The sequence below is a fragment of the Aminivibrio sp. genome (assembly GCF_016756745.1).
Taxonomy (GTDB): Bacteria; Synergistota; Synergistia; order Synergistales; family Aminobacteriaceae; genus Aminivibrio.
Map to the genome: position 1 here is coordinate 1 of NZ_JAESIH010000072.1, position 50,593 is coordinate 50,593.

Sequence of the window (50,593 nt, forward strand, 5' to 3'; positions counted from 1 at the left end):
AAACGGGGAAAAGAGCTTCAACCGCCCGAAAAGGAGAAAAAACCGTGGGACGGGGAAACGAAAAGGGTTCACTTCCCCGTCCGGGGACCTGTCTCTTCTCTTGGGGAACGAACCTGCGGATTTAGGTCGGACACCTTTCCTTGACAAACTCCGCCGGGAGGTCATAATATCAGGAACGAAAGCCCGAAGGGCTTTCGCCGCATGATGCTCGGGAAGCCGGTGAAAATCCGGCGCGGACCCGCCGCTGTAAGCCTGACGAACCCATCGGTCCACTGGAGGGGAAACCTCCGGGAAGGGATGGGGGAGGACGAAGGCAAGCCAGGAGACCGGTCGTGCGGAACCAGGGAAGACTCGCGAGGAATCGAGGCCGCCTTTTCGCAGCACCACCGCCGAAACCGCATCCATTCAAAGGGGCCGATCCGCACAGGACGGCCCCTTTCGTTTTCGGAAGCGGGCGGTGGATTCCTTTCTTCCCGGAGCATTCCCCGGACATCTTTCATCATTTCGGGAGGAGAACAGGATGAGGAAGAACATGGCAACATTACTGCTGCTGGGACTTGCGGCTGTCGGCCTGCTTGCGGGCGCGGCCGCAGCGTCGGAAAAGGCCGGATCGGAAAAGAGGGGTATTCTGCTCGTGGCCTTCGGAACCTCCGAGCCCGAGGCCCGGGGAGCCGTCGACCGAATCGCGGAGACGGCCCGGAAGACGTTTCCGGATGCGGAGGTGCGGCTCTCCTACACGTCGAACATCATCCGCAGGAAGATCCTCAAGGAGGAGGGGCTTGCCGTAGACTCCCCCCTCATCGCCCTGGCGAAGATGCAGGACGAGGGATTCACCTCGGTGACGGTGCAGTCCCTTCATATTATAGCCGGCGAGGAATTCCACCAGCTCGCGTCGGTGGTCCGCACCCTGGGGACGGTCCGGGGCAAGTACGGCTTTTCCCGGCTCTCCCTCGGTACCCCTCTCCTCACGACCCTCGAGGACTACCGGAAGACGGCGGAGCTTCTGAAGACGAAATACGGCTCCCTTGCCGACGACGGCGAGATCGTGGTGTTCATGGGCCACGGCACCCACCACGGTGCAAATGCCGCCTATTCGCAGATGCAGATGATCTTCGACGAGGAAAGGTTGCCGTTCGTCCTTGGCGTGGTGGAAGGTTTCCCCGATCTGGAGGGCGTGAAGCGGCGCCTGGCCGCCCTGAAGCCCGGGAAGGTGACCCTCGTCCCGTTCATGGTGGTGGCCGGCGACCATGCCCGGAACGATATGGCCGACGAGGACGACCCGGAATCGTGGATCTCCGTGCTCCGGAAGGAAGGCTACAGCGTGGAGGCTGTCATGAAAGGCCTCGGCGACGGAGAAGGCCTGGCGGAGCTGTTCGCGGACCATATCCGGAAGGCCTCCGGGAGCAGGCAGTGACCGGGGCGTCGGGAAGACCGGGACGAAGGCTGTTTTTCGCGGGGCTGCTCCTTCTTCTGGGTGGAGCGGTTCTGTGGCGTCTTCTCGCGGGGGACATGCCCCTTTCTCCGGCGGCGGTGGCGGAGATTCTCCTGTCGCCCTCCCCGGCGGCCTCACCCCAGGAAATCCTGGTGGTCCGCTCGGTCCGCTTACCCCGCCTGCTGGCGTCCCTGGGCGCGGGGGCGTCCCTGGCGGTGTCGGGGGCGGTCCTCCAGGGCGTGCTCGGGAATCCCCTGGCTGAGCCCTACACCCTGGGCATCGCCGCCGGGGCCGCCTTCGGTGCGTCCCTGGCCATTTCCCTGGGGGGGATCTGGGTCTCCGGGGCCGCCTTCGCGGGGGCCCTGGCCGCTCTGGGGCTGGCCCTGCTGCTCTCCCGGCTTTCCGGGCGTGGAGAGCAGCTCTCCATGGTCCTGTCGGGCATCGTGGTGAGCTCCGTCCTCTCGGCGGGGGTGACCCTTTTCAAGGCCCTGGCGGACGAGAGGGTGTCGGCCATCGTGCTCTGGCTCATGGGGAGCTTCTCCGGGGCATCCATGAGGGAGGCCGGGGCGGTGTGCGCAGGGGCGGCCCTGCTCTTCGGCGCCGCCCTGTGGTGGGGCAGGGATCTGGACGCCATCTCCCTCGGCGAGAACCGGGCGGTGTTCCTCGGGGTGGAAGAGGGGAAGATCAAGACGGTTCTGCTGGTGCTGGCCTCCCTGACGACGGCCTTCACCGCGGCCTCCTTCGGCATCATCGGCTTCGTCGGACTGGTGGGGCCCCACCTCGTGCGGCTTGTCCTGGGACCGTCCCACCGGCCCCTGCTCGCCGCCTCCTTCCTGGGCGGGGCGGTGCTTCTCGCCGGTGCCGACGGTCTGGCGAGATCCCTGGGCGAGCTGCCCGTGGGAGTGATCACGGCCCTTGCCGGGGGACCGGTGTTCTGCTGGATTCTTGTGAGAGAAAGGGGGAAAGGTGCATGACGGGTCTTTCGGTGCGGGATCTTTCGGCAGGATACGGCGGGAGAACGGTCCTCCGGGGAATCTCCGGGGACTTTCCCCCGGGTGCCCTGACCTTCATCCTCGGCCCCAACGGCAGCGGAAAGAGCACCCTGCTCCGGGCCCTCGGGGGCGCTCTCCCCTACAGCGGAACCGTAACCTTCCGCGGACGGGACGCCGCGTCCCTCCCCTCCCGGGAGCGGGGCCGCCTGGTGGGCGTGGTGACCCAGTCTCCTTCCCTGAACTTTCCCTTCACCGTGGAGGAGGTCATCGCCATGGGGCGGCTCCCCCACAGGAAGTTCTTCGGAGGCCCCGATGTCCGGGGCAGGGAGGCGGTGCGGCGGGCCGCGGAGGCCATGGAGCTTGAGGACCTGCTGGATCGGTCACTGACCACCCTGTCCGGGGGCGAGCGCCAGAGGACCATGATCGCCCAGGCCATCGCCCAGGAGCCCGAGGTGTTCCTCTTCGACGAGCCCTCCTCAGCCCTGGACCCGAGGCACACCCTGGCCCTCTTCCGGTATCTCCGGCAGGCCGCCCGGGAGGGGAAGATCGTGGTGGCGGCGGTTCACGACATCAACCTCGCGGCGGAGTTCGGCGACTGTGTCTGGATATTGGGCCGGGACGGCCTCGCCGCGTCAGGGAAGGTGAAGGACGTCCTCACCGGGGACGTTCTTTCCTCGGTGTACGGCGTCTCCTTCGCACCCCTCGGGCGGGGGGGCGGGGAAGGGGAACGGGTGCTGTGGCGGGCCGTCTGACCCTTCCGGCCGTTCTGATTCTGCTGCTTGCGGCCTGTCTTCCCGCATCAGGGGAGATCCGGATTTCCGACGACAGCGGCAGGACCGCGGTCCTGGAGCAAGCAGCCCGGAGGGTGGTTTCCCTCTACGCCGGGCACAGCGAGAACCTCCTGGCCCTCGGCGCGGGAGACGCCATCGCCGGAGTGTCGGCATCCGACGATCCGATCCTTTTCCCTGGAGTTCCGGTACTGCCCATGCGGGCTGACGGGGAGCGCATCCTCGCCCTTCGCCCGGACCTGGTGCTGCTGCGGCCCCAGGGAGAGGCGGCGGCGGAAGGGGTGATCCGGCTCCTGGAGAAGGCCGGCGTGCCGGTGGTCTCCCTGTCGCCGCCAACCTGGGAGACCATGGAGGCCTACCTCGCCCGGCTGGGAGCTCTCGTCGGCGTTGCGGACCCGGCACTGCCCTGGCGGGAGACGGTGTCCGCCCTGGAGCGCACCGTCCCGGCGGGGAAGCGTCCCCGGGTCTTCCTGGAAAGCTCTTCCAGGGGGCTGATGACATGTTCCCCCTCCTCCTGGGCCGCCCGGGTGATCGCCCTGGCCGGGGGGGAGAACGCCGCGTCCGGTGCGGTCCCTCTCCGTCTCGGGAGCCCTCTGGCCCCGTGGGGGGAGGAGCGGCTGCTCGCCCTCGCCGGGGAGGGGATCGACGTCTACCTCGTGCAGGTGGGGGCCATGAATCCGGCGGCGGGCGATGTAATGGCGAGGCCGTGGATTTCCGGTCTCGGGAACGCCCGGATCGTGCCGGTGCCTGAAGAGCTTGTAAGCCGCCCGTCCCTCCTGCGGCTGGAGGACGGGGTGGAATGGCTGCGGGGCGTGCTGCACCCTGAAGGAGGAAAAAGGCCATGAAATTCTGGGGAGTGGGCCTCGGCCCCGGCGATCCCGAACTTGTTACGCTGAAAGCGCTGCGCATCCTCCGGGAGGCCGGGGCGGTGTTCGTCCCCCTGTCGGGGAAAGGCCGGGAGAGCGTCGCCGGTACCATCCTTGGCGCTCACCTGGACCGGGAGACCACCCCCCTCCATTTCCCCATGGAGCGGGACGATGCCCGGAGGGACGCCCTGCTCCGGGATGAGCTGCGGAGGACCCGCCCCCTCTGGGAAGGAGTGTCCTCCCTGGCCCTGCCGGTGATCGGGGACTCCGCCCTGTACGCCACGGCGGCCTATCTTTACGATCTTTTGAAGGAAGAAATCCCGGAACTCTCCCTGGGACTTGTCCCGGGCATTTCGGCCCATTCCCTGGCCTCGTCCAGGGCGGGTCGGTTTCTCGCCCTCGGGGACGAGAGCCTGTCGGTGATTCCCGGCACTGCGCCGGCGGAGCGGGTGCGGGCCATGCTCGCCGCGTCGGACGGGGCGGCCATCTACAAACCCTCGGCCCTCGGCGGAGAGCTCCGGTCGGTGGTGGAGTCCACGGGCCCGTGGAAGACCATCCTGCGGGTGGACCGGGCGGGCATGGAGGACGAGCGAATCGTGGAGGGGGATGGGGCTCTCGTCCCTTCGGGGGAGTACCTGAGCGTGGTGGAGCTCCTCCGCCGGAGATGACCGGCGGGGGAGCGTGGAAGGAGAGGAAGGGACCGTGGGAAGCGTCGACTGGAGCGGACTGCTGAAGGGCATGGGGCTCCTGGCCCTGTCCGTGTCGGGCGGGCTCGCCCTGGGAAAGGCCATCATCGCCCTGTCCCTCCCCGAACGGTTTCTGGGCTCCCTGCTGCCTCGGCTGCGCCGTCTTCGGATTCCGGCCCAGGTCCTCTTCGCCCTCGGAGTGAGCCTGGGATCCTCCCGGGCGGGGGCGGCTCTCGTGGCGGAAGCCTACGGCCAGGGGATCCTCTCGGAGCGGGAAGCCCTGTTCGGCACTCTGCTCCAGTCCTTTCCCGGCTACCTGAAGCGGTGGCTCGTCTCCTTTCCCGTGGCGGCGGCTCTCGCGGGCACGGCGGGGGCTATCTACTCCTTGGCCGTGCTGGCCCGAAGCTTCTGCCGCTTCCTGTTCTTCCTGTTCCTTCTCCGGGGGAGGGGGAGCGCAGGGGACGAAATAACCGCCGGCAGCGGTGAGGAAGGACGGAAGGGAAGGGATTTCTCCTTCCTCGGGACCCTGGTGAGGACCCTGCCGCCCGCCTGGGCCTTCTACGCCCTGGCCTACTTGGTCACCCCCGCCCTCCAGGAATGTATCGAGGCCAGGGGAGCCTCTTTCCCGCTGCTTTCGGCGGCGGGGTGGACCGTGGCGGCGGCGTCCTTCGCCCATGTCAACGCGGCCCTCGGGGTGGCGGGGGGCGCCCTGGCGTCGGGGAGCCTTACCACCGCCCAGGCGGTGCTGGCCCTGCTGACGGGGAACATGCTCGCTGTGCTCTCCCGGGTGCTGCGGCAGGACATCGCCTTCTGGATCGGCATCTTTCCGGGGCGGATGGTCCGGTCCCTGTTCGTGTGGAACCTCGCCACACTGGTGGCGGCCATGGCGGCGACGGTCTGCCTGGCGGCAATCCCCGTACTGTGGGGATGGTAAAAGGCGGGACTATATTCCTAAATCCGCACCTCAGCGGGGAGCGTCATTGGGGAACGCTTGGGCGGGGGGGTGCAGATTGTCGTTCGTGACAACTGCACCCCCGCCCCGGGGGGATTTCTCCGCAAAGCGCGCGGAGCGAGATTTCTTCGTCCCCGGCGGGGAGAATTCACCTTGTGCCCGGCGGCACTCCCCCTGCCGTAGAATGCTCATGCTGTGGGCAGAGAAAGAGAGGTTGATTGTTATGGCGACGAGTGCGGAGTGGTTTGCCCGGGCGAAGGAATCCCTCGCCGGGGGAGTGAACAGCCCTGTCCGCTGCTGGCGGGGCGTGGGGGGAGATCCCCTGTTCTTTTTCCGGGGGGAGGGCCCCTACCTCTACAGCGTGGAGGGGAAACGCTATACCGACTACGTGGGGAGCTGGGGCCCCCTCATCCTCGGCCACGGCCACCCCGAAGTGGTGGAGGCCGTCTGCCGCGCGGCGTCATACTCCACGTCCTTCGGGGCGTGCTGTCCCGCCGAGGTGGAGCTTGCCGAGGAAGTGAAGGGGGTTTTCCCCTCCATGGAGCTGCTCCGGTTCGTCTCGTCGGGGACGGAGGCGGTGATGACGGCCCTTCGGGTTGCCCGGGGGTTTACGGGGCGGGATCTTGTGGTGAAGTTCGAAGGGTGCTACCACGGCCACTCGGACAGCATGCTGGTGAACGCCGGGAGCGGCGCCCTGACTCTGGGACATCCCGACAGCGGCGGAGTGCCTGCTTCCGTGGCGTCCGCCACGGTGGTTGTGCCCTACAACGACGAGGAGAAGGTCGCCGAGGCCTTCCGTCTCTTCGGCGGCCGTATCGCCGCCGTGATCGTGGAACCCTGGGCGGGGAACATGGGCCTGGTGCCCCCTAGCGAAGGCTTTCTGCCCTTCCTGCGGGAGATCACGGAAAAGAACGGCGCCCTGCTGGTATTCGACGAGGTGATCACCGGCTTCCGGGTCCCCGAAGGGGGCGCCCAGCAGAGAGCCGGTATCGTCCCCGACCTCACCTGCCTGGGAAAGATCATCGGCGGGGGGCTTCCCGTTGGGGCCGCGGGCGGGCGCCGGGAGGTCATGGAGGTGCTTGCACCCCTCGGGCCGGTGTACCAGGCGGGAACCCTCTCGGGGAACCCCCTGGCCATGGCGTCGGGACTGGCCACCCTCGGGGTGCTGAAGCGGGAAGGCGTCTACGACCGTCTGGAAGAGACGGCCGTCCTGCTTGCCGACGGACTGAAGGACGCCGCCTCCCGTGCCGGGATCCCCCTGTCGGTCTCCCGGTTCGGCTCGGTGCTGGGGCTGTTCTTCGCTTCCCGGCTCCCCCGGAACCTCGGGGAGGTGAAGGGGACGGACGGGGCGAAATACCCCTCTTTCTTCCACGGCATGGAGGAAAGGGGGCAGTACTTCGCGCCGTCGCCCTTCGAGGCAGCCTTCGTCTCCCTGGCCCACGGCCGGGAGGTGGCGGAGGAGACTCTCGCCGCCGCCGGGGAGGTCTTTACCTCCCTGTGACCATGCGGGCCACTTCCACGGCGGCGTAGGTGATCAAAATGTCCGCTCCCGCCCTGCGGAGGGCGAGGTGGGCCTCCAGGAGACCCCTGGGACCGTCCAGGGAACCGGCGTTGGCCGCATGGCGGAGCATCATGTACTCGCCGCTCACCAGGTAGCAGGCCAGGGGCAGCAGGGTGGACTCCCGGAGCCGGGAGAGAATGTCAAGATAGAGGAGGGAGGGTTTCACCATGAGGATGTCGGCCCCTTCCTCCTCGTCGAGAAGGGACTCCCTGAGGGCCTCTTTCCAGTTGGTGGAGGCCATCTGGTAGGACCGCCGGTCCCCGAAGGAGGGGGCGCTGCCCGCTGCGTCCCGGAAGGGACCGTAGAAGGCGGACGAGAACTTGGAGCTGTAGCTCATCACCGGCAGGGAGGAGAATCCCCCGTTGTCCAGGGCCCTCCTGATGGCGGCCACCTGACCGTCCATCATGGCGGAAGGGGCCACCATGTCCGCCCCTGCCCGGGCGTGGCTGAGGGCGATGCGGCCGAGCTCGAGGACCGTGGGGTCGTTGTCCGCGGTGCCGTCCTCCTTCAGAAGGCCGCAGTGGCCGTGGTCGGTGTACTCGCACATGCAGACGTCGGTGACGAGAAGGATTTCCCTGCCGTAGCGCTCCTTCAGCCGTCTGAGTCCCTGCTGCACCGGCTGGTCTTCCGCCCAGGCGGACGTCCCCCGGGGGTCTTTCCGGGAGGGGAGCCCGAAGAGCAGGAAGGACCGGATTCCCGCCTCCAGGGCGGTGTCCACCGCCTCGTGCAGGCGGTCAGGGGAGATGTGGTCCGCCCCGTGCAGGGAGGGAACGGGTTTTCGCACCCCCGTGCCGGGAACCGTGAAGAGGGGAAGGATCATCTGTCTCGGCTCGAGGGAGACCTCCCGCACCAATTCCGCCAGGACGGGGTGCTCCCGCAGGCGGCGCATTCGGTTTATCATTCCGTTCATTCTTTTTCCTCCGTCGATTTTCGATTTTTCAGCTCCGCCAGCAGGGCGGCGAGGGATTCCATGGTCGGCTCGGCCATCACGAGGGGCTTCCGTCCCAGGAGGAGTTCCGCAGCCGCGGCGCAGGGCCTTCCCCACCCCACCGGAACCGTACCCTCCGGCAGGGACAGGCCCGCCGTTTTCCAGGCCCGAACCAGGGCGGTGCTGCCGAAGACTGCGGCGTCCAGTCCCGTCTCCTCCCACAGGGATGGGTAGCTCTCCCATCCGGGGGGCAGGCTCGGGACCATGCGGTAGGCAGGGATGTTCACGACCTCCGCTCCCCGGGCGCGCACGGCGTCCTCCGGGAGGGAGGACCCCGCCTCGTTCCGGAAGAAGACGACGAGCTCCCCGGGCTTTACCCGTCCGGCGAGCAGGGACGCCAGAGCCTCCGACGTGGAGGGCCCGGCCTCGCCGTCCGCCCTGAGGCCCGTGCGGGCGAGGGCGGACGTGGTACCCGGGCCGATAGAGGCGATGTTCCCCCGGAGGGTCCGCAGGTCGGTCCTCCGGGGGAGGAGGGCGGCGCCCCTGGGGCTTGTGACCACGATCCAGTTCGCCCGCGCAAGGAGGTCCTCCTCACCGGGGAAGGGCAGTTCCTCCTCCGCGAGGAGGGGGAGGCTGAAGCCGTCGGCTCCCAGGCCCTCCAGGAATCGTGCGGTGTCCCAGCTCTCGGGGGAGGGGCGGACCACGGCGACCTTCAGACCCGCCAGGGGACCCCGGTCGGGGGAGAGGGCAAGGCCGGCCGTTCCGCCCGCCGTCACGACGGCGGGGGCGCGCAGAACCGGGGGACTGCCGGCCAGGGGAAACCGTACCGTGGAGGCGCATCCCCACCCGCCCCTGGTGACCGCCGCACAGGGGGTGTCCGGGGCCATGCCGTTCGCTTCCAGGAACCGGGCGAGGCTGCCCCAGGACGAGGCTCCCATGTAGACCGCCAGGGTGCCTCTTCCTTCGGCGACGGCCTTCCAGAGTGCTTCCCGGGGGGCGCCGTTGTCCTCCGAATGTCCCGTGGCAAGGGTAAGGGAGTCGGCCAGGCCGCGGTGGGTGGGTGGGATGCCCGCTCTTCCGAGACCTCCGATGGCGGCGGTGATCCCCGGGGTGTAAGTCCAGGGAATGCCCTCCTTTTCCAGGGCGAGGGCCTCCTCGCCCCCCCGGCCGAAGACGAAGGGGTCTCCGCCCTTCAGGCGGACCACCGTTTCCTTCGCCTTTCCAAGTTCCGCGAGGAGGGCGTTGATCTCCGGCTGTTTCAGGCTTGTCCTCCCTTTCCGCTTGCCGGCGGCGTGGAATTCGCACGTCCGGGGGGCGAGCTGGAGCAGGTCCGGGTGGATGAGGCTGTCGTAGACTACGGCGTCAGCCCGCCGGAGGAGTTCCATTCCTTCGAGGGTGATCCACAGGGGGCCGGCGCATCCCGCCCCCACGAGGTGGACGGTCATGGCCGTCCCTCCGCTCCCGCCAGGCTCTCGGCGAACAGCCGCACTGCCTCCGGCGATTCCCGGAACCGTTCGCCCAGGGCCGCCCCGGCCCTGACGGCCTCCTCATCGGAAGCGACGGGGCAGGAGCAGGAGAGGCGGACGCTCTCCCGGCCGTGGGGATCGAGAATCTCCGCCTCGAGGACGAGGATCCGGCCCTCCATGCGGGCGAGGGCGGCGAAGGGGACATGACATCCTACCCCGAGGGTCCGAAGCAAGGAGCGCTCGGCCAGGGAGCAGAGAAAAGTCTCCCGGTGGGCGACCGACCGGCCCAGGGAGAAGAGGGGCGAGTCAAGGGGCGCCTCCAGGGCGATGATGCCCTGGCAGGGAGCGGGGAGGAAGGGAAGACTCTTCGTCCCGGGGGAGCGGATTCCCATGCGCTCCAGCCCGGCGGCGGCGAGGACGAGGGCGTCGTACAGGCCATCCTCCAGTTTTTTCAGGCGGGTGGTGAGGTTCCCCCGGATCTCCCGGACGGAGAGGCAGGGCCGGACCCGGAGGAGCTGGGCTTTCCTGCGGGGGCTCGACGTGCCCACCACGGCCCCTTCCGGCAGGGTCTCCAGGGTGTGCCCCTTGCGGGAGACAAGCACGTCCTCCGCGGAATCCCGGGGGAGGACCGAGGCGATCTCGAGGCCGTCACGGCAGCAGGAGGGAACGTCCTTGAGGCTGTGGACGGCCCCGTCCCCATTTCCGCAGAGGAGGGCCTCCTCGATGCAGCCGGAGAAGGCGCCCATCCCGCCGAAGGAGCAGAGGGGGCTGACGGTGTCCCGGTCGCCCCGGGTGGACCAGGGAACGATCTCCACGGCCACGCCCTTCTCCCGGAGAGGAACGGCCATCCGTTCCGCCTGCAGCAATGCAAGGGTGCTGCCCCTGGTAAGCAGTTTCATGGGCGGTTCTCCTTTTTTTCTTCTGTGTTTTCGAGGCTGTGCCGGAGCCGTTTTTTCAGGGCGGCCGACCCGGCGGGGTTTCCGCCGCCGCTTCCCGCGCCGACCACAAAGTCTTCCCACCGGAACTGGGCCGCCAGGGCCCAGGAACCGAGTTCCGGCGCGCCGCAGCAGTTGAGCAGGCACCCCGTCCCCTCCGCCAGGGGGAGGACGTCCGCCGTCTCCTTCGCGGGAAGGGCCAGCAGGGCGAGGCGGTGCACCGAAAAATCCTTTCGTTCCGCCGTTCGGCGCTCCCACCGGATGGTCCCCTTCGCGGCGAGGGATTGCAGCTCCGGCACGGCCTCCGGGGAGACGAGGTCAACGGCGGCCCCCCCGTTCAGGAGGGTGCGGATCTTCCGAAGGCCCACGGGACCTCCTCCAACCACGAGGATCGGGCCCGAGGCCGGGGAGAGGCAGATCATGAGGGAGAAGTTCCCGGGCTGCGGCTCAGTCATCGACCGGCTCCTCCATGTCGCCGGAGAGAATTTTCCAGAGCCTCCGGGCGTGGGGGTCCGATTCGGCGAAGGCGGGGGAGAGGAGGGCCTTCACCACGCTCCATCCCATGCGGCGGAGAGATTCCCTATCGGCGCCGGTTTTCCGGGCCGTGAGCTCGGCCCGTTCTTCCACGATGCGCTCCGCCCGGAGCAGGACGAGGCGCTTGTAGGTCTCCGCCGAAAGGGAGGCGAGCTCCGCGCAGACTGACCGGGCCGCCTCGGCCGCCTCGCTCTCGAGCCGCCTGAGTTTTGTGCGGTACTCCGCCGCTGTTTCCGCCGCCTCGCCCGCGAGATCGTCGATAGCCAGGAGGAACGGGGAGACCCCTGCGCTCCGCTCCACCTGGGGAGGGGAGCCGAGGTCGAAAATCCTCTGTCCTTCCTTCCTCTCGGCAAAAGAAAAGAGGGGTTCCGGAGCTCCCGTGCAGAAGAAAAGAGCGTCGAAGGCCGCCGCCCGCCCCCGCCATTCCTCCCAGGGAAGAAAGGGCACCCCCAAAGTTTCCGCCAGGGACCGGCCCCGCCCCGGGGAACGGTTGGTCACCGACAGGGGAACGGCCAGCCCCGCAAGGATCCGGGCCGTTTCTTCCCCCATCTTCCCGGCCCCAACGACAAGGGACGGAACGGAAGGAAAGGAGGGGTGATCCCGGAGCTTTCCCGCCATGAGCCGGGGCACGGAGGGTTCCCGGCCAGGGTGGTAGCAGGTCCGCAGGAGCTTGGCCATCCGGAGGCAGCCCTGGAAGAGGCGGTGGAGCCAGGGGCCGCAGAGGTCGCCCGCTTCCCCGTAACTCTCCCGGACCTGACCCACGATGGAGGACTCGCCGCAGGCCATGCTCTCCAGGCCGAGAAGCACCCGAAGGAGGTGAAGCACAGCCTCCTCCCCGGAGAGCGTCCGGGCCCGGGGGTGGAGAAGCTCCTCCGGCACGGTAGCGCCCGGAGGCAGGCGGAGATAGATTTCCGTCCGGTTACAGGTGGACACGGGGACCGCCTCGAGGATGCGCCCTTTCTCCCTGAGGGCAGGGAGGGAGACCCATGCGTTTTTCGCCCTGTCCCGCTCGGCGGTGGAGGCGGCCGTGTAGTCCAGGGAGATGCAGAAGAGGTTCTTCATGAGTTCGCCTCCCGTTCTCCGGCCCGCTCCGCCCGGTAACCCCTCCGGTCCAGCAGAAGGTCCCCCACGCGCTCCACCGACGACCCGGGAAGAAGCAGAAGGGTGCGCATGTCCACGCCGTCCGCCGACAGGGATTCCAGGGGGAGCCGCCGGACCGAGGCGCCGGGGCGTCCGGCGTCCCGGACGAGGTGGACTTCACTGTACCCCGCTGCGCCGAAGATCTCCCGCACCGCCGCCAGCTTCTCGTCCAGTTCGCGCTTCACCGGGTTGTACAGGGCAATGGTGAGGCCCGACCGAGCGGCGCCCTCCAGGGCCTGCCGGACATTCTCCCATGGCTGGAGGTAGTCGGACAGGGAGAGGAGCGCCAGGCCGTTTACGTAGGGAGCTCCGGTCATGAGCCCCGCGGCCTGGGCCGCGGTGACCCCCGGAATCACCGATGCCGGAACCCGTCCCCGGGCCGTGCGGAGGGCAAGGGCCGCGAGGCCGAAGAGTACCGGGTCACCCCCGGAGAGAAGGACCACCCTGTTCCCCCCTTCGGCGAGAGAAACGGCCCTCTCCACCCGTTTTTCCTCCTCCCCCATGGAGTAGGTCTCCACGGTCTTCCCGCGGAGCCAGGCCGGGGGAAGGAGTTCGGCGTAGCGGCGGTATCCCACCACGGCATCGGCCTCCTCGAGAGCCCGCCGTCCCTCGAGGGTGAGGTATTTGCCGTCCCCGGGGCCCGTACCGAGGACGGTGAGCCTTCCGCCTTCCGGGTGCGAAAGCAGGGAGAAGGCAACGGTGACACCGTCGGAGGCGGTCCGCCTGCCGAGGAGAGGTCCCGCCGAAGCGGCGCAGGGTTCGGCCACGCCGGGAAGGCCGAGATGGCGGGATGCCGCCGAGGGAGTGAAGTCCCCGTCCAGTGAGAGGATCTCCTCCCGGTCCACCACCACGACCGGGACACCAAGTTCTCCGGCCAGGGCCGAGAGGCCCGGTTCGTCCCCCTTCTCCTCCACGGTGCGGATCTCCGCCAGGCTTTCCGCCGGAAGCCCTTCCGCCTCCAGGGCCAGGAAGAGTACCCTCCGCAGGGTATCCAGGTCCGTTCCCCTCCGGCAGCCCATGCCGGCGGCGATGCACCGGGGAACGAGCTGGACCTGCCGGGGGGCGAGATCCCTTCCGTAGGGGGAGATGATGACCGAGGCCTCGCCGGGAGACTGGGCGGGACGGTAGCCCTCCGGCATGGGGGGAAGGGCGGCGGGCACGTCGGTCCACCAGGAGATGACTCTCGCTTCAAGAAAGGCCCGGTTCACGGCGGGAAGGCCTGCCCTGCCCAGGAGCTTCCAGCTCCGGCGAGAGGCCAGGAGGTCCGGGGCGGTGAGACCGGCCCGGTCGCTGCTGGTGGTGAGCAGGAGAGAGGCTCCGGTCCTGCCGGCGATCCTTTCGGCGAAGTCCCTTCCTCCGCCGAGGTGGGCGCAGGTGACGGGGAGTACCGTGGAGCCGTCCTCAGTGACCACGAGAACCGCAGGGTCGGTCTCCTTGTCCCGGAGATGGGGGGCAGCAGCCCGGACCGCCACTCCGAGGGAGGAGACGAAGACCAGGGCGTCAGCGGCGGTCCACCACCGGGCGACCGTTTCGGAGAGAGCCCCGGGGGCCACCCTGACCACCGTTTCGTCTCCTCCCTCGGCGAGTCGCCCGGCCAGGGCCTCGCCGGGAGCGGAGAAGCAGAAAAAAGCGGCCCTCATTCCGCTCCCTCCCGGCAGCCGTGGGAGAAGGAGGGGGAATAGAGTAGGCTGCGGGCGTCCGTTGCGGCGAGGCATTCCCCGGCGATGATAAGGGCATGGCGGACGATGCCGTGTTTCTTCATGAGAGCCGGGAGTTCGGCGAGGGGAGCGGTGAGAATCTTCTCGTCCTCCCAAGAGGCCCTGTAGACGCATGCCGCCGGGGTACCGGGGGAGAAGCCCCCCTCCACGAGGTCTTCCGCCACGGCTTCGGCTTGGTCCGCGCTCAGGAAGATCACCATGGTGGTCCCGACGGCGGCGAGGCGGCGGAGGTCTTCCTCCCGGGGCACCGGCGTGCGCCCGGCCCTGCGGGTGCAGATCACCGTCTGGTTTCCCCCGGGGACGGTGTACTGGATGCCCAGGGCGGCCGCAGCGGCCTGGAAGCTGCTGACACCGGGGATGAACTTCACGGAAAAGCCCTGTTTCTCCAGGAGGCGCTTTTGTTCCGCCGCGGCGCCGAAGAGGCTCGGGTCCCCCGTGTGAAGGCGCACCACCGGTATCCCCCGGGCTGCAGCGTCCGCCATGAGGGCCACCTGTTCCTCCAGGGAGAGGCCGGAGGAGTCCGCCCGTTCGCACCCCGGAGAGCAAAAATCGAGGAGCTCGGCGTTCACAAGGCTGCCGGCGTAGAGCACCAGCCCGGCTTCCTCGAGGGCTTTTTTCCCTTTGAGAGTGAGGAGTTCCGGGTCTCCGGGGCCCGCCCCCACGAAGAGTATGTTTTTTTCAGTTGTGTTCATGGTCCGAACCGTCCTTGTCTGCATTCCTGTCCGCATAGACGAGAAACACGGGGTTTGCCGCCGTGAGCATCCATGAGCCGCCTGCCTCCGCCGAGGAGGACGGGGCGATGTGGAGCACTTCGGGGCGGCTTCCGAGACTTTTGAGGGCTTTCCATGCCCTGTCGGCCGTGGAGGGCATGTTCGCCGTCGCCAGGAGTCTTCCGCCGGGCAGGAGCTTCTCCCATGCGGCTTCGATAACGGCCTCGACGGCACCGCCGTGGCCTCCCACCACGACCCTGGTGCACCGGGGGAGGGAAGCCAGAGCCTCCGGAGCCTGACCTCCCACGAAGCGGACCGGGAGACACCCGGCCCGTTCAGCGTTTTTCCGGGCGGCGGCGAGGGCGTCCGCCGAACGCTCCACGGCGAAGACCGTTCCGGTTCCCGTCCGTCGGCCCAGCTCCACGGTGATACCGCCGGAGCCCGCGCCGATTTCGAGGACGGCCTGTCCGTCCAGGGGATGGAGCAGCGAGGTAACCAGGGCCCGGCAGGCCGCCTTGGACAGGGGCACCCCCGGGGCCCGGACGAACCATTCGTCGGGGAGCACTCCCAAACTTCCGGGCGGAAGGGACCCCGGTCCGAGAAGGAGCAGGGCGAGCTCCCCGACCTGCCCTTCTCCGGCAAGGCCGAAGAGGGTGGTCCGGAGGATTCGCTCCTCCGGGTAGCCCAGGTTCTCCGCCAGTACCGCCGGGCGGTCGGGAAATCCACGGTCCTTCAGGAAGGCGGCCACTGCCGGGCCGGTGTTCTTCCGGTCGAGGAGGAAGAGGGTTCCCCGGTCCTCCCGGAGGTATTTCAGGGCGTCATCCAGGGGGCGGCCGTGGAGGCTCGCGGTCTCCGTGCCGTTCCACTGGATTCCGAGCCGGGCGAAGAGAACCTGGAAGCTGCTTACCCCCGGAACGACTTCCATCTCCTCCGGGGCGAACCGGGTTCCCAGCTTTCCGAGGAGGCTGTAGAAGCAGGGGTCTCCCGAAAGCAGCAGGGCGACCTTTCCCGTGTTCCGCTTCTCTTCGAGGCGGTCCAGAAAGGCGTCGAGGCTGCCCTCGAGGGAAAGGAGTTCCTTTCCGCTTTCCCGGTAGGGTTCCAGGTGGCGTGGCCCCCCGGCGAGGATGTCAGCCCCGGCGATGGCCTCCCGGGCCGCAGGAAGAAGAAAGTTCCCCGGACCCGGGCCTACGCCGACGACGGCAATTCTGTCCATGGCCGGGCCTCCTTTCCGATCTCCGGGAAGCTCCCGAGAACCTCCCCGTCCAGGGAGAGCACGGCCACCCCGAGGGGAACCGCTCCGCCCATGAGGAGGGAGCTGCGCCGATGGGCCCGCTCCGCCACCAGGGAAAAAACGGAGGAGAGCCCCCACTGCCGGAGCAGGGGTACAGCTTCCTCGGCCAGGGGGAGGGAGAGAAGCTCGCGGATCTGTTCCTTCGACGCCCCTTCGGCGCCGGCGCAGGCAGCCAGGGTCTCGAGGCGGGCGTCACCGAAATCGCAGTGGGTGTTGAAGAGGCCGGCGGCCACCTTGGCCCACTTGCCCACGTGGCCGAAGAGATGGACCGGTCCCGCACCCCGGGACGCGCACTCCTTCAGGGCGTGGCCCACGTGGTCCCCCATGCGGACGATGAGCTCCCGGGGCGCGCTGAACCGCTCCGCCAGGCATTTCTCTCCCACGTAGCCGGGAACGAGGAAGACTGTGCCGGGACGGGGGGAGTCGAAGGCCAGGGCTGAGGAGATGTAGATGTCGATGGAGGCCAGGTAGGCGGCGGTGGACTTGGGCTCCACGATGCCCGTGGTGCCCAGGATGGAGATGCCTCCCTCGATGCCGAGACGGGGGTTCCAGGTCTTCTTCGCCCGCTCTTCCCCCTCCGGGGCGGACAGGACAATCCCGATGCCCTGCCCTTCGGGAAGAAGGGCGCCTACCTCCGACTCGATCATGCGGCGGGGGCCGGGGTTGATGGCCCATTCGCCGGGGGGAACGGGAAGCCCGTTCCTGGTGACCCTCCCTATGCCGGGGCCGCCTGAGAGGGTCACCCCGGGTCGGGACGACGGCCGGGCCTCGGCGGCAATGAGCATGCCGGAGGTGCCGTCGGGGTCGTCGCCCGAGTCCTTCCGGACGGCGCACCGGGAGACCTTCTCCGAAAGGAAGCAGTCCTCCAGGGGAAGGGTGAGGGACTGCCCTCCGGGAAGGGTAACCGTGACGGAGGTCAGGAGGGTGCCGGAAAGGAACATCCGGGCGGCTCCCTTCGCCGCCGCCGCAGCGCATGTTCCCGTGGTGTAGCCTCTCCGCAGGCCCCCGGTGTATCCCAGTTCGTCGAAGGGCTTCCCGTCCACGGTCCTACTCCTTTTCGGCGAGGCGGATAAGGGCGTTCACTATGGCCGCCGCCGCCGAGCTGCCTCCCTTGGGGCCGGGGGCGGTGATCCAGGGGCAGTCCAGGGCGGCCGTCTCATCGTGGGATTCCGCCGCGCCCACGAAGCCCACGGGAATACCCACCACGAGGGCAGGCCTGCAGAGGCCCTTCCTCACCTGGTCGCACACCTCGAAGAGGGCCGTGGGCGCATTCCCTATAGCCACTATGGAGCCGTCAAGGAGGGGAAGGGCCTTCCGCATGGCTGCCCTGGCCCTGGTGGTGGCGGCCCGCTTCGCGTCCTCCGCCACGTCGGGGTCGTTGAGGAAGCAGAGCACGGGGCTTCCCGTCCGCTCCAGGGCGGAGCGGCGGATTCCCGCCCTCACCATCTCCACGTCGGTGATGACCGGGGCTCCCCGCCGCAGGGCTTCCACGCCGGATTCCACAGCGCCGGGGGAGAACCGGAAGGTCTTCGCCCAGTCCACCTCCGTGGTGGCGTGGGCGATGCGCAGGACAACCTCCCGCTCTGCGGGGGAGCCGGCATACTCTCCCAGAAGCCCCTCCAGGATCCGGAAGCTCTTCTTCTCGATCTCCCCGGGGGAAAGATAACGGTCCGGCTTTTCTCTTTCGTTCATGATGCCTCCTCAAAAAGGGGCGGACCCCCGCGCAGGGAGGTCCGCCCCTTGACCTTCTTTCAAACGTGAAAAGATCTCCAGGGAAGCCGACCCGAACCCTCGCAGGCGTCACACCGAAATATCCCCTCCAGGGTCTTCTGGCTTCCCTCATCCTCGCCCGCCCCTTCCCGGAATTCCCGGTGGTATGGCGGACTCGTCAGGTACACAGCGGCGGGACCGCGCCGGATTCGCACCGGCCTTCCCCTTGGAGAAGAATCGTTCTTTCATATGTGATCATCGTAAACTCAGCGGCCGAAAGTGTCAATCTTCTGTTTGTCGCCTGTTTCCTGTCATCCTGAGCGACGGCGATCCCGTCCGCTCGGGATGACAATTCATTGGGTATAGTATAATATGCAATGTATAAGATTTCTTGATGCACGGGGAGGACATCATGCTGTTGAAGGAAAAGTACAAGACGAAGTCCGGTTTCGTGTACGAGCTGATGCGGGAGAAAATCGTCTCCGGAGAGTGGCCCCAGGGGATGAACATCATCGTCGCCTCGGTGGCGAGGGATCTCGGCGTCTCGGCCATTCCCGTGCGGGAAGCCATGAAGCTCCTGGGGGCCGAGGGGCTCGTTGTGCTCGAACCTCACAAGGGCGCCAGGGTGACCGAGTTCGACCCGGAAAAAATCATGGAAGTCATGTCCGTCCGGGGCGTCCTCGAGGGGTACGCTGCCGCTGCGGCTCTTCCGTTTCTGGATGCTGAAACTTTTGCCGACCTTCACCGCAGGGTCGAGGAGATGGACGATTTCGTCCGGGCCGGGCAGTGCGACCGGTTCATCGCGGCGAACAAGGAATTTCACCGGGCGATCTATTCGAAGGGGCCCTTTCCTCTGCTGAACGAAATGATCTTCAAGCTCTGGGACGGCGGCGGGTTCTCCCATATCGTCTTCGCCTTCCGTCCCGAGAGGATGGAAGTGGCCGGCCGGGACCACAGGGCCATCCTCGAATCCCTGGAAAAGAACGACGGCGAAAGTGCCGAGCGGCTCATCCGGGAGCACAAGCTCGGTCTCGCGAGGGTGTTGTGCGCCATGGGGAAGAAGGGCTCCTCCGACCGCTGATCAGCGGGGAAGGCCCCTTTCTTCCGTCCGGCGGTTCCTGAACTTTCCGCCCCGCCGCCTCTCCTTTTTCGTCATCTTTTCCCAGGCTTCTTCCCCCAGTCCTTCAGCGTCGACGATATTCCTCCAGGCGACCGTGTCCAGGCGGACGGCATTGTCCGTTTCTGCTCCGTGTTCCTTCAGGTACCTCCAGGCCGGCAGTCCCCGGGCAAAGGATTCTTCCCCGTCGGCGGCGTCGAGGGCCTGAGGAACAAGCGAAAGTGCCTCTGCAAGGACGAGGCGCGGACATGACTGTCCCTCCCCGGCAGTGTTCTTTCGGATCATAGTGGTTTTCTGAAGGAGGAGTGTCAAGCCTAAATCCGCACCTCAGCGGGGAGTGTCACCGGGGAACGCTTGGGCGGGGGGTGCAGATTGTCGTCCTTGACAACTGCCCAAGCGATCAACACGGCTCCCTGCGTTCGCCGGTTGCCTGCTTGTGAAACCGACATCCGTGTCGGTTTTTCTCCCCCGGGCGCTGTCCCCCAGGGGATAATCTCTTCGCCCCTGGCGGGGCGAATTCACCTTATGCCCGGCGACACTCCCTCTGCCTGAAAAACCTGCGGATTTAGGTCAAGCCTTCCCAGATGACGGGATGTGGTATATAGTATTTGCGATGATCTGAAAACACCGACTTTTCCAAAAGGGGCGATGGATGATGTTCTCGAGGAAAATGAAAGTGTGTCTTGCGGCCCTCGGACTGCTTTTGGCGGCCTCCGCCGCTTGCCCGGGTGAGGTGGATCCGGTGCTCGTCAGGATCACGGGATCGTCAGTGAATATTCGGTCCGAGGCTTCCAGGACGGGAAAAGTGATCGGCCGCTTCGCGGGGGGAGAGCCGGCCGTAGTGCTCCGGGAGAAGCAGGATGCCGATGTCTATCCATGGCTCCTGGTGATCGCCAGGGTTCCATGGCCGGACGGTCCCGTGGTGGAGGGGTGGGTCTACGGCCGGTACGCGGAACCCCTGCCCCAGGGAGAGTGGCTGGGGAATCCGGCAGGGGCCCAGGGGAGAGCCTTCAACGCTTTTTTCCTTGCCACCAGGGAGCGGTTCGGCAGCACCGCCGAAGAGGCGGTGATGAAGCTGGGAAAACCGCTTTCCCGGAACGACCGGGAGGTAGCCGGTCGGCATGACCCGTCCTACATGGTGACCTTTACCGATCTGTCCTACCCGGGCCTCGAACTCCGGTATTTCTCCACGAAGGACAGCAGGGCCCTCATAGGGGCCAGGGTGACGGACGGGGACTACGTCCTCGGCAGGTCAGTCCGTCTGGACGCGTCGCCCCGGGAGGTCTATATGGAGCTCGGTCCGCCCCTGTTCCAGGACGGGACTGTCTTCGGCTGGTCAGACGAGGCTGAGTACGCTACGCTGCAGGTGACTTTTTCCGGGGGGAAGGCACTCCTGGCGGATTTTTCCGTGGAACCTGACTGATTCGGCAGCGGCCCTTTCTTCGGAGGGGTCGCTTTTTTCTTTTCCCGCCGGTGCTCCCGGGCCGGAACTTTTTTCGGAGGTGTTCCCTTGAAGCGATTCCTTTTTTCCGTCCTGGTACTTCTGGCAGTTCTTTCTCTCTGTTGTGCAGGATACGCCGCCCCTTCAGACCGGGAGAACAGCTACTGGCTGAAAATCAACCCTATCGGCAGGCCGCCGGCACAGCCTTCGGAGACCTACAATCTTCTCGAGTCGAGGCTCCGGAAAGTGCCGGCCGGCGACCTGGACGGCATGGATTTTTTCCGGTCTCTCGGCAGGGACGGCATGACCATGAGAGACGTGATGGCCTTCAAGGAGGAGTTCATCCGCCTTCGGGGCGAGGAGCTGCGGAAGACGGGAGCCCTCTCCCCGGTGGACGCCCTTCCCGGAGCCCTGGAGGCATGGGAGCGGGCCTTCGGGGAAGCGGAACGGTCCCTCATGGACGTGCGGCGGAAAGGGGTCGAGCGGGCCTTCGCCGAGGGGGTCCGACGGTACAGGGACGCCCATCCCGATTTTCCCTATCTCGTCCGCATGGACGCCGGGGCGTCGTCCGGAGAATCCTACCAGGAGCTCCGGTTCGAGGGGGACATCGACATCTCCACCCTGGCGGCCCAGGTGGAGAACGCCGCTGCCCTCAGGGATTTCATCGCCTCGGCCGTGCGGGACAGCTTCAACCTGGACATGACGGCTCTGGACGCCCTGGTGACCGCCCACCGGCAGGCCGCCCTCGACGTGTACATCACCCAGCCCGCCGCGGACTGGGCGGAGGCGGACTCTCTCAAAAGGGGACGGCTGCAGGAGATCGTGATTGAAAACGGTGAGGTGGGCTACCGGGATGTCACCGACCCGGTGGAGCGGGTCTTCATCTTCGCCAACCTGAAGAACAACATCCGGATGAGGGACGGCGCCCCGGACGAACTCGTCCGGCTCATGGACGAGCCTCCCGACAGGATGACCTCGGACATGGAGCCGGCAGTGAGCCTGGAGATGCTCCGCCATATGACCACCGACGCCCTGCAGGCACGGCTCGCCTACCACGAGAAGATCCTCAAGCTGGCGAAGTACGTGGACCGGAGCGCCGCCATCGCAAAAGGCCCCCTCGGCGATACGGCCCTGGCAGCCTGGGCCCGGCAGGTGACCCTGGTGAAGCAGAACAAGGGGCTGGACGGCGGGCAGAGGCTGAAGCGCATCCTGGAGATCAGCGAACCGCTCCTCGGGGATCCCCGGGACTTCGCCGGTCTCGACAGGGCGATCCTCTCCCTCGGGGAGCGAGCTTCCGCCCTGATCCGGGACAACGTGGCGAAGGGTATCGACGCCCGGCTGAAGCTCATCGACGATGCCCGGACCCCTGCGGAAAAGGACGGGGAACGGAGGAAGCTGCTCTCGGAGCTCGAGGAGACCTTCAGGGCCTACGTGGAGAAGGGGGTGGACTTCCCCCCGAAGGCCCACGAGACCATGATCGCCCTCGCCGACTCCCTGAAGGTGACGGTGCTCAACATCCCGGCGTCGGAGCTTGAACGGATGAAGCGCTACCTTGATCTGGCCGCCGAAAAGCCCGGCTCCCTCGACCTGGCTCTCGGTATGGCATGGAGCCTCTTCGAGGGAGCCTACTCTACCGCCGACGGGGCGATCGACGCCTTCAACAACTGGATTGACTACCTCGACAACCACACGGTGGCCCGTCTCCGGGCCATGAACCCGGAAGTGTTTCTTCCCGGCCCCGGGGGAAAGACCAGGGCGGTAACCATACCCATCGGCAGGATCAACGACCGGCTCAACGCCTCCATCCTGGGCGCTGTGGGGAACTCTCTCCCCTTCAAGGCCGTCAACCTGGGCCAGGAACTCTACGCCTACGTGAGCGGCTTCAGGGAGGGGAAGGACATGTCCGAATCGGTGTCCAACGTGGCGACCGAGCTCTTTCGCTCCCGGGTTCCCGGAGGCGATATTGTTGAAGCCGCGGTCATGGAGAATTACACCAGGGCGGCCATCGGCGTGGTCTATCTTCTCTTCCCCACCCTGGCCGTCCCCGAGGCCCTGTACGGCATGGGAACCGCCGCCGCCGAGTGGTATGTCGGCGCCTGGCAACAGTGGCAGTACGACGAAATGGTGGATGAACTGTACGACGGAACGGTCTTCGAGCCGACCCGGGAGGGGACATGGAAGGTGAAGTCAATAACGTACAGCCTTCCCGGCGGAGGATCGGTCACCGTGGGGCGGGACGAGGCCTTCACCCTGCCGGAACGGGTGCCGAAGATCTCCAACATCCTGGTGCCCCAGGTGAGAACCCACCCGTCCATCGCCATGTACCACGAACTCCTGGCGAAGAAGGAGCTCTCCGACGGGCAGAGCGGCATCCCCGCCTGGCCCCGGAGATACCTGAACCTCAGCCTGTACGGGGAGCGGATGTATGAGAAGTACGTCTCGGAGGTAAAAACGGTGACCCGGCAGTACTTCGCCGAAGTCATCGCCGAACTGGAAAAACGGAAGGCCTTCGACCAGGGAACGAACGAAAAGAAACTGCGGGAGATCGGAGAGGAACTGGGCTGCGGCGACTCCCTCCTCGAAAAGGTCGGAAGCGGACGGGAAGCCCAGGAGGCGGTTATCGCCCATTGGGAGGAGTGGCTGAAGGTCCATGCCGCCCTTATGGAGTTCCGGGAGCGGTGGAGCGCCTTTTTCATCCTGACGCGGAAGCCGTCCTGCTCTCCCGAATCGATACGGATCGTCCTCGAAGAGGACCGGAAGGATCTTGAGGAGGCGAAAAAGGCCCTCCGGGAGGCGGCCGTCGCCGTGGAGGAGATCGTCGGCCGATCCCGGGCCGATGAAAAGACCCTGCAGCCCGCCGTCCGGGCGAGGGCGGGGGCCCTGATCTATCCCTCGGGTAGCCCGGAGCGGCGCCGGATGATCGGCGAATACAGGGAGTATCTCGAATCCCTCCGCAGCAGGCAGACCCCTCCCGGGGTGCGGATTTCAGGTCCGGACACCGTGGGCGAGGGGATGGAAGAGGTTTTTACGGTTGTCCTCGACAGGGAGCTTCGGTCGGCCAGGTACGACTGGAAGTTCGCCTCCGGCGGCGACGGGGAGGTCCTTGAGGGGGGCACAACGTCCCGCATCCGGTGGGCTCCCTCTTCCCCGGGAAAGAAAGTCCTGGAAGTGCATGTCCTCGCCGATCTTCCCGGGGCCGACTGGGTGCGGGCCGTTCACCCGGTGACTGTCCTCTCCGCTGAGGAGACACCCCGTCCCGAAGTACGGCTGACCTGCCCCGTGAACTCCTTTTCGGCGGGGGAAGTAGTACCTCTCACGGCGGAGACGGAGGAGTTCGGCCTTGGAGGCGAGGGATTCGAATGGTACATCTGGTTCGCGGACGGGAGGCGGATCGCCTCTACGGCGGAAAGGACCATATCGTTCGACGGCGTGGGCTACGAAGGGCGGACCGTGGAAATCCGGGTGGAGGCCCGGACGAAGAGCCGTTTCGTCTCGGCGTCAGCCCTTTCCCTGGAGGTCCTGCCTCCCGGAGGAACCGGAGGAGATCTCCGGGTCCTGCTCGCGCCCGATATTACCGAGGTCGCGGCCGGAACACCCCTTCGCTTTTCGGGTACCGCCTTCCCGAGGAAGGGCGGCGGGACCCTGAAATACCAGTGGTCCGTCAACGGGGAATTTGCCGGGGACGGGGACGTCCTTCATTTCGACACGGCCCCCTGGGAGGGAAAGACAGTGGAAATCGTCTTCTACGCCGCCCAGGTCCTTGACGGGACGGTGCTCTTCGAGGGATCGGCGTCCCGGAAGATCTCGGTCGTGAAGGAGACCCCGCTGGCCGTGGCGCTGGAACCCCACCCGTCGAAGGTGGACGACACGGAAACGATCCGGCTCGCCGTGAAGGATCCCCGGGACGGCGTGGAGTACGAATGGCAGGAGTGGGACAGCGTCTCCCGAAGATGGAGTTCCGGAGCCGCCGTCGCGGGGAGACGGCTGGTGAAGTCCGCCAGGGGCCTGACTGGGCAGTCTTTCAGGTTCCGGGTGACCGCCCGGGACGGCAAGGGGCGGACCGCTTCCGCCGAGTCGGGGCTCATCGAGATCACGGAGCCTTCCTGGCCCGGTCCCGAAGAGGAGGAGCCAGTCCAGGACAAAGAGAAATCAGATCCTGACCCGGAAAAGAAGGACGATGAAAAGGCGGTCGTTCCCGGGGACGCCGGAGAAGGACCGGGAAAGGATGGAGCGGCTGAAAACGATGGAAAACTGAGGCTCGAACTTCCGGCGACGGTCATGGAGGGGGATATCGTGACGGTGAAGGCCCTGCTGCCTCCCGGCATGGCCGAACAGGCTGCCGACTCCTTCCGGTGGAGCAGCGACCCCAGCCAGGGACGACGGTCTTTCGTCATCCTCGGCGAGACCGTTGGGGGAACCGACGGCTTCGGCGGCGGCGGGGGAGAACGGACCGCCCGTCCCGAGACGGAGATCCAGTTCACCCCCCATCAGAACACCCGTGGCGTGAGGGGAAGTGTGGGCGTCACCGTCTACCGAAAACTGCGGGGGAACCAGAAGGGAGCCCCCATGGAATCTCTCGCCGAAGTGTACAGCCCCGTGGAGGTCATTCCCATGGGCTGTTCCGTGGCCGCCCCTGCCTCGTGGGCTGGAGGCCCCAACGAGGAGGGGGTGCTTCTCACCCTTGACGAGGACACGCCCCGGGGAAGCGTGCGGGGGGAGTTCCTCCTGCAGATCGGCACGTGGAGGGGGAGGACCCTCGAATCGGTGGAGAAGCAGGTGGTGACCAACAATCAGTACGGAACCTTGGAGAGGGTCACCGTGGACGGCTACGAGGGATACCTCGCCGCGACAGGCCCGTCGTATAGCATCAAACGAACCCCTGACGGCCGGTTCGTGACCGGTGGCCAGGTCGTGCTGAACGGCCTGGCGATCAAGGGAGAGGCGGCCCTCGACTTTCGCTCGGAGATCAAGTTCTTCCTCGCTGAAGAGAAGATTCCCGAGAGCGACCCCGAGACGGCCCGGTTCGCCCGGGAGCTCATGTCGCAGCTCCGGTCCATTCTGGCGAGCATCCGGGTGGTCCCTGACCCGAAGCGGACCACGGGACCGGCGGACGGGGCAGGGGAAGAGAAAAAGGACGTGGCCGTGACACTCCGCAGGGTGAGTCCTCCGGCGGGTCCCGTGACCGCCGGAACGCCCGTGGAATTCCTGGCGACGGCGGAGGGAGTGAAGAAAGGAGACGTGTTCTTCCGGTTCGAGCCGTCCACGGAGGTTTCCTTCTCCCCTCCGGAATCGGAGGCGGGACGTACGAATGCCGTCTTTTCCGAGCCCGGCACGGTGCGGATCTGGGCCGTAGCCCTGGACAGGGACGGCACCCTGGGAGAATCGGAACAGGTCGAAATAGAGGTGACGGGCCCTGACCTGACCATCACCGCCACGCCCCCGAAACCGAAGGTGGGGCAGGAGGTGCAGGTGAAGGCCGAGGCGAAGCCCGGACTGCCGGAAGGGGCCTCCGTCGTGTGGGCCCTGGAGGGAAACGCCTCCCGCAGCGGGGCGAGAGCCGCAGATTCTACGGAATACTCCTTCCTCCCCAGGGAGGCGGGACAATACGTCCTGAAAGCGGAGGCCAGAAGTCCGGGAGGGGAGACCCTGGCGGAGAAAACGCTGGCCGTGGAGGTGGCAGGGTACGACGTGGTCGTGACGATTCACGGTCCGGCGGGCCCTCGTCCGCAGGAATGGGTGCAGGGGCAGGGCCTCCGGACCGTGGAAAAGGACACCTTTTTCCGGGACGAGCACGTCCGGGTGAAGGCGGAGGTGAAGGACCCCGGTGCGCCGAAGGACCTCCGGTGGAAGTGGATCCCGGGGCCGGAGACGTCTCTTGCGTCGTCGGGCATCGGGCAGGAGGCGACCCTGTACGGCACCGCCGCCGGAACGGCATCCGCCCGGGTGGAAGTGCGGGATAAAGAAGACCTTCTTTTGGGAGCGGCTTCCGTTTCTTTCCCCGTGACGGAGCTGCCCCCCGAGTTGAAGGCTCCTCCCCTGAAGGGGGTTGTCAGGGCGGACCCGGAGCCCGGGACGGTGAACGGGAGGATCGCCCTCTCCGCCTCAGGGGAAGGAGGCACGCCCCCCTACACGTTCCGGTGGGGAGGCCCGGTCACGGGATCGGGGGATATCCTCACCTTCATTCCCGGCCGGCCGGGGACGTTCCGTTTTACCCTGCTGGTCCAGGATTCGGCCGGGCGGCAGGTCACGGTGAACCGGGATGTGGAGGTGAAGCCCTTCGCGGTCACCCTGTCCGGCCTTCCTCAAAGGGTGGTTCTCGGAGAGACGGTCTCCTGCCGGGTGGACTACCCCCTCTCGCCTCCGGGATCGAAGGTGAACCGGTCGCCGATGCCGCGGATCCGCCTCTCCGGCAGCCCGGAAGTGCGGTGGAACCCCGCGGAGGGAACGGGACCCGGATTCATCGGCAGGGCTGCCCGGACAGGCGTCGCGGACATCCGGGCCGAAGTGCGGGGGGCCGGAGGGGTGGTGCTCGGCGTCTCTGACCCGGTGCAGGTGACGGTGGACACGCCGGACCTTTCCCTGGTACTCCCGGAATACGTGACCCCGGGCGACAGTTTCCGGGTCTCCCTGGAACTCCCGCCAGGAGTGAACGCAGACGAAATCTTCGATTTTGACTGGAAGGCAGCCTTCCCCGCCAGCCGGCAGTACGGCCGGAACGGAGGAAGCGCCCTCGTCGGTCCCGTGAGCGGGCTCGACCCCGTCCCGGTGTCGGTCGCCGTCAGGGACAAGGGTGGAAAAACGGTGGCGGAGCTTTCGGGGTCCGTCCCCGTACGGCCCCTGGACATTACCGTCAGGGTTCAGGCCTTCTCGGAGAGAGGGCAGATCGTGCTGCCCGACGGCCGGGTGGACTATCCTCCCCGGGAGGAATGGATCGAAGGGCAGACGGCCGCATTCAAGGCCTTTGTCTCCCCCGCGAAAGCCGTGACCTGGGAATGGTCCGTGACGGGGCCCGGAAAGATCGGCCACGCGTCATGGGACACAGCCTCGGTGACTTTGAACGGAACGGGTTCCCTTGTCGTCACGGTCGTGGCGAAAGTGGGGGGGAAAGAAGCGGGCCGGGCGGAAGTGACCCTTCCTGTGACCGTGGCAAAGAGCAAAATCCAGGCGGCACGGGAGTACCAGGCCGGGCGGAACGAGTGGAACGCCGCCCGCCGCGACCGGGCGGTCACCCTGATGGAGAGGGCGGCTTCCCTGGATCCGGGCAACCCCGCCATCGAGAGGGAGCTTGCGCGGATGAAGGGCGAGGCGGAAAAGTCCAGGGCCGAAGATGCCCGGAAGCGGGCCGTTGAGGTCTGGAACCAGGCCGCGGAACTCCAGAAGAAGGAGAAATATGAGGAGGCCCTTGAAAAATACCGGGAGGGCTTGAAAATCGACGACGACAAAGCCGTCCGTGATCACGTGAAGAAGCTCGAGGGCTTCATTGCCGACCGGAAACGCAGGCAGGAGCAGGCCGCGGCCGATGCCCGGGCCAGGGCTGAGGCTGTCTGGCGGCAGGCGGCGGAGCTGCAGAAAGGGAAACAGTACGAAGAAGCCCTTGGGAAATACAGGGAAGGCCTCGCCATCTCCCCGGACCCGGTTGTGGAAGAGCACGTCCGGAAGCTGGAGGACTATATCGCCGGGATGAAGAGTGCGGCGGAAGCAAAGAAAACTGCAGCGGCACCTTCGTCCGGCGGAAGGAAGGACTCGGGGGCGGAAACGCCGGCGAAGAGTTCAGGAACCCCACCAGCCGATACGCAGCAGCATTGGGGAGGGTGGAAGAGCTTTACCCTCGCCGGAATCCGGTACGAAATCCCGGCAGGGGGCTTCCAGAGCGTGAAAAGCTCCTCGGGGAAGGAGAACGGGAAATATCCATTCTCCAATTACGATTATTACGTGAACGGCAAGCGGGTGGCCATTGTCCGCATCGGCACCCTGGCGCCGGGGCTCACCGACGGCAAAATCAAGGGGCTCTACACCGGGAAGACGGCCAACCGGATCTTCGATTCCCTCTCCGGCGAGGGAACTCTGACGCTCGGCGGCAGAAAGGCCTACTACCTTTTGGGCAGCGCCCCCGGAGTGACCCGGAAGTTCTACTTTGTCGCCGACGGTGCGGAGGGCGGGATGGGGGCCTACCTTCACGTGGTGGCCGGCAGTGGGAGCGGCTGGAAAAAGTACGCCCCCATGTTCGAGGAGATTGCCGGGAAGATGTCCTTTACGGCGGGAAAAACTCCTCCGTCGCAGGGCGGGGCGGACAAGGGGGCGGGGACGCTGCCCCCGGGCTGGAAATCAGTGACCATAGGGAACGTTACCTTCGGGATTCCGTCTTCATGGAACGGGAAGACAATGAAGGAACATGACGTGGAACAGCTTCACGTCTACTGGCAGGGAAGTTTCGACAACCCGGTTCACGGCGTCTCCGGAGGGGTGACCAGGAATTACGGGGAGGCGAAGAAGGATCTCCACGGGGCCCGGACGGTTTCCCTCGGAGGGACGAAGGTGCTCCGGGCGGACGAGGACGGAGCGGTGAACCTCCTCTTCCCGCCCATGGGCAGCAACAGGGGCGTGGCCCTCGTCCTCTTCCGCGGAAAGGGCGGAAAACAGGAAACCCTGGAGGCCATACTGAAGACGGTCACGGTGAAGTAGTCAGTCCGAAAAAAGACGAGGCAGGGCCCCCTGCGGGGCCCTGCTGGTTGAGGTAAGTATGGGAAACGGAATTTTCCCCTGTGTCGTCCTGATGAGCGGAGCGAAGAAGGATCTCGGGGTTGGTTCTGAGAGTCCATAAAGGCGAGATCCTTCCCTCGCCATGCCCGGGATGCTCCGCGATCGCTCCGCTTAATCTGTCGTCCTGATGAGCGGAGCGAAGAAGGACCTCGGGGTTGGTTCTGAGAGTCCATAAAGGCGAGATTCCTTCCCCTCGCCATGCCCGGGATGCTCCGCGATCGCTCCGCTTAATCTGTCGTCCTGATGAGCGGAGCGAAGAAGGATCTCGGGGTTGGTTCTGAGAGTCCATAAAGGCGAGATTCCTTCCCCTCGCCATGCCCGGGATGCTCCGCGATCACTCCGCTTAATCTGTCGTCCTGATGAGCGGAGCGAAGAAGGACCTCGGGGTTGGTTCTGAGAGTCCATGAAGGCGAGATCCTTCCCTCGCTATGCCCGGGATGCTCCGCGATCACTCCGCTCAGGATGACAGCAAAGGCAGCGGCGTTATTTCACGTTCCGGTACTTCATGTACTTCAGCGGGTTTATTTTATAGAGCTCCCTCTGGGCGTAGGCGAGGTTCTTCGCCGCCGCCTGCTCCAGGAGACTGATTCCCTTCCGCTCATCCTTCGGTATACCCCTGCCCTGGTAGTAGACCATGCCAAGATAGGCCATGCCGAGGGGAGATCCCTTGTCGGCGGCCTGCTTGTACCAGTAGAAGGCCTTCTCGCGGCTGAAGACCGCACCCTCGCCCCTTTCGTAAAGGACTCCCAGGTTCACCATGGCATCGATGAACCCGTTCTTTGCCGCCTCGTCGAACCAGTAGAAGGCTTTCATGGCGTCTTTGGGGCGCCCGAGCCCCTTGTAGTGGATGAGACCAAGGCGGAACTGGGAAAAAGCCCTGTTTTTCTGGGCGGCCTGTTCATACCACCGTGCGGCCTCCCCATAGTCAGGTTTTCCGAGGAAGTCTCCATAGTAGAGATGCCCGAGCTGCTCCGCGGCGGGGGCATACTTTTCCCGGGCCGCCTGGAGGAAGAAATCCCGGGCTTTTTTGAAGTCCTTCGGCGTTCCTTCGCCTTTTTTGTACATGATCCCCATGTTGTACTGGGCCACGACGTGGCCTTTCGCCGCCGCCCGGCCCCACCATTTGAGCGCTTCGGGGAAGCTCTGGGCCGCCCCGTTCTCTCCCTTGTACGCGTTCAGCCCCATGCGGTAGAGCTGATCCACGGTATAAGACGGTTCCTTGGGCTCCGCCTTTGGTTTCGGTTTTGGCTTGGGCTTCTGGGCCGGTTTGGGCGCCGGTTTCGGCTCAGGCTTTGGTTGAGGCGCCGGTTTTAACTCCTCCTCCGGTTTTTTTGGTTCCGGGGGCTCCTCTCCGAAGACGGGGGGCGGGGGCGGGGCGATCTCCTCTTCGTCTCCGGGAAGAGGAGGCGGGGTGAAGGCTGATGAGGGAAGGGCCGTGAAGAGCGCGACCCCGAGAAACAAAAGGAAGAGAATAAGCGCTCCGGTTCTACTGCGTTCGGTCATGGCGGAACCTCCGTTTTTATGCCCTCGGGCAGTCTTTGAAATAATGAAACGACAAAGAGCCCGTGAAGTCAACTGAAAAAAGGCGGAAAAAAGGCGGGCACGGCAACCCCGTAATTTTTTCCGTTGGATCTCAGGGAAAGTTTTTTTTACCTGAACGCCCGGAGGGAGGGAAAAATCCCGTATCCCGGAGATCAGGGGACACCTGGGATTGTTCCCCGTGCACCGGTCGTCGAAGGGCGGTTCGCTCAGCTCCGTCACTTCCTTTATCGACTTTGTACCGGCGTAGCTCAACTAGACGGCATTCTTCTTGAATTCTTCATCATATTTTCTACGAATGACGAACCTTTCCAAGGTCTTCCTTCCTGGCTGGAGCAAGACTTCCTCGGCTCTCTGTCCGATATTTTAACGTATCCCGGCGGGAGGCGGAGAAAAAGAAAAGATGACGGTCATTTTCCTTCCTTTCCCTTTCCACCGTGCCCTGAAGGCGGTTATAATGAGGCGGAACGACCGGTCCGTCCGGAATTTTTATAGAAGGCTGTGATTGAATGAAGGTGCGGGATTTTCTTCTGGAGCGCTACTTCGCCAGATACGAGTTTACGGTTCGCCATCTGCTGAGCCCCTCGGATTGCGAATCCCTCCGGGTGGAAGAGCTGCTTGAGGGAAGCGGCCCCGAAATTGCCTCGCTGTGGAAGGAGCTCCGCCTCACTTATACAGAATCGAGGGGACATCCCCTGCTCAGGGAGGAGATTGCCGCCGCCGCAGGCGTGACCGCCGGGGATACCCTGGTGCTTAACCCGGAGGAAGGTATCTTCCTCACCATGAACGCGCTGCTGGACGAGAACGACCATGTCATCGTCCTCAGCCCCGGGTACCAGTCGCTCTACGAAATTCCCAAGTCTCTCGGGTGCGAGGTCACCAGGTGGTATCTCAAGAAGGAGAACGGGGCGTGGACGCTCGATCTCCCCTTCCTGGAGGGGGCCGCGAAGGAGAATACACGGCTGATCGTCATCAATTTCCCCCACAACCCCACCGGCTTCCTCCCGACGAAGGACGAGCTGTCCGCAGTGGTGGATTTTGCCTCGAAAAAAGGCATCTTCCTTTTCTCCGACGAGATGTACCGCGGCCTGGAGCATGACCCGGAAAAGCGGCTGCCTTCCGTTCCTTCTCTGTACAGGAAAAGCGCGGCTCTCGGCGGCCTTTCCAAGACCTACGGCCTGCCGGGCCTGCGGATCGGGTGGATCACATCGAAGGACGGCTGGCTTCTCGACAGGGTGGCTTCACTGAAGGACTACACCACCATCTGCTCCTCCGCTCCCTCCGAAATACTGGCCATCGCGGCCCTTCGGAGACGGGAGGAGCTTGCGGCACGATGCAGGGCCATCGTGCAGAAAAATCTGCCCCTGGCAAGGGATTTTTTCACCGGCCGGAAGGACCGTTTTGAATGGTTCGAGCCCCAGGGTGGTTCCACGGCCTTCCCCAAGCTTCTCGGCACACAGTCCGTCCGGGATTTCAGCGAGCGCGTCGCGGAGGAGAAAAGCCTTATGGTGCTTCCCGATTTTGTCTTCGACGTGGACTGGAACCATTTCCGCATCGGCCTCGGAAGGGAGAGCTTTCCGGAAGCCCTGGAAGTTTTCCGGGAATGGATCGGCTGAAAAGTATGACCGCACCCCCCTTCAGATTAATCGAAATGCACCCCCAACGATGGTAAAAAACGGGGGTGCATCGATCATGAATCGGAATGATCTCTTTTTATCCCCAGCCTCTCCAGCGTTTCCGAAGTAGGCAGGCCTGTTTCCCTGTCCCATCCCCGGGCGTCGTAATATTCGTCCAGCATGGTGTCAAGCTCGACCACCGACCCGGAGGTGGGGTTGTTCCCCGGCATCGGCTCTTTGCGGAAGCGCTCCGGCAGGGTATCGTCGGCCCGGGATATTCCAAGCTCCTGGAGGTAGACCCGTTCCATGTTCACGATCCTTTCGGCGGCTGTCCTCAGGCCTTGGCTGTCGAAGTCAAGGCCCGACGCATCCCGCAGAAGGTCCGCGGATGATTCGAAATCGAGGATCTCCATGTTGACGATGGTGTTTTTGCAGGCGTTGAGGCAATCTGTGAGTGCGCACCGCTCTTCGAAATCCTTCACTACGCGGCCTTTCCCCCCGGTTTTCAGCCTGAACGCGGAGTCGGGATTTCCGTACCTTCGGAGGCCTTCCCCGGCATTCCCCGAGAACTCGAACCAAGGCTCGGACCTCAGGTGGTCTCCGCCGCGGCTTGCCACTGCGAGCCCCAGGGCGTAGGCTTTTATGCCCCTGGGGTCTGCCTGGAATATCTCGAGCCCCTTGACGTGCATGGCAAGCTCCTGCCCCCGCCCGAGCTTTTCGGCCGCACTGCGGACGCCGTCTGCGAGGAGATCGCCGAAGCCTTCCCTCCTGGAAATTTTGCCGATGAGTTCCATTGTGCTTTTCTCATTGCCCCAGGAGAGGTCGAGCCCGTCGGCTTCCGATGAGGTGAGCATCCCTCTCTGGAAGAGTTCCTGGGAGAAGGAGATGACCTCGGAAGTGGAGATGACGTCGAGCCCGAGCCTGTTGCACAGGTCACAGCAGCGGAGGGAAAAGGAGAGGCTTCCGCCCCCTATGCGGGAGGAGAACCCCGCAAGGCCTTCAAATTCAGGGCCTTCCCCCGATACGGTTCCGAAATCCCCGCTGATTCTGTAGACGCGGCTGCAGGGGATGGTGCAGGAAAAGCACCCTCGTGATTTTATCTTTGCCTGTGCCTCAAGGGCCTCACCGCTGACTGAATCGACATGTTCGAAGGTTCCCCGCTGGAAATGCCTGGTGGAGAGGCATCCCAGACCGTTGAGGGCCGATACCAGCTTGGTGGTGCCCAGGCGGCGCCGCACGGTGAATTCGTCATGGTCTTTTATGGCCTGTATGAAGCGCTCGATCTTCGCCTCGAAGGCCTCCGGCCGGGCGACTTTCACCCCGCCCCGTCCCCGGACGGCTATGGCCTTCAGGTTTTTGGAGGCCAGGACGCGCCCCATTCCCGTTCGTGCCGCCGCCCGCACTCCCGTGCAGAATATGCCCGAAAAAAGGACGCCGTTTTCCGATGCCGGGCCGATGGCCGCAACCTGGACCCTGCTGTCTCCCAGTTCTTTTTTTATGGCCGCCTGGGTCTGGATGGTATCCAGGCCCCTAAAGTGGGCCGCGTCCCGAAGTTCACCCCCGTCATCGGTGATGAGGAGATATGAGAGGGTCTCCGAGCGGCCGGTGAGGATGACCTGGTCGTACCCGGCAAACTTCAGTTCCGGCCCGAAATCTCCGCCGGTGTTCGAATCGCCGAGGATCCCGGTCTGAGGCGACCGTGCCGTAAAATTTACCCGTGCGGCTCCCGGAAAGGATGTGCCGTTGAGGGGGCCCACCCCGATGTAGAACCTGCTTTCCGGTGAGAGTGGATCGATATGCCTCCGGTCATCGGCGAAGAGACGGGCAACGTTCATCCCCCTTCCGCCGATGAACCGGAGAGCCGTGTCCTCTTCGAGGGGCTCTGTATGGAATGCCTTTTTTTGAAGATCCGCCACAAGTATTTTTCCGCAGTAGGCGTACATAGGGCTTCGCCTCCTAAAGATTTTCCAGGGGTACGGCCATAACCGCCCCCGTGGGGCATCGTTTTGCGCATGCCGGGGAGCCGCCGCACAAATCGCATACAAGGGGTTTGCCTTGAGGCTTCATCCGTATGGCACCGAAGGGGCATGCCTTTGCGCAGGCTCCGCAGGACACGCACTTTTCGCGGTCGAGTATCAGGTTCCCGGTTTCCCGGCCGCGGGAGAGCGCCCCGGCCGGACATGCCCGGACGCAGGGTGCTGTGCCGCACTGGTGGCAGACAATTGGTGTGTCGGAGCATGTTTCTTCGTCGGAGTGGATCCGTATCCTGGACAATTCAGGCGAATAGGTCCCTCCGTGGGCGGCGCTGCATGCCAGTTCGCATGCTCTGCACTTGGCGCATTTCGAAGGGTCCGTCACAAGGCGGACCTTTGGCCGGGCTTCTTCGGCAACTCCATGGGACTTGCAGTTATCAGCCTTTTCGCCGATGCGTTCCACCCTGTAGACGACCCCGCCGTTGGGGTCAGGGCAGACCAGCCGTGTCGTGCTCGGAATCCAGTCGTTGGGGTCATTTGTGGCGCGCTGTTTTGCCGGGAGGAAAGGCATGAGGCTCTGCAGCGCCCATATACAGATATGTCCTCCCTCGGGGAGTACCAGGGCGCTTCCCCGAAGCTCGAAATAATCACCCGGCTTCATGGGGAGATCACAAAACCCCGCAACCCTTTCCACCGTCACCCGCAGATCATACATGGCCGACTGTCCTCCTTTCTCCAAAAATCCGGCGGCTCATGCCGATTTTCCCGAGGGGGCCAGGTCGGCGCTGACTGCGGCAAATTCGCTGCGGTCCCTGCCCCAGCCCGTCAGGATGGAGAAGAGCATGACGGCAAGAAGGGCCCACCCGTGAAACATGTACGGGATGGTGGAAATGAGGCTGAAATTGACCGCCGCTCCAGAGCTCCCGGCGAACATGTATGCGAGCAGGGGGCCGAATCCGTAGGGGATGAGGCACATGGCGCCGGCCGAGACTGCGTCAAGAATATTGGCGCTTCTTTCAGGCGAGATGGAATTTTTCTGCACAAGCACCTTTTTGGCCAGGGGACCTGCCATGATGATGACGATGGTACTTGCGACGGTGAGAAGGTTCATGATTATGAGAAGAGCTGTTATCATCAATTCGGCGCTCCTGGGCGTCTTTGTGAAGCGCTCGGTTCTCTCCGTGACCATTTCGAGGAAACCGCCCCGCTCGAGCAGTCCGACAAGGCCCATGAGCAGGAACGCGAATACGGCGATATCCATCAGGCTGTTGATGCCGTCCGGAATAATACCGCCCACGGTGAACTGGTCCATGTTGATGACGAGAAGGGAAGCGGGAGAGAGAAGGCCTGAGACGATCCCCAGGAGGATGCCGAAGGCTCCGCTGAAGATAAGGGCGACGATCAGGTGCACCTCCCTGAACATGAGCGTTATGAGAAGCGCGGGAACGAGAAGCATGATCAGGCCGTCAGGGGACAGTTCCCCGGCGAAGGGGGTGTTGCCCTGGGCAGCTTCTCCGCCTCCGCCGAAGACCACGAACAGGACGCAGGATACTGCAGCGGCGATGAAGGCGTATTTCAGGCGTGTCTTGACGACCCTGGGCACATCGGCTCCCTGGGTATAGGCCGAAGCAATGGTCGTATCCGAAACGGGCGCGATATTGTCGCCGAAATAGGCGGCGCACACGATAGCGGCCACCATGACCGGAGGGTTGGCTCCGAGAGTCACGCCCACGGGGTAGAGAATGGGGCCGAGAGCAATAACCGTGCCGATGGCGGTTCCCGTAGCCGTTGAGAGAAGGCATCCGATCACAAACGTCACGAGGGGGAAATAAGCCCCTTTCAGCCCTACGGACAGGCTCAGCCAGATCAGGCCCTGGATCAGGCCGGTGGCTTTCAGGAGCTGTGCCGTAATGCCGGCAAGAAACCATGCCATGAGCATTATTGCCACCATTTCAGATGACATTCCGCTGATGATCGCCCTGGCACAGTCCGCCGGTTTTTTTGCCAGCAGGAGTGCTGTCAGGATCGAAAACAGCGTGGGCACCCAGAACGCCATGGGCAGGGCTTTGCCGCTCAGGGCAAGCCACATTATGCCGATAAAGAGTACCGCGAACGGCAGCGTCAATCCCAACAACCCACCCCGAAATTCGACTCTCTCATTGTTTTCACTTATCATGGCGAACACTTCCTCCTCGTATGATTAACTTGCGGTAGCAAAAAGTGAAGGAAAGCAGGTCACCGCATACACCTGTGTCCTGAGAACATGGGGCAATGGTTCCGTACAGGCAGGGGGCGCAGTCTTCCTCATGGAGGTATAGCCTCCTGAAAAAGAATTGCGTCTATGCTTTTCCCTCTCCTTACCTGCGCCTCCTCTCTGCTTAGAAAACATCCTGAAACCAATACAAAAAGGGGAGAGGCCTTTTTGGCCCCTCCCCGTTCGCTTACAATTTACCGGGCAGTTTCAAAAAATAAAGGGGCACTGAAGAGAATCCCTATTGGATTCGCCTCCAAGGCCCCTGCGGATTTATTTCGCTGGTTCAGGCTCTTGGCGGCAGACAGTGAAAGCCTGCCACCACCAGTTGCGTTGAGTTGTGTTTTGGTTCACCAGACGTGCCTCCATAAAAAAGTTACGGGGATTTTACCAGCCGGTTAACGATGTGTCAAATTTTTTCTTTCCACCTGTTACGAGACAGTGATAATGTCATACCTGAAACGGGACAGGGGAAGCAGCCCAACTTGCTTGTAGAGGTCGTTTATCGTAGAATCCTTCTCAAGATCTTCCGCGCTCTTCTTGCGGGGATCGGCGAACAGGTCCGACAATCCTTCGGTGACGGTCCTGTTCACCTTATGCGGAACGGTGTGGTGGATTTTATGCTTGGCTGCGATCCGACCGGGCGTTTCCTCTTCTCTGTGCATCTCAAGCACGACTTTTGCCTAGAATTCCGCTGAAAGGTTCCGACGCGCTCCCATGGTGTAGAGCGTAACCCTCTCGTTTTTTTGTTTTAATTTCGGGGTCCGCATTATATACATGCGCGGAGACAGGCCGGTGAAGGCATTTCGGTGAAGAATGCCGGACAGCCGTACGCGGGAAAACAGCACGTACGGTCGGACGCGGGGGAAAAGGCGGGCAGGGGCATGTCGGAAGAGCTTGACCCAAACGATGTGCGTCTTTTCTGTACTCTACATAATCACAATACTATTCCAGAATGCCTGGAATACAGGCGTGAAGGCTAGGTGGAGTCATGGAAGCGGTTCTTCGCACGTCATCCCTCGTCTTTCTGGACAGGATCGCCTATCCTGACGTGGAAGTGCGCACAGGGGAAATCATTTTTCTCCGGGGGCCCAGCGGGAGCGGGAAAAGCTCCTTTCTGCGGCTTCTGAACGGTACCGTTTCCCCTTCGAGCGGCACGGTGTTGTACCGGGGCAGGAATATCCTGGAGATCGATCCTCTCCTTCTCCGGAGGGAGGTCATCCTCGCCGGGCAGTCGGCGTATCTTTTTCCCGGCACGGTGAGGGAAAACTTTCTTCAGTACCACCAGTACAGGGATTCCGTTCCTCCTTACACCGAGTCCATGCAGGCGTGCCTTGATGCCTGCCGGGTTCCCTTTCCCCTTGACTCACCCTGCGACACTCTCTCCGGCGGCGAGAAGCAGCGGGTGTTTCTGGCCATAGCGCTGAGCTTCCGTCCGGCGGTGTTTTTGCTCGACGAACCCACCTCGGCCCTCGACGGGGCCACAGCGGAGGCGTTGATGGCCAACTTGACGGAGTACTGCAGGAACCACGGTGTCGCCGCCCTGGTCGTGAGCCACGACAGGCACCTGACGGAGAAATTTGCCGAACGGACCGTCGACCTGGGGGGTGCGGCATCATGAACGGCGCCGCAGCCATCGGCATCCGGCGGTTCCTCGTTATCTACCTCCTGTTGCTGGTGGTGCTGGCGATCATGAAGCGGAGCAGGATCAGCCAGACAAGGCTCCTGCTGATCGCAAGCGTTCGGATGACGGTGCAGCTCATTCTCGCCGGGTTCGTACTGACCTACATTTTCGAGAATCCCCACCCCCTGTTCACGACGGGGTACCTGGCCGCCATGATGGCCTTCGCCATCCACAGGGTGCTGTCAAAGAACCGGGACCTCAACCGGGGCTTCAAGCTTTCCATCGGATGTTCCCTTGCCTTTTCCGGCTTTGCGGTGCTGATGTACTTTATTCTTGCGGTGGTGAACCAGAGCCTCTTCAATCCCCAGTACGTGATTCCCCTGAGCGGCATGATCTTCGGGAATGCCATGACCGGCGTGAGCCTGGGGGTGAAGACCTTCCGGGAGAGCATCGCCGCCGGGAGGGAGCGCATGGAGGCCCTCCTCAACTTCGGGACCAGCCCGAAGAGCATTCTGCTGCCCTTCGTGAACCAGGCCCTGGAGACGGCAATTCTTCCCACGCTGAACTCCATGGTGGGCATGGGCATCGTCTCCCTCCCCGGGATGATGACGGGCCAGATCCTCTCTGGAACTCTTCCGACCACGGCCATTCTCTACCAGATCTCCATCATGGTGGCCATCTGCACCGTGGTCTGCCTGTCCGTCTTCGGTTCCCTTCATTTCGGGTACCGTACCCTCTACAACAGGCGGAGCCAGTTCTGCCTGAGGGGCGGCATCCTCACCGGGGCAGGGTGCGATGATGAAAAACCTGAATCCGGAACTGGGGAGGGAAAGAAATGACTCCGGGAATACTGGCGGCGAAAAAGGCCGGGGTGCCGTTCACGGTGCATGAATACGACCACGACCCTTCGGCGCCGTCCTTCGGCATGGAGGCGGCGGAGAAGCTCGGCGTGCCGCCCGAAAGGGTCTTCAAGACGCTGGTGGTGCGTCTTGACGGCAGGGAGCCGGCGGTGGCGGTGGTCCCGGTGAACTCCATGCTCAGCATGAAGGCCGTGGCCAAGGCAGCCGGGGCGAAGAAGGCCGAAATGGCCCCCCAGGCCGTCGTGGAGCGTTCCACCGGCTACGTTCTCGGCGGAGTGAGCCCTCTCGGCCAGAAAAAACGCCTCCGGACGTTCATCGACGTTTCGGCGCAAGGGTTTGAGACGATCTTCGTCAGTGCGGGAAAACGGGGACTGGATATGGAAATCGCCCCCGGCGACCTGCGGGCTGTGTGCGGAGCAACTTTTGCTCCCCTGCAGGACCGGAGCGGCGGATAAGGAAAACGAACGCAGCGTCCGGGAAGAGAAAGTCGTAATTTCCTCTTGTAAAGATGAAAGCCTCCTTGGATCAAGGCCGGGGAGGCTTTCGTGCTTTCAGATCTTGAACCCCGAGCTCACAATGCTTTCCGAAGCCCGCTCCACCGAGGCCTGAATGTGGTGGAGCACATGCTCGGCAGCCCTGTCGCCGTCCTGCTCCCTTATGGCGTCCAGGATACGCCGGTGTTCGCTGAATATCTCGTCGAAGCGGAGTTCCTCCCGCCTGAAGATGAGGGATGTGCTCGCCTTCTCGTATGCCTGGGAGACCGTTTCGTAGATGCGGCAGAGAAACTGGTTCCCGGTCGCCGCCATGATCTGGGCATGGAAGATCCTGTTCCACTTTGAGAGAAGCGATTCCATGTCGTTTCTGCCGGACTCGATGATGGCATCCATCTGGGCGACGGACTCCCCGATCTTCCGCAGATCCTCCGGAGTGCGTTTTTCCGCCACGATTCTCGCGGCTTCCGGTTCGATCATCATGCGGACCTGAAAGATTTCCAGCATCATCGAAGGCGGCCAGTGACCCGAAAAAATGAGCTCCGGCAGATCGTGCCGGGGCATGAAGATTCCCTGCCTGTCCCGTATTTCAAGCAACCCGAAGGCTTCAAGCACGGCGATGGCCTGCCGCAGCAGGGGCCGCGTGACGCCAAGGGCAGCGGCCATGTCCCGCTCGGAAGGAAGTTTTTCCTCCGCGTTCACTTGTATCTTCCCCGAATTCAGATGGTCGACGAGTTCCTTTGCCAGCGCTCGTCTTCTGTCAGTCATCATGATCCCTGCCCCGTTCTGCAATTTCCTTCGTGATGTTTTTCCGGCGACCTCTTTTTATGATGCCATAACCCCGCGAAAAATTATAGGCCCGGCTTCCTGGATTCCAGATGGCGGATCCCTAAATCCGCACCCCAGCGGTGAGCTTCACCGGGGAACTCTTGGGCGGGGGGTGCAGATTGTCGTCCTTGACAACTGCCCATGCGAGTCCCGCGGCTCCCTGCGTTCGCCGGTTGCCTGCCTGTGAAACCGACATCCGTGTCGGTTTCTCTCACCTCAGGCGCCCTTCCCCAGGGGATAATCTCTTCGCCCCTGGGGAGGGCGAATTCACCTTATGCCCGGCGACATTCCCTCTGCCTGAAAAACTGCGGATTTAGGGGATCCACCTCTTCAGTCTATCTCCGGATATGTTCTAAGAGGACTTCTCCGCCCGCGTTCTTCAGACGGATGGAGCAGGTGAACTCCTCCCTTTGTTCCGGAAAATCCGTTCTGTTGTGAGTGCCGCGGGTCTCTTCCCTGGCCAGGGCGGCCTTTGCGAGCAGCAGGCCCGAAAGGGCGCACTGCTCAGTGAAGGTGTCCTGCTTCGCCTGAGCCATGAGGTCCATGAGGGCCCCCAGAGCCGTTTGAAGGCCTATGGCATCCCGCTCCCGCTCCACGTATTTCGACACAGTTCCCCTGACCCTGGGAAGGAGAGCCGCCCGAACGGCCCTGTTTTCGGAGAACCGGGGGATTTCCGGTAGTCCGGGAAGGTCCTCCGCGGGAAACTCCGACATGGAGGCTGCCGCCATCAGCCCGGAGACCGCTGCCTGGGTGGCGGCGTTGCCCGCCATGCGGCAGGCGCCGTGTATGCCTCCGGCCGCTTCCCCTGCGGCGAAGAGGCCGGGGATGTTCGTTCTACACCGGGAGTCGATTTCCAGCCCTCCCGAATGGCTGTGGGCCATGGGACCCACCTCCAGGAGATGGTGTTTCACGTCGAGTCCGGCGTTTTTCAGCCGTTCGTAGAACCACGGATAGGCCTCGAGCACCTTCTGGTCGAGGTGGCGCAGGTCCGCGTAGACACCGCCGAGGGGGCTGCCGTTTCCGGCCTTCAGCTCTTCCCGTATGGCGTTGTTGATGAGGCTTTTCGGCGCCCCCGCCTCGCCCTGGGGGCGGACTTTCAGCAGGAATCGCTCACCCCTGCTGTTGAGAAGGTATGCTCCTTCGCCGAGCATGGCGGTGGGGCAAGGTTCGCCTACGGCATCGGGAGGGCCGTAGCAGACCATGGGTTCGAATTCGACGAATTCCAGGTCGATGAGAGACGCCCCGGCCTCGAAGCCCATGGCGAGGGTTCGCCCATCGATATCGGCGGGATAGGTGGATTTGCAGTATAGGTTGCCCACACCGCCCCAAGCCGCTAGGACGACAGGAGCCCGAAGCGCTTTCAGAGGCTCTCCGGGTGTCAGGCAGGCCGTTCCGGTGATGCGGCCGCCGCTGACCAGCAGGTGAACGCATGATGTGTTGTCGAAAAACAGGACGCCTTTCTTTCCCAGTCCACTGCGCAGCACGTTCACGATGTGGCTGCCGATGAGCGTATCGGTACGGCAGAGAGACCTGGGGCAGCTTGATCCAGAAGCCCTGCGCAGCAGGTATCGGCCGTCCTCCAGCCTGGCGAAGGATACCCCCCAGCGCTCCAGGAGAGTCACGCATTCTCCCGTCAGAGCTCCCAGAGCCTCCACGAGTTCCCTGTTGCCAATGCCGTAGCCTGCCGCCAGCATGTCCGAACAGTACATCTCAGGGCTGTCTCCGGAAGGGTTGTCCGGCAGGACGGCGTTGAAGGCGGCGATATAGGGGGCGCCCCCGTAGCCCGGGGAAAGAACGGCGATTCTGCCCGCGCCCCGCTCTGTGAGAGAGCAGGCGGCGATCAGGCCGGCGATGCCGGAGCCTGCGATGATTGCGTCGAATGTACCGTTGTCCCTTGTATTCACAGTTTCTCCTCCGTGAGCGTTTTCCGGCTTCTGAGGGTGCACAGGAGAATCACGGCGGCGCCCATGGACATGCCGATTATGTCGGTCATTCTCTCCGGCAGGATCATCAGAATGGCGGCGGAGATAAGAACGGCCCGCTCAATGGTTCTCAGTGGCGCGAAAATGTATCCTGCCATGCCGGCGGCGAGAAGCAGGGTTCCCGCGAAGAGCACCGCCGTCGACTTCACGATCTCCAGGCCGGATCCCATGAGCAGGATCGCCGGCTCGTAGACAAAGATGAAGGGGATCAGGAACGCCACGAGGGCGTACCGGGCCCCGAGCCACCCTGTCTTCCATGCGTTGCCCCCGGCGATTCCCGCCGCGGTGAAGGAGGCGAGGCAGACCGGCGGTGTGATCTGAGCCATGATCCCGAAGTAGAAGACGAACATGTTCGCCGGGAGGGCAGGCACCTTGAGAGCGGCGAGGGTTGGGACGAAGAGGATGTTCGCCACCAGATAGGCCGCAACCGTGGGCAGGGCCATGCCGAGAAGCATGCACCCACCCATGGTGATCAGGAGGGCGATGACCAGATTACTTACTCCCACTCCGGCGATGATGGTGGACAGTTTCGTTGCAAGACCCGACTGGATGACGATGCCGATGATGATGCCGCAGGCGGCCGTTGGGATGGCGATGTCGGCGGCCTGGCGGGCTCCCTGGAGGGCCGCCTCGAAGAGGCGTTTCATGCTGACATAGTATTTGCCTCCCAGGACGAATCGGTTGACGAAATTGACCCCGATGGCGGCGTAGATGCCCATCATGCCGCTGCGCATCAGCGATGCCCCGGACACCATGTAATAGACGAGGATGACGGCCGGGAGAAGCATGTACAGCCGGGGAACTATGACGTCCACCTCGATGGTGATCTCGGCGGAGGCTTTGGCAACCCGCTGTTTCTGGGCTATGAAGGTGACGAACAGGAAGATGGACAGGTAGTAGGCGACGGCCGGGATGATGGCCGAAAAGGCGACCGTCTTGTAGGGGACGCCCAGCATTTCGGCCATGATGAAGGCCCCGATGCCCATGATGGGCGGCATGATCTGTCCGCCCGTGGATGCCACAGCCTCGATGGCCCCGGCCTGCTCCGGGGTGTAGCCGACCTTCTTCATCATCGGTATGGTCATGACGCCGGTGGTAGAGACGTTGGCCACGGCGCTGCCGCTTATCATCCCCATGAGGCTCGAGGAAATGATGGCCGCCTTGGCGGGACCGCCCGAACTCTTGTTGGAGAACTTCAGCCCGATATCGATGAGAAGCTGGCCGCCGCCGCAGGCGGAGAAGAAGACTCCGAAGACAATGAAGTAGAACAGGCTGTTGGCGGAAGTGTATAGAGGCGTTCCGAGAATCCCGTCAGGCCCCATGGTCATGAGTTCAGTAAAGGTCTCGAGGTTCGTTCCCCGGTATCGGAGGATGGACGGGAAGTGGTGGCCGAACCATGCGTAAAAAATAAAGAAAAGGATGAAGAAGAAGAGAATCTTTCCCATGGTCCGCCGGACAGCCTCCATGAGGACGACAACGCAGACGGCCATGGCGACGACATCGATGGGCAGTACGTCCGAGATGAAGGCAACCCTAGTCGTCAGCCGGGGAGATTCCCAAATGAAGTAGTAGAAGAGGAAGGCGATTCCGGCAAAAAAGGCCAGATCCCCTATCTTTCCGAGGCGGTCTCCCTGTTCCGCTTCCCTGTAAAGGAAGACCACGAGAAGGGCAAGGAGCAGGTGTACCGGGCTTTGAAGCATGGGGTGAAGAGGGGTGAAGATGGCAAGATAGAACTGGAATGCTATCCAGATGAAGCTGACCGCTATGATGATCATCTGTCTCGCCGTCATTTTTGCCGGAGTGTACTCTGACATTTTCTGTATCCTCCTGTCGTGCGTTCCGCTCTTTCTGTTTCTCTCTCGGGCAGGTATCGCCGCCCCGGAAAAGAAGGAGCCGCAGCCGGAATTCCGCTGGCGGCTCCTCCGTAAAAGGGATCTATGTTACTTCATGTAGTTCTTTTCGCGGTAGTACTTCTCTGCGCCGGGGTGGAGCGGAGCGCCTGTTTTCAGTATGTCGTGGGCCGTGGCGGGATCAAAGGAAGCCAGTGTGGCGTTGGCCTCGACGAGCTTGTCCTTGCCTTCGCAGAGGGCCTTTGTGAGAACATAGACCACGTCATCGGGAACGGAAGCCGAGACGAGCACGACCTGGGGGGATCCCACGGACTGGATTTCCTTCGTCTGGCCGTTCCAGGTGTTGGCTGGGATGGTGATGTTATCGAAGCCCTGGTCGTTCATCTTCGCCCGGGTTTCGGCGGAAAGCTCGGGAAAGAACATGTCGGTGGTCAGGCAGAGTTCCGTGGTTGCGGACTGTCCGGCCCCCACGTGGTCGATGGTCATGTCCGCCTTGCCGTCCTTGAGAAGGCTGACGATGGCCGCGCTCCCCGTCTGGGTCACGCTTCCGCCCCAGGATCTGATAGTGTCGTAATCGACGCCGAGAACCTCGAGCACCTTGTTGCACGCCAGTTCGCCGAAGGACCCGTTGGCCTTAATGGCGATGCGCACGGGATGCTTTTTGGCGACGACCTCTTCCACGGTGGAGATGCCCGTCCTGTCCACGAATTCCTTGGTGAACATGACGTTGACGAAATCCTTGCCCAGTCCGCCGGCCATAGACCGAACGCTCTTAGTGGGTTTGCTGCCGAGAATTCCTCTCTCGTAGGCCCACTTGGCGGGAGCGGAGTTGCCGAGAACGATGTCGCAGGCACCCTTTTCAAGAATGACCGGGGCGCCCACGCCGCCGGGAGAGGTGGTGGTCACGTCGATCTGGGAACCGGCGGGAAGAGCGGGAATCCAGACGTTGACGATGGCAGAAGCGTACATGTACATGGCCGACCCCACGCTCTGGGTGGCAAAGGTCAGTTTCACCGGCTGGTCAAGCGCGGCGAGTGCGGTTCCGTCGGTGAAGGCAAGCAGAAGTGCAGGAACCATAAGAAACGCAATCACTTTTCTCGAGATTTTCATACCTGTTTCCCTCCTGTTATGGTGTGTTTTTCCTGTTCGCAAGTTTTCACTGCCCCGAAAGCCTGCGAACCGAAGGTGTGTCCGCCGGGCAAATCTTCGTGCGGGTCTTCCGGGAGTTTTTCTGTTTCTCTCCCGGATCCCTGTGCCCCCGTTTTCCCGGGGTACCTTCGTCCGCCGGAAAGAGCGCCTGTTTTCTGCCGTCCGGTTTTTTCACCTCCCTTATCTCATTCCGCGCCCGCGTAGTGCTCTTTCAGCACCCTGCCGATTTCTTCCGTCACCTTGGGATCCTCGCTCCAGAAGGGCTTCCGGCACGGCCCCACAGGATAGCCGAGGAGATTGGCCGCCATTTTGACGATGGAGTTGGGGTTGCCGAGCCGTAAACAGTTCCGTATGGCCCTGATGGAGTCCTGGGCTTTTTTGGCCCCTGCGAAGTCGCCTTTTTCCCAGAGCTCGTATACCGACACCAGTGTCCGGGGGAAGAGATTGGCGATGCCACAGACGCCACCCCTACCGCCGGCCTGGAGCGTCCAGAGGAGCAGCGAGTCGTTCCCCGAAAGAACGGCGAAATCGTTGCCCGCCGTTCTTTCGAGAAACTGGAGGATGGTGTCGAAATTACCGCTGGAATCCTTCACTCCGGCGATGCCGGGGATCTTCGAAAGCCTTTCCACCGTGTCCGGCGTCATTGAAACGTTGGTGCGCGCAGGAATGTTATAGAGGATCACAGGGATGGAGACCGAACCGGCGATGGTCTCGTAGTGGGTAATGAGTTCCTTCTGGGAGAGGGCGGCGAAAAAGGGAGTGATGATCGAGAGGGCATCGGCGCCGATCTTTTCGCACTCCCTGGAGAGACGTACCGTATCCGCCGTTCCCGGGCAGCCCGTTCCCGCATAGACGGGAAGGCGCCCGTTGTTCTCTTCTACGGTAATTTCAAGCACCCGGAGCTTTTCAGCCTCGCTCAAGACGTAAAACTCTCCGTTCGTCCCGAAGACGAAGAGGCCGTGTACTCCTGCGGCAATCTGGCGGCGAATCTGACTCCGGAGCTCTTTTTCATTGACGCTTTCGTCCGGGTTCATGGGAGTTACAAGTGCCGGTATGACTCCGTGAATATCGATCATGGACTTCTCTCCGTTCAATGTGGTCTTACGCAGGGGCCGCAAGGTCCTCTACGGCAGCAGTTTCAGGTAAATGTTCCGGGCGTCCTCCGGCGTGACGGACTTCGGGTTGTTGTCGAGCAGCCGGGTGACCTTCATCGCCGCGGCGACGATCTCGTCAAGGTCTTCCTTCCGGACCCCCCATTCCCGGAGGTCGGACGGGATGCCCAGGGAACGCACTAGTGAAAAGATGCCCTCCACGGTTTTTTTCGACGTCTCCTCATCATCGGCTCCCGGAGGAATGCCCATGGCGGCGGCGACTTCGGCGAACCTGTCTGTCACGGCATGCCGGTTGAATTCCATGACCCAGGGAAGAAGAATGGCGTTGGATATGCCGTGGGGTATGCGGTACCGCCCGCCCAAGGGATAGGAGAGGGCATGAACGGCCACGGTGCTGGAGGATGCGATGCACATGCCCCCGTAGAAGGCGGCGAGAAGCAAGTCTTCCCGTGCCTGAAGATCCAAGCCGTCTTTGTAGGCCTTCATCAGGCTGCGGCTGATCAGTCTTATGGCCTCGAGGGCGTACAGGTCCGAGAAGGGATTCCGTTTCTTCGAGATGAAGCACTCTATGGCGTGGCAGAAGGCGTCCAACCCTGTTGCAGCGGTGACGTTCGGGGGGAGGGTCAGGGTGGCGGCGGGATCGAGGAAGACGCAGTCGGGAACGAAAAAGGGATGGACAACCCCCACTTTCAGCTTCTGTTCAGGGACCATCACGATGGAGTTCGGGGTCGCCTCTGAGCCCGTTCCTGCGGAAGTGGGTATCGCGATCAGGGGAACACCCCTTTCCCTGATGAGCTGAGCGTCCAGCAGGTTGTCCTGGTAGCCGGGGTTCCGGAGGAGCACGGAGACCATTTTCGCGCTGTCGAGGACGCTTCCGCCCCCCATAGCCACTACCAGATCCACTCCGAGACCCTTCAGTTTTCCGAAAAGCTCCTTCACCTGGCCTGTCTCCGGCTCCACGGGAATGTCGCTGACAATGTGGAGCTCGGAACCGGGAACAGCCAGCAGCTCCAGTGTTCTGTCGGCTCCGCCGTTTTTCCGCACGTTTCCGTCCACAAGGAAGGCAACGGATGTGGGGGCGTAGGAAGAAACGATCTCCCCTATCTGCTCCAGGCTTCCATTCCCTGAAACCACATCCCGCGGCGGACGCATTCTGTAGGTCATAATGCTCACTCTCCTGTCGTGGAAAAATCCATTCGGGAAAAGAAAATCTCCCGGGTAAGTTTCTGGTATACCATGGTAACCAAATAGGTGCGGTCTGATTATATTCATAACTCAGCAAACTTGTCAATGGGAAAGGCTCAACCTAAATCCGCACCCCAGCGGGAGCGTCACCGGTGTTCGCTTGGGCCGCCGATGCAGATTGTCGTCCCCTCAGGCGCCCTCCCTAGGGGATATCTCCGCAAAGATGCGCGGAACGGGATCTCTTAGCCCCTGGGGAGGGCGCCTTCACCTTATGCCCGGCGACACTCCATCTGCCTGAAAAAACTGCAGATTGAGCTCAATATGTTGCGAGACAGTGATAATGTTACCCCTGAAACGGGACAGAACGGGAAGAGGGAAAGGAAAAAGGCTGAAAGCAAAGAGCAAAGCGAAAGGAAGACGCGGAGACCGTCGAAAGACCATCCATGGCACGGTCCTTTGAAACACAGAAACCATGAGAGACCTGTCCGGATCCGCTGGAAGTTTTCGATGAGGATTTTACCGGAAGTATTTGCTGTGTTCGTGTTTCAATAAAGAAAGAAGGGCTGGGGGTGACATTTTCCCCTGTCCTTCTTTCGAGCCTTTGAGGGTGACATTTTCCCTGTTTCTTGACACATTGTTAAGCGTTGAGGTCTCTGAGGATGGGAAGAAATTCTTCGGGAATGTATACCTCAGTTTTTATCCACTGCATGAAAATTTCCTCCCAGGGTGTAGGTGTACTTCTAATCCCTGTTGTTTTCCCGTTCCGCCGTCCCGTCCATGAGTTTTTGAGCTACAGGAGCCCATGCCTGCGCTGTGGAAACACATTTGGCGGTCAGATCGTCCACGTCTTCAGGAGAGACGAGTTCAGTGGAAACCACGTGCGTTTTATGGACCATTGAGGCGAGACGGTCCGGATTGTCCAAAAGGGGACAAGGTCGAAGATGGTTGGAATTAAAAGGCTGATTTCGCCTATACTCTTGGAAAATGGGGGATTTGAGAGCCTCCAGAAGGGTCGTCTCTTTTATGTTCGAGCTGGCATAATGAATAAAAGCACAAGGTTCCACATCTCCAGCGGCGTTGATATGTAGATAGCGCCGTCCGCCCGCGATGCATCCCTCCACATATTCTCCGTCGTTCCAAAAGTCAAGCGTGAAAATGGGTTTTGTGCGTCTGTATTCCCGGATTTTCCAGTACATAAATTCCCGCTGTTCCGCCGTGACCATAAGATCGGGAATGGCATCTTTCCCCACCGGCATGTAGGTAAAGAGCCAGCCGAAAAGGCAACCCCTCTCGATCATATCGTCAAAAAAGGTTTCGCTGCCGATCACGGATGTATTCTTTCTGTGGTAACATGCCGAAAAACCGAAGGGAAGTCTTTTTTCCTTTAATATGCTCATTGCCTGAAGAACTGCTTGATATGTTCCTTCTCCCCGTCGCATGTCCGTTTCTTCTTCAAAACCCTCCACACTTATCGCCGGAACGAAGTTTTTCACCCGGAGCATATCATCCGCAAACTTGCTGTCGATAAGCGTCCCGTTTGTGAAAGCGGAAAAAACGCAGTCATCATGACGTGCGCACAGCTCCAGAATATCCTCTTTCCTGAGAAGAGGTTCTCCACCGGAAAAGAGATACACGTAGGTTCCCAGTTCCTTTCCTTGTCTGACGATGCTGTCAAGAGTCTCAAGGTCGAGGGAGAGGCGGTCGCCGTATTGTGCGGCCCAGCATCCGAGACAGTGGAGATTGCATGCGGACGTTGGGTCCATGAGGATCGCCCAGGGAATATTGCAGTCTTCTTTTTTAGATACTTCGTTCCGTAGTCGTCTTCCAAGAATTCCTGAATTAAGGACGAAGTTCTCGAAGAGTTTTTTCAGGACATCCGTGTCGATGTTGGTATAAATGCTTTTCATTAAGGTATTCCAATTATTGGCAGGATCTGCGAAATATTCTTCGAGCTTTTCGTACATAGGAGTATAGGGCGAGTGTGGGTCAAAACGCTTAAGCCAACGAAGAACACGGGGAATATTTTTTTCCGGATCCGATTCGAGAAAAGCCGCGAGCTGTTTAAGGGCAAAGGCGTCGATACTCTTCCTGAGATTGTACATTGTGAACACCTTCCTTTCGTTCCTTTCGATGTCGAATGCTATTTTGCATGGGATACATTGTCCGAATCCTTAATTTCGGCTGAACGCAGATTTTAATAAGTGTACCACAGAAGAAACGCGTTTTCACTCTGTACAAAGACCCCCTAAATCCGCACCTCAGCGGGGAGTGTCACCGGAACTCGCTTGGGCGGGGGGTGCAGATTGTCATCCTTGACAACTGCCCAAGCGAGTCCCACGGCTCCCTGCGTTCGCCGGTTGCCTGCTTGTGAAACCGACATCCGTGTCGGTTTCTCTCACCTCAGGCGCCCTCCCCCAGGGGATAATCTCTTCGCCCCTGGGGAGGGCGAATTCACCTTATGCCCGGCGACATTCCCTCTGCCTGAAAAACCTGCGGATTTAGGAGACCCTCGTGTTACGAGACAGGGATAATGTCATTACAAAGGCCCTCGTTTCAGGGGTCGTTTTCGATGAAGCTCCCGCAATTGGGTTTTTCAGCCCTTTTTATCCGAATATTACCACCGGCTGCTGCTGTCCGACTTACCGGGGGGGGAAAAAATTTCAATCCCCTTTTGTTTGTCATCCTGAGGCCGGCATCTTGGCCGAAGGATCTGGTACTTCTTGTCATTCTGAGGGCGAAGCCCGAAGAATCTCGGTCTTGAGGGGCAAGACCAACCCCGAGATCCTTCCCTCGCTGTGCTCGGGGTGCTTCGCGATCGCTTCGCTCAGGACGACAGAAAGGGTGTCATCCTGAGGCCGGCATCTTGGCCGAAGGATCTGGTACTTCTTGTCATTCTGAGGGCGAAGCCCGAAGAATCTCGGTCTTGAGGGGCAAGACCAACCCCGAGATCCTTCCCTCGCTGTGCTCGGGATGCTTCGCGATCGCTTCGCTCAGGATGACAAAAAACAAGGCCTCAGGTCGACAGGCTTTTGTTTGTCATCCTGAGGCCGGCATCTTGGCCGAAGGATCTGGTACTTCTTGTCATTCTGAGGGCGAAGCCCGAAGA

Annotated in this window: 37 protein-coding genes and 2 riboswitches; of the genes, 14 read left to right on the forward strand and 23 right to left on the reverse strand. The window is 63.0% G+C overall.

The genetic code is table 11. The annotated features are described in order from the left end of the window. Window positions 1-208: 208 nt before the first annotated feature. Window positions 209-329: riboswitch (cobalamin riboswitch) on the forward strand. A gap of 203 nt (window positions 330-532) precedes the next feature. From JMJ95_RS12325 to hemL, 7 genes are all read left to right on the forward strand, one after another. Further along, window positions 533-1,414 carry a sirohydrochlorin cobaltochelatase gene (locus JMJ95_RS12325; RefSeq protein WP_290685777.1) on the forward strand — a complete coding sequence of 294 codons (882 nt, stop codon included), beginning with the start codon at window positions 533-535 and terminating at the stop codon, window positions 1,412-1,414. Further along, the gene (locus JMJ95_RS12330; RefSeq protein WP_290685780.1) at window positions 1,411-2,406 is read left to right on the forward strand and encodes an iron ABC transporter permease; all 996 of its coding nucleotides are present in this window, start codon (window positions 1,411-1,413) and stop codon (window positions 2,404-2,406) included. Before JMJ95_RS12325 ends, JMJ95_RS12330 begins: the two co-directional genes overlap by 4 nt. After that, a complete protein-coding gene (locus JMJ95_RS12335) occupies window positions 2,403-3,176 on the forward strand; it encodes an ABC transporter ATP-binding protein (RefSeq protein WP_290685783.1) in 774 nt (257 codons plus the stop codon). The genes JMJ95_RS12330 and JMJ95_RS12335 overlap by 4 nt, the downstream gene beginning before the upstream one ends. Continuing rightward, window positions 3,161-4,057 (forward strand): ABC transporter substrate-binding protein, encoded by an 897-nt coding sequence (locus JMJ95_RS12340; RefSeq protein ID WP_290685786.1) that lies wholly within the window; start codon window positions 3,161-3,163, stop codon window positions 4,055-4,057. Before JMJ95_RS12335 ends, JMJ95_RS12340 begins: the two co-directional genes overlap by 16 nt. Continuing rightward, window positions 4,054-4,746, forward strand: coding sequence for a precorrin-2 C(20)-methyltransferase (locus JMJ95_RS12345; RefSeq protein WP_290685788.1), 693 nt, complete (start codon window positions 4,054-4,056; stop codon window positions 4,744-4,746). Before JMJ95_RS12340 ends, JMJ95_RS12345 begins: the two co-directional genes overlap by 4 nt. 34 nt (window positions 4,747-4,780) lie before the next feature. Further along, a complete protein-coding gene (locus tag JMJ95_RS12350; RefSeq protein WP_290685791.1) occupies window positions 4,781-5,698 on the forward strand; it encodes a hypothetical protein in 918 nt (305 codons plus the stop codon). A gap of 241 nt (window positions 5,699-5,939) precedes the next feature. Further along, window positions 5,940-7,217 (forward strand): glutamate-1-semialdehyde 2,1-aminomutase, encoded by a 1,278-nt coding sequence (gene hemL / locus JMJ95_RS12355; RefSeq protein WP_290685794.1) that lies wholly within the window; start codon window positions 5,940-5,942, stop codon window positions 7,215-7,217. Here hemL and hemB read toward each other — a convergent pair. From hemB to JMJ95_RS12405, 10 genes are read right to left on the reverse strand one after another with little or no spacing between them, the layout of a single operon-like run. After that, window positions 7,204-8,187: a porphobilinogen synthase gene (gene hemB / locus JMJ95_RS12360; protein WP_290685796.1), complete on the reverse strand. Its 984-nt coding sequence runs from the start codon at window positions 8,185-8,187 to the stop codon at window positions 7,204-7,206. The two genes, hemL and hemB, sit on opposite strands and share 14 nt — an antisense overlap. Next, the gene (gene cobA / locus JMJ95_RS12365) at window positions 8,184-9,650 is read right to left on the reverse strand and encodes a uroporphyrinogen-III C-methyltransferase (protein ID WP_290685799.1); all 1,467 of its coding nucleotides are present in this window, start codon (window positions 9,648-9,650) and stop codon (window positions 8,184-8,186) included. The genes hemB and cobA overlap by 4 nt, the downstream gene beginning before the upstream one ends. Continuing rightward, window positions 9,647-10,570 (reverse strand): hydroxymethylbilane synthase, encoded by a 924-nt coding sequence (gene hemC, locus JMJ95_RS12370; RefSeq protein ID WP_290685802.1) that lies wholly within the window; start codon window positions 10,568-10,570, stop codon window positions 9,647-9,649. The genes cobA and hemC overlap by 4 nt, the downstream gene beginning before the upstream one ends. After that, entirely contained in the window at window positions 10,567-11,061 is a 495-nt protein-coding gene (locus tag JMJ95_RS12375) for an NAD(P)-dependent oxidoreductase (RefSeq protein WP_290685805.1), read from the reverse strand. The genes hemC and JMJ95_RS12375 overlap by 4 nt, the downstream gene beginning before the upstream one ends. Next, complete coding sequence (locus JMJ95_RS12380; RefSeq protein WP_290685808.1) at window positions 11,054-12,202, reverse strand: hypothetical protein; 1,149 nt, start codon at window positions 12,200-12,202, stop codon at window positions 11,054-11,056. The genes JMJ95_RS12375 and JMJ95_RS12380 overlap by 8 nt, the downstream gene beginning before the upstream one ends. Further along, window positions 12,199-13,920 (reverse strand): cobalamin biosynthesis protein, encoded by a 1,722-nt coding sequence (locus JMJ95_RS12385; RefSeq protein ID WP_290685810.1) that lies wholly within the window; start codon window positions 13,918-13,920, stop codon window positions 12,199-12,201. Before JMJ95_RS12385 ends, JMJ95_RS12380 begins: the two co-directional genes overlap by 4 nt. Continuing rightward, window positions 13,917-14,690 carry a precorrin-4 C(11)-methyltransferase gene (cobM, locus tag JMJ95_RS12390; protein ID WP_290685812.1) on the reverse strand — a complete coding sequence of 258 codons (774 nt, stop codon included), beginning with the start codon at window positions 14,688-14,690 and terminating at the stop codon, window positions 13,917-13,919. The genes JMJ95_RS12385 and cobM overlap by 4 nt, the downstream gene beginning before the upstream one ends. Beyond that, window positions 14,677-15,921: a precorrin-6y C5,15-methyltransferase (decarboxylating) subunit CbiE gene (cbiE, locus tag JMJ95_RS12395; RefSeq protein ID WP_290685814.1), complete on the reverse strand. Its 1,245-nt coding sequence runs from the start codon at window positions 15,919-15,921 to the stop codon at window positions 14,677-14,679. Before cbiE ends, cobM begins: the two co-directional genes overlap by 14 nt. Beyond that, window positions 15,894-17,042, reverse strand: coding sequence for a cobalt-precorrin-5B (C(1))-methyltransferase CbiD (cbiD, locus tag JMJ95_RS12400; RefSeq protein ID WP_290685816.1), 1,149 nt, complete (start codon window positions 17,040-17,042; stop codon window positions 15,894-15,896). Before cbiD ends, cbiE begins: the two co-directional genes overlap by 28 nt. A gap of 4 nt (window positions 17,043-17,046) precedes the next feature. Then, complete coding sequence (locus JMJ95_RS12405) at window positions 17,047-17,691, reverse strand: precorrin-8X methylmutase (RefSeq protein WP_290685819.1); 645 nt, start codon at window positions 17,689-17,691, stop codon at window positions 17,047-17,049. A gap of 113 nt (window positions 17,692-17,804) precedes the next feature. After that, a riboswitch (cobalamin riboswitch) is annotated at window positions 17,805-17,978 on the reverse strand. 143 nt (window positions 17,979-18,121) lie between these two features. Between JMJ95_RS12405 and JMJ95_RS12410 the strand changes: the two genes are divergently transcribed. Beyond that, a complete protein-coding gene (locus JMJ95_RS12410; protein WP_290685822.1) occupies window positions 18,122-18,790 on the forward strand; it encodes a GntR family transcriptional regulator in 669 nt (222 codons plus the stop codon). Here JMJ95_RS12410 and JMJ95_RS12415 read toward each other — a convergent pair whose 3' ends face one another. Next, window positions 18,791-19,111, reverse strand: coding sequence for a hypothetical protein (locus JMJ95_RS12415; RefSeq protein ID WP_290685825.1), 321 nt, complete (start codon window positions 19,109-19,111; stop codon window positions 18,791-18,793). A gap of 385 nt (window positions 19,112-19,496) precedes the next feature. Between JMJ95_RS12415 and JMJ95_RS12420 the strand changes: the two genes are divergently transcribed. Then, the gene (locus JMJ95_RS12420; protein WP_290685827.1) at window positions 19,497-20,249 is read left to right on the forward strand and encodes an SH3 domain-containing protein; all 753 of its coding nucleotides are present in this window, start codon (window positions 19,497-19,499) and stop codon (window positions 20,247-20,249) included. An 87-nt stretch (window positions 20,250-20,336) separates the two neighbouring features. Further along, window positions 20,337-28,949, forward strand: coding sequence for a hypothetical protein (locus tag JMJ95_RS12425; RefSeq protein ID WP_290685830.1), 8,613 nt, complete (start codon window positions 20,337-20,339; stop codon window positions 28,947-28,949). A 561-nt stretch (window positions 28,950-29,510) separates the two neighbouring features. On the opposite strand, the gene JMJ95_RS12430 is transcribed toward JMJ95_RS12425, so the two are convergent. Then, window positions 29,511-30,530: a tetratricopeptide repeat protein gene (locus JMJ95_RS12430; protein ID WP_290685833.1), complete on the reverse strand. Its 1,020-nt coding sequence runs from the start codon at window positions 30,528-30,530 to the stop codon at window positions 29,511-29,513. A gap of 545 nt (window positions 30,531-31,075) precedes the next feature. On the opposite strand from JMJ95_RS12430, the gene JMJ95_RS12435 reads away from it, so the two are divergent. After that, window positions 31,076-32,182 (forward strand): aminotransferase class I/II-fold pyridoxal phosphate-dependent enzyme, encoded by a 1,107-nt coding sequence (locus JMJ95_RS12435; RefSeq protein WP_290685836.1) that lies wholly within the window; start codon window positions 31,076-31,078, stop codon window positions 32,180-32,182. Between the two features lie 74 nt (window positions 32,183-32,256). Here the strand turns inward: JMJ95_RS12435 and JMJ95_RS12440 are convergent, their stop codons facing one another. The 4 genes from JMJ95_RS12440 to JMJ95_RS12455 all read right to left on the reverse strand — a co-directional run bounded on the left by JMJ95_RS12440 (window position 32,257) and on the right by JMJ95_RS12455 (window position 37,080). Beyond that, a complete protein-coding gene (locus JMJ95_RS12440) occupies window positions 32,257-34,125 on the reverse strand; it encodes an aldehyde ferredoxin oxidoreductase family protein (RefSeq protein WP_290685839.1) in 1,869 nt (622 codons plus the stop codon). A gap of 13 nt (window positions 34,126-34,138) precedes the next feature. Further along, window positions 34,139-34,870: a TIGR04076 family protein gene (locus tag JMJ95_RS12445; protein WP_290685842.1), complete on the reverse strand. Its 732-nt coding sequence runs from the start codon at window positions 34,868-34,870 to the stop codon at window positions 34,139-34,141. A gap of 36 nt (window positions 34,871-34,906) precedes the next feature. After that, on the reverse strand, window positions 34,907-36,331 hold the full coding sequence (locus JMJ95_RS12450; RefSeq protein WP_290685845.1) for a Na+/H+ antiporter NhaC family protein: 1,425 nt from the start codon (window positions 36,329-36,331) through the stop codon (window positions 34,907-34,909). A gap of 506 nt (window positions 36,332-36,837) precedes the next feature. Further along, the gene (locus JMJ95_RS12455; RefSeq protein WP_290685847.1) at window positions 36,838-37,080 is read right to left on the reverse strand and encodes a hypothetical protein; all 243 of its coding nucleotides are present in this window, start codon (window positions 37,078-37,080) and stop codon (window positions 36,838-36,840) included. Window positions 37,081-37,397: 317 nt separating this feature from the next. Here JMJ95_RS12455 and JMJ95_RS12460 point away from each other — a divergent pair, with 317 nt between their 5' ends. From JMJ95_RS12460 to ybaK, 3 genes are read left to right on the forward strand one after another with little or no spacing between them, the layout of a single operon-like run. Continuing rightward, the gene (locus JMJ95_RS12460; RefSeq protein WP_290685850.1) at window positions 37,398-38,027 is read left to right on the forward strand and encodes an ATP-binding cassette domain-containing protein; all 630 of its coding nucleotides are present in this window, start codon (window positions 37,398-37,400) and stop codon (window positions 38,025-38,027) included. Further along, window positions 38,024-38,869 carry an ABC transporter permease gene (locus JMJ95_RS12465; RefSeq protein WP_290685853.1) on the forward strand — a complete coding sequence of 282 codons (846 nt, stop codon included), beginning with the start codon at window positions 38,024-38,026 and terminating at the stop codon, window positions 38,867-38,869. Before JMJ95_RS12460 ends, JMJ95_RS12465 begins: the two co-directional genes overlap by 4 nt. After that, window positions 38,866-39,345 carry a Cys-tRNA(Pro) deacylase gene (ybaK, locus tag JMJ95_RS12470; protein ID WP_290685856.1) on the forward strand — a complete coding sequence of 160 codons (480 nt, stop codon included), beginning with the start codon at window positions 38,866-38,868 and terminating at the stop codon, window positions 39,343-39,345. The genes JMJ95_RS12465 and ybaK overlap by 4 nt, the downstream gene beginning before the upstream one ends. Window positions 39,346-39,441: 96 nt before the next feature. Here the strand turns inward: ybaK and JMJ95_RS12475 are convergent, their stop codons facing one another. The 7 genes from JMJ95_RS12475 to JMJ95_RS12505 form a co-directional block, all read right to left on the reverse strand. Then, on the reverse strand, window positions 39,442-40,152 hold the full coding sequence (locus JMJ95_RS12475; RefSeq protein WP_290685860.1) for a FadR/GntR family transcriptional regulator: 711 nt from the start codon (window positions 40,150-40,152) through the stop codon (window positions 39,442-39,444). Window positions 40,153-40,544: 392 nt separating this feature from the next. Continuing rightward, a complete protein-coding gene (locus JMJ95_RS12480; protein ID WP_290685863.1) occupies window positions 40,545-42,113 on the reverse strand; it encodes an FAD-binding protein in 1,569 nt (522 codons plus the stop codon). Beyond that, entirely contained in the window at window positions 42,110-44,005 is a 1,896-nt protein-coding gene (locus JMJ95_RS12485) for a TRAP transporter fused permease subunit (RefSeq protein ID WP_290685866.1), read from the reverse strand. Before JMJ95_RS12485 ends, JMJ95_RS12480 begins: the two co-directional genes overlap by 4 nt. Window positions 44,006-44,131: 126 nt before the next feature. Beyond that, entirely contained in the window at window positions 44,132-45,151 is a 1,020-nt protein-coding gene (locus JMJ95_RS12490; RefSeq protein ID WP_290685869.1) for a TAXI family TRAP transporter solute-binding subunit, read from the reverse strand. A gap of 224 nt (window positions 45,152-45,375) precedes the next feature. Continuing rightward, the gene (gene dapA / locus JMJ95_RS12495; protein WP_290685872.1) at window positions 45,376-46,266 is read right to left on the reverse strand and encodes a 4-hydroxy-tetrahydrodipicolinate synthase; all 891 of its coding nucleotides are present in this window, start codon (window positions 46,264-46,266) and stop codon (window positions 45,376-45,378) included. Between the two features lie 48 nt (window positions 46,267-46,314). Continuing rightward, on the reverse strand, window positions 46,315-47,466 hold the full coding sequence (locus tag JMJ95_RS12500) for an iron-containing alcohol dehydrogenase (RefSeq protein WP_290685875.1): 1,152 nt from the start codon (window positions 47,464-47,466) through the stop codon (window positions 46,315-46,317). Window positions 47,467-48,227: 761 nt separating this feature from the next. Continuing rightward, a complete protein-coding gene (locus JMJ95_RS12505; protein WP_290685878.1) occupies window positions 48,228-49,394 on the reverse strand; it encodes a radical SAM protein in 1,167 nt (388 codons plus the stop codon). Between the last annotated feature and the right edge of the window lie 1,199 nt (window positions 49,395-50,593).

Excerpts from the sequence above, each read along its gene's own strand:
- JMJ95_RS12415 (WP_290685825.1), bottom strand. The coding sequence starts at position 19,111 with ATGATCCGAAAGAACACTGCCGGGGAGGGACAGTCATGTCCGCGCCTC.
- cobA (WP_290685799.1), bottom strand. The coding sequence starts at position 9,650 with ATGACCGTCCACCTCGTGGGGGCGGGATGCGCCGGCCCCCTGTGGATC.
- cobM (WP_290685812.1), bottom strand. The coding sequence starts at position 14,690 with ATGAACACAACTGAAAAAAACATACTCTTCGTGGGGGCGGGCCCCGGA.
- JMJ95_RS12435 (WP_290685836.1), top strand. The coding sequence starts at position 31,076 with ATGAAGGTGCGGGATTTTCTTCTGGAGCGCTACTTCGCCAGATACGAG.
- JMJ95_RS12465 (WP_290685853.1), top strand. The coding sequence starts at position 38,024 with ATGAACGGCGCCGCAGCCATCGGCATCCGGCGGTTCCTCGTTATCTAC.
- ybaK (WP_290685856.1), top strand. The coding sequence starts at position 38,866 with ATGACTCCGGGAATACTGGCGGCGAAAAAGGCCGGGGTGCCGTTCACG.
- cbiE (WP_290685814.1), bottom strand. The coding sequence starts at position 15,921 with ATGGACAGAATTGCCGTCGTCGGCGTAGGCCCGGGTCCGGGGAACTTT.
- JMJ95_RS12405 (WP_290685819.1), bottom strand. The coding sequence starts at position 17,691 with ATGAACGAAAGAGAAAAGCCGGACCGTTATCTTTCCCCCGGGGAGATC.
- dapA (WP_290685872.1), bottom strand. The coding sequence starts at position 46,266 with ATGATCGATATTCACGGAGTCATACCGGCACTTGTAACTCCCATGAAC.
- JMJ95_RS12475 (WP_290685860.1), bottom strand. The coding sequence starts at position 40,152 with ATGATGACTGACAGAAGACGAGCGCTGGCAAAGGAACTCGTCGACCAT.
- hemC (WP_290685802.1), bottom strand. The coding sequence starts at position 10,570 with ATGAAACTGCTTACCAGGGGCAGCACCCTTGCATTGCTGCAGGCGGAA.
- JMJ95_RS12385 (WP_290685810.1), bottom strand. The coding sequence starts at position 13,920 with ATGAGGGCCGCTTTTTTCTGCTTCTCCGCTCCCGGCGAGGCCCTGGCC.
- JMJ95_RS12420 (WP_290685827.1), top strand. The coding sequence starts at position 19,497 with ATGAAAGTGTGTCTTGCGGCCCTCGGACTGCTTTTGGCGGCCTCCGCC.
- JMJ95_RS12450 (WP_290685845.1), bottom strand. The coding sequence starts at position 36,331 with ATGATAAGTGAAAACAATGAGAGAGTCGAATTTCGGGGTGGGTTGTTG.
- JMJ95_RS12345 (WP_290685788.1), top strand. The coding sequence starts at position 4,054 with ATGAAATTCTGGGGAGTGGGCCTCGGCCCCGGCGATCCCGAACTTGTT.
- JMJ95_RS12445 (WP_290685842.1), bottom strand. The coding sequence starts at position 34,870 with ATGTATGATCTGCGGGTGACGGTGGAAAGGGTTGCGGGGTTTTGTGAT.
- JMJ95_RS12505 (WP_290685878.1), bottom strand. The coding sequence starts at position 49,394 with ATGAAAAGCATTTATACCAACATCGACACGGATGTCCTGAAAAAACTC.
- JMJ95_RS12430 (WP_290685833.1), bottom strand. The coding sequence starts at position 30,530 with ATGACCGAACGCAGTAGAACCGGAGCGCTTATTCTCTTCCTTTTGTTT.
- JMJ95_RS12375 (WP_290685805.1), bottom strand. The coding sequence starts at position 11,061 with ATGACTGAGCCGCAGCCCGGGAACTTCTCCCTCATGATCTGCCTCTCC.
- JMJ95_RS12335 (WP_290685783.1), top strand. The coding sequence starts at position 2,403 with ATGACGGGTCTTTCGGTGCGGGATCTTTCGGCAGGATACGGCGGGAGA.
- JMJ95_RS12325 (WP_290685777.1), top strand. The coding sequence starts at position 533 with ATGGCAACATTACTGCTGCTGGGACTTGCGGCTGTCGGCCTGCTTGCG.
- JMJ95_RS12440 (WP_290685839.1), bottom strand. The coding sequence starts at position 34,125 with ATGTACGCCTACTGCGGAAAAATACTTGTGGCGGATCTTCAAAAAAAG.
- JMJ95_RS12500 (WP_290685875.1), bottom strand. The coding sequence starts at position 47,466 with ATGACCTACAGAATGCGTCCGCCGCGGGATGTGGTTTCAGGGAATGGA.
- JMJ95_RS12380 (WP_290685808.1), bottom strand. The coding sequence starts at position 12,202 with ATGAAGAACCTCTTCTGCATCTCCCTGGACTACACGGCCGCCTCCACC.
- JMJ95_RS12410 (WP_290685822.1), top strand. The coding sequence starts at position 18,122 with ATGCTGTTGAAGGAAAAGTACAAGACGAAGTCCGGTTTCGTGTACGAG.
- JMJ95_RS12490 (WP_290685869.1), bottom strand. The coding sequence starts at position 45,151 with ATGAAAATCTCGAGAAAAGTGATTGCGTTTCTTATGGTTCCTGCACTT.
- JMJ95_RS12460 (WP_290685850.1), top strand. The coding sequence starts at position 37,398 with ATGGAAGCGGTTCTTCGCACGTCATCCCTCGTCTTTCTGGACAGGATC.
- JMJ95_RS12485 (WP_290685866.1), bottom strand. The coding sequence starts at position 44,005 with ATGTCAGAGTACACTCCGGCAAAAATGACGGCGAGACAGATGATCATC.
- hemB (WP_290685796.1), bottom strand. The coding sequence starts at position 8,187 with ATGAACGGAATGATAAACCGAATGCGCCGCCTGCGGGAGCACCCCGTC.
- hemL (WP_290685794.1), top strand. The coding sequence starts at position 5,940 with ATGGCGACGAGTGCGGAGTGGTTTGCCCGGGCGAAGGAATCCCTCGCC.